Source organism: Vibrio nomapromontoriensis (assembly GCF_050337205.1).
Classification (GTDB): domain Bacteria; phylum Pseudomonadota; class Gammaproteobacteria; order Enterobacterales; family Vibrionaceae; genus Vibrio; species Vibrio nomapromontoriensis.
Window position 1 is genome coordinate 1 of the sequence record NZ_JAKJSS010000006.1, and the last position, 57,671, is coordinate 57,671.

Here is a 57,671-nt window from a genome sequence, read left to right on the forward strand (position 1 = left end):
GCGCTTGGCGACCATAGCGTTGCGGACCCACCTGATCCCATGCCGAACTCAGAAGTGAAACGCAGTAGCGCCGATGGTAGTGTGGGGTTTCCCCATGTGAGAGTAGGACATCGCCAGGCTTTAATTTATGGACACTTGCAATAGCGAGTAAGCCACTGCGGAGTGGTAGTTCAGTTGGTTAGAATACCGGCCTGTCACGCCGGGGGTCGCGGGTTCGAGTCCCGTCCACTCCGCCATTTATACTAAGCCTCAGTCGAAAGACTGAGGCTTTTTTACGTTTGAAGAAAATTGTCAGTGACGGGGCAGTTACTTTCCCTTTTAGCCAGGTAGGTGGTTGGTTAGGCCACTTATTACTAAGTCCTAAATTCGACCTTCTCATCGAAGAGTACGCATTTATCAAAATTTATTCCACACATACTAGTCATGTGTGGAGTAATAAGGATTAGTGCCCGTAAGGGGCTTAAATAGCTTATTACCCTACGACTATACCCTCCTTGGTAGAGATCCCCTCAAATAGGGGAACTGTTGATTTGAGAACGCTCGTAGCTATATGCAGAACCAGATGACGTTTAATTTGAATGGGGTTCTCATGCCACTCGACCAAACCAGCGAAAAGTTTAATTGAAAACATATTTTTCTTCGTGAATTTAATCGCAGTCATAGTTTCGCAATAAACTGCTTTCTATTTGAAAAGGGCTGACTAATATGTCGAATTACTTATGAAATCCTATGCGATATAACTTAGAGCTGTTTATGAAGCTAAAAACACAAACTTATTTTTTATCATTAATAATCCTGTTTGCCATGGTGGCAGTGACCATTACGGGTCTTTGGGCTTTACGTCTAGCGAGTAGTAATGATAACAAGATGCGAGTGACGGAAATATTCACCAGTACATATTCAACGATTGTTCAGCTAGAAAAACTCGCTGAAGAAGGGGTACTGAGTACTAATGACGCTAAAATGATTGCGACCAGGGTGCTTCGTAACAACATCTATAAAGATAATGAGTATGTTTATGTCGCCGATGAAAATATGACTTTCATAGCTGCGCCTTTAGACCCTCAGTTACACGGGACTAGCTTTCACGATTTTAAAGATAGCTCCGGTAGAAGTGTCGGTGAGATTATTGTTAAAGAACTAGGTAATCGAAAGGATCATCTAATTGAATATGAGTGGTCTCAGAGACTCCCTAATGGCGAAATTGAAAATAAGCTATCTATCGCAGAGAGAACGCCGAAGTGGCAGTGGGTTGTTGGTACTGGCATAGGCTTCAATGAAGTTAATCAACGCTTCTGGTCGACAGCGCAGTGGCAACTAGGGCTATGCGTACTGATCATGGCGATTATATTGTCAATTTTACTTATTTCACTTCGGAAGATATTGGCGATATTAGGAGGAGAACCTGCGGATGTGCTGCACGCTGTTCAAAGTGTCGCGTCGGGAAAAATTGAAACTAAATTTGATAATAAAGCGCAAATCGGCAGTATTTACCACTCTGTTCAGCAGATGAATTATTCTCTAGCAGCGCTTCTTTCTAGTATTGAAAAGGTTACCGGCTCCATTGGCTCTCAGCTTTCTGAAACAGACAAGAGAGCACTATCTATTGCGACCCTCACGCAAACCCAGCAACAGAGCACTGAGATGATTGCCACCGCCATGACGGAAATGGCTTCATCGGCAAGTCATGTGGCAAAGTCTGCTACGGATACCGCGTTGAGCACGGATGAAGCTGATAAGCAGAGCCAGCATGTTAGTTCGCTTATTTCTTCAGCCCTTTCAAATATCGAAGGTCTAGCTCATCAATTAGATGGGGCGAATACTGCGGTCTCAGAGCTTGATAGTGATGTAAATAATATTGCACGTGTTTTGGAGGTTATTGGTGATATTGCTGAGCAAACGAATCTACTGGCTTTGAATGCTGCGATTGAGGCCGCTCGTGCTGGTGAGCAAGGTCGAGGTTTTGCGGTTGTTGCCGATGAAGTAAGAAGCTTGGCAGGAAGAACACAGAGCAGCACGAAAGAGATTCAAGATATGATCTCGAACCTTCAATCGGGCTCAAAAAAAGCGATTCAAAGTATTCAAAGTTGTACGGAAACCAGTCAAGCAACGGTAGAAGAGTCTCAAACTGCCTCTCGAGCCCTACATGACGTAGTGGTAAGCTTAGAAAAAATCTCTGAAATGAGTCATCAGATTGCAACGGCGGCAGCAGAGCAGACTGAAGTGAGCGATGACATATCGGTAAGAATTAATTTAATAGAGCAAAGTGGCGGTGAATTGAGGGGGGTAGTTGAACAAACAAGAGCTGCGACTCGTTCTCTTGGTCTACTGTCTGGAGAGTTAACTGAAAAAATGAATCAGTTTGAAGTCAAAAACGGTTAAGTTATCGAGTTAAAAACAGCTATTTTCTTCAGTTAATGCCGGAATTAAGTAAAGGGTTTGCGGAAGGAATTATGGTTTAACTTAAGCCCTGTATGCCCACAGGGCTTAATTGTGGGCGCAAAATGCATAAAAATAGAACGCTAAGTATAGAAAATCGACAAACGATATTTTTTTTGCAATTTAGTGTTGACGTTAAGGCCGAAAAGCCGTTTAATACACCTCGTTGCCCGGATAGCTCAGTCGGTAGAGCAGAGGATTGAAAATCCTCGTGTCGGTGGTTCGATTCCGCCTCCGGGCACCACGATTTAAAATTGTTGGTGCTTAGTAAAACAAGCGTCAATAAGTAAAGATAAGTGAGCCGACTTAGCTCAGTAGGTAGAGCAACTGACTTGTAATCAGTAGGTCACCAGTTCGACTCCGGTAGTCGGCACCATTCTTTACAACATATAGTAATTCCCCCTTAGTTCAGTTGGTAGAACGGCGGACTGTTAATCCGTATGTCGCAAGTTCAAGTCTTGCAGGGGGAGCCACTTTTAAAAAATAAGCTTAGCTTGTTTTTATGTGCCGACTTAGCTCAGTAGGTAGAGCAACTGACTTGTAATCAGTAGGTCACCAGTTCGACTCCGGTAGTCGGCACCACTCTTTACTCGAGTATAACTAGTAATTCCCCTTTAGTTCAGTTGGTAGAACGGCGGACTGTTAATCCGTATGTCGCAAGTTCAAGTCTTGCAAGGGGAGCCACCTTAAGAAAAGGCCTCATCGAAAGATGAGGCCTTTTTGCTTTTTTTAAAGAGTAAGTTATCTTCCAGTTAAACGCCTCTATTCACGAGTTCAGAAGGCAGTAAAATGGGCACTTTTTTCTAGCTCATGTCTATTTTTATTTTCGATAGTTCCGACTTAGAAGATGTTTCTGAGTTTGCTAGCTTTAGCATTAAACGGAGGTTATTGGATGAGTCGGCACTGTGTAGCGCGTCCTCTTCGTTGATACTACCTGCGTTGACTAAGTCGAAGAGTGCTTGGTCAAAAGTTTGCATTCCAACCTCTCGAGATTTACTCATAGCTACTTTAATTTCGCCAAGCTCTCCTTTACGGAGCAGTTCAGAAACTCTTGGGCTATTTAGTAGTATCTCGAATACACCATGACGACCTCTGCCTTGTTTATCTCTAATGAGTTGCTGTCCAATAATACCTTTGAGATTTGAACTTAAGTCGAAAAGAAACTGCTCTTTTTGTTCTTTTGGTACAAGGTGAAGAATACGTTCGATCGCTTGACTGGCGTTGTTAGCATGCAGTGTTGCCATACAAAGGTGTCCGGTTTCTGCAAAGGACATCGCATACTTCATTGTTTCTCTTGTTCTGATTTCGCCGATTAAAACCATATCAGGTGCTTGCCGAAGTGAATTTTTCAGTGCCACAGCATAGCTCTCAGTATCGAGGCCCACTTCTCGCTGAGTCACAATACACTTTTGATGTTCATGAACAAACTCTATCGGGTCTTCTACCGTGAGGATATGCCCTGTTCGGTGTTGGTTTCGATATCCTGTCATTGCCGCCATTGTTGTGGATTTACCTGAACCGGTTGCACCAACAATTAGGACAAGGCCTCTTTTTGCTATTGAGAGGGTTTGTAGTACGTCTGGAAGAGAAAGTTCCTTAAAGGTGGGAATACGGGTTTCTATTCTTCTTATCACAGCACCTTGTAGTTCTCTTTGAAAAAAGGCACTGACTCGAAATCGACCGGTAGTTCGAACAATGGCGAAGTTAGATTCTTTGCTTGCGAGGTAGGCGCTATATTTTGCGTCATCCATCATCAATTTTAGAAGTGTAGCAACCTCGGCATTCGATAAGTTATCACCTTTTGCCTTTAAATCCCCGTCAACTCGATAGAGTATAGGGGCACCAGTAGTGAGGTAGAGATCCGATGCATTGAGTGTCAACATTTGATCGAGGATGGCATCAATATTGTTCATTACTGGTCCTAATGAAACATCGAGTTATGTTGGGTGACCTGTTTATTCACTTCTTCGAGTTCAACAATACCTTGAGAAAGTAATTGTCTACTATGTTGTTCTAGCGTTTGCATTCCATGAGCGGCGCCTGTTTGTATCATTGAGTACATCTGTGCCACTTTATCTTCCCTAATTAAATTTCGAATTGCAGGAGTTGCAGTCATGATTTCGTGGCATGCGACGCGGCCGCCATTTGTGCGCTTTAGAAGTTGCTGTGAGATAACCGCTCGTAGTGATTCTGATAACATCGAGCGAGCCATATTTTTGTCGTTACCAGGAAATACATCAATGATACGGTCGATGGTTTTAGCCGCAGAAACGGTGTGTAACGTTCCAAAGACTAAGTGTCCAGTTTCTGCAGCGGTCAGAGCAAGGCTGATCGTTTCTTGATCGCGAAGTTCTCCGACAACAATAACATCAGGATCTTCACGCAAAGCAGATCGTAGTGCGTTTTGGAAACTGTGCGTGTCGCGATGAACTTCTCTTTGGTTTATTAAGCATTTCTTATTTTGGTGAACAAACTCAATAGGATCTTCGATAGTCAGAATATGCTTATTTTTGCTTTGGTTGATGTGATCAACCATAGCTGCCAGTGTTGTTGATTTTCCTGAGCCTGTCGGGCCAGTCACCAGAATGAGGCCTCGTTCAATGTTTGCGATATCGGTTAAAATATCCGGGGCGCCAAGTTGTACTAGAGTTGGTGTTGTTGGGATGGTTCTAAATACAGCAGAGCATCCTCGGGATTGATTAAATGCATTGATCCTGAATCGGCCGACATTGGGGATATCAAAAGAAAAATCGGTTTCAAGTCGGGACTCGTAATCATTTCTTTGCTTGTCATTCATGATATCAAAGATTAACTTGTGTACAGCAGAGTGATCGAGAGCCGGGATACCAAGTTTTCTTACTTCTCCGTCAATTCGTACCATTGGTGGTACGCCTGCGGAAAGGTGTAGATCTGAAGCATTATGCTTTACACTAAAGTCTAGCAACTCGGTGATATCCATTTAATTTCCTTATGATTTGTAACCTATGACCAGTATTCAACAAAATATAGAACTAATCACCACCCAGATAGCTCGTGCAGAACAAAATTGCGGGAGAGTGCAAGGTGGGGTGCAATTGCTTGCTGTTAGTAAGACGAAACCTAACGAAGCGATCATTCAGGCCGCCTTGGCAGGACAGCGACAATTTGGTGAGAATTACGTTCAAGAAGGCGTATCTAAGGTAGCGTTCTTTAACGATAACCACCCTGAATTTGATCTTGAATGGCACTTTATAGGGCCTATTCAATCGAATAAAACTCGTGTAGTCGCGGAGCACTTTGATTGGGTCCACACTATTGATCGTGCTAAAACGGCTCAGCGTCTAAATGATCAAAGACCATCGAGTATGGGGCCATTACAAGTGCTCATACAGGTGAATACGAGCGAGGAAGCGACAAAGTCAGGAGTTCAAATTGGTCAGGTATTTGAACTGGCAGAAGTAATTGACGCTTTGCCAAATTTGGTGCTTAGAGGGGTGATGTCTATTCCCGCTAATGTCTCGGGATATGAAGAGCAGCTTCAAGCTTTTACGGTATTGCGAGAAGTGAATAATAAACTGGCGGCGCAGTATGCCAATATCGACACGCTTTCTATGGGAATGAGTGGCGACATGGACGCTGCTATTGCAGCTGGAAGCACAATGGTTCGTATCGGAACAGCGATCTTTGGTGTTCGAGATTACGGACAGCAATAATTATTGTTTAGAGGCGCTTATGTTGCCTCTTTGTTTAGGAATATCTTTAATGGAACAAAGAAAGATTGCTTTTATTGGCGCAGGAAATATGACGCGCTCAATTATTGCGGGGCTGGTTGCCAGTGGTTATGAACCTACGAAAATCACCGCGACGAATCCAAGTAAAGAGAAGTTAATTGCTCTAGCTAATGAATACGGTGTTATGACAACTCATGATAACCTTCAAGCGGCAGAGCAAGCTGATGTGATTGTTTTAGCAGTAAAACCACAATTGATGGCAACGGTAGCTTGTGGCCTCGCTGGAATAGATTTTAATCGTAAGCTAGTGGTTTCTATTGCTGCGGGGATTTCGATTCAACGACTTAAGGAGATGTTTGCTGCAGAGCTCAATTTAGTACGTGTTATGCCTAACACGCCTTCTCTTTTAGGGGAGGGAATGAGTGGCTTGTATGCGAATGAGGAAATACTCTCTCAAGATAAGCAATTTGCTACTGACTTAATGGAAGCGGTAGGTAAGGTATGCTGGGTAGAGAAAGAATCGGCTATTAACGACGTGATTGCAGCTGCGGGTAGTGCACCAGCGTACTTCTTTCTCTTTATGGAGGCGATTCAGCAAGAGGCCATGCGAAGTGGTATGGATGAAGCAACAGCCCGTTTGCTGGTACAGCAAACCGCGTATGGTGCCGCTAAGATGGTATGCTGTAACCCCGATACAGATCTTGCAACATTAAGGCAGCAGGTCACATCAAAAGGTGGAACAACAGCAGAGGCGGTAAGAACCTTCGAAGATAGCGGTCTTCGAGATATTGTCTCTCAAGCGATGCAAGCAGCTATTTCTCGCGCGGAAGAAATGGAAAAACAATTTTAACGTATCTACAAAATCGTAAAGGTTACTTATGAATGCAATGAGTTTTTTGGTGTCGACACTGTTCGATTTGTACATCATGGTTGTGCTTCTGCGCATTTGGCTACAAGCCTCTCGCGCCGATTTTTATAATCCATTTTCACAGTTTATTGTTAAAGCGACGCAGCCTGTTGTTGCCCCGCTTCGCCGAGTTATTCCATCGATAGGTGGGCTTGATTTAGCGACTGTGGTATTTGCTTATGTACTGTGTGTTGGTAAGTATGTTGCCTTGGTATTAATCGCGGCTGGCGCAAACTTTAGCTTTAGCCCAGATTTCTTGTTTTTAGGTTTACTGTCCTTGCTAAAAGCGGCAGGTGGTTTACTTTTTTGGGTGCTATTGATTCGTGCTATTTTGAGTTGGGTGAGCCAAGGTCGAAGCCCTATCGAGTTTGTTTTTCATCAACTAACAGAACCAATGTTGGCGCCAATTCGCCGGATTTTACCAGCAATGGGCGGCTTTGATTTGAGCGTGCTGGTTTTATTTATCGTCTTACAATTTGCCAACTTTCTGATGGGCGATTTCGTTGGTCCACTTTGGTATAAATTATAGTGTCAGCGGTTGCTTGGGATGGGTGTGATCTAGTGCTGCATGTTTACATTCAGCCCAAGGCTAGCCGTGATAAACTGGTTGGCCTGCATGGCAATGAGTTTAAAATCGCGATTACAGCGCCCCCAGTAGATGGCAAAGCGAATGCTCACTTAATTAAGTACTTAGCGAAGCAGTGTAAAGTGGCCAAAAGTCAGGTTTGTATCGAAAAGGGCGAACTGGGTCGACATAAACAGATAAGGGTGGTCGCTCCCATGTTGACGCCAAATGAATTTCAGGCCCTCTTGTGAGGGTCTTTTTTTACAAGGAGATAGTGATGAGAAAGTACGTATGGTTATTGGTCTTACTGGTGTTTTCAACTGCGGGGTATGCAGGGCAGTACAAAACAATCAAAGATGCGGAAGTACACTACGTGGTATTTAACTCAACTTTTTTGACGCCAGAGGTTGCGCGAAGCTATGGCCTGAAGAGAAATGATACAATTGCGATTGTTAATATCAGCGTATTAGATCGCGCAAGCCTTGGAAAACCAGCAATGTCGGCAGAGATTACAGGTGAGGCCAAAAATCTAATAGGGCAAACGAAAACATTGGATTTTAAAGAAATCAAAGAAGGCGATGCGATATACTATCTTGCTCAGTTTAGTATCACAAATGAAGAGCGCTATCAGTTCACGATTGATGTCGACGCAGGAATGAAAGGGCGTGGGCCGATTTCATTTTCACAGCAGCTTTATACAGAAAAATAGTTTCTCACCGACGGGTCGGTAGGAGCGTAAATAGAGACGAACAATATGAGTACAAAAATAGTATTGGCGACGGGTAACCAAGGCAAAGTTCGAGAGATGGCCGATTTACTGGCAGACTTTGGTTTTGAAGTGCACGCGCAAAGTGAGTTTCATGTCTCTGATGTTGCAGAAACAGGCACAACGTTTATAGAAAACGCCATTATCAAAGCTAGACACGCCGCAAAAGAGACTGGCTTAGCTGCGATAGCGGACGATTCCGGCCTTGAAGTTGACTACCTCAACGGCGCTCCGGGTATTTACTCTGCTCGTTATTCGGGTGAGGGTGCGACAGATGCGACGAATATAGACAAGCTTTTATCCGAACTTGCCGAGGTGCCAGAATCTAAGCGTACCGCTCGATTTCATTGTGTTCTAGTACTAATGCGTCATGCTAATGACCCTACACCGATCGTTTGCCACGGGAAATGGGAGGGGCGAATTTTATTTGAGAGAGCGGGAGAGCAGGGCTTTGGTTATGATCCTATCTTTTTTGTACCTGAAGATAACTGTGCCTCAGCGGAGCTTGAGCCTGTAAGGAAGAAGCAGTTGTCTCATCGTGGAAAAGCGCTAAGTGAGCTGTTTTCACTGATTCAGTCACAGGGACTTTAGCTATGCTAGTGCCACCCCCACTTAGTCTATACATACATATACCTTGGTGTGTGCAAAAGTGCCCTTATTGTGATTTCAACTCGCATGCTCTTAAGGGAGGGATTCCTCAGCAGGAGTACATGACAGCACTCATCGAGGACTTGGATGCAGATATCATGCGCTATCAGCTGCAAGATGATGTCCGTCCATTGCATTCCATATTTATTGGTGGCGGTACACCAAGCTTGATCGAGCCTCAATATATTGCGGAGCTATTACAGCAGGTACAGCGCCGTTTACCATTTCGTGACGATATAGAAATCACGATGGAGGCAAACCCTGGGACGATCGAAGTTGAGCGCTTTGCTGAATATCAGCACGCTGGGGTGACTCGTATTTCTGTTGGTGTGCAGAGTTTTCAGCAAGAAAAGCTGACACGGCTAGGTCGTATTCATGGTGAGAAAGAGGCGGTAACCGCCGCCAAGTTGGCGCATGAAATAGGACTAAACAGTTTTAATCTTGATTTAATGCATGGCTTGCCAGAGCAAACCATCGACGATGCGCTTGAGGATCTGCAACAGGCTATTGATTTAGCGCCGCCACATTTATCTTGGTATCAGCTAACCATTGAGCCGAATACGTTATTTTATTCTAAGCCACCAACGCTACCTGATGAAGATGACTTATGGGATATTTTTGAAAAAGGTCATCAGATGCTCGCGAATGCAGGCTATGAGCAGTATGAAATATCAGGGTACAGTCAGCGTGGTTACCAGTGTCAGCATAACCTAAATTATTGGCGCTTCGGTGACTACCTTGGTATTGGTTGTGGTGCTCATGGCAAGCTAAGTTTTACTGATGGGAGAATCCTTCGTACGAGTAAAGTTAAGCATCCAAGAGGGTATCTGAATTTGGTTAAGCCATACCTAGATAGCGAAGTTCATGTTTCTCTACAAGATCGCCCTTTTGAGTTTTTTATGAATCGCTTTAGGTTACTTGAACCGTGCCCTAAGCAAGATTTCGTGACACGGACTGGACTGAGCTTAGATGTGATTCAAAAACCAATTGCTGAAGCGCTAGAGCGTCAATTTATTACCGATACTGGTGAAGCTTGGCAGTTAACAGAGAAAGGGAAGCTATTCCTCAATGATCTGCTAGAGATCTTCGAAATCTAGTAACTTACTTCACAACTGTGTAAAAGCTTATTAATATACGCGCCTTGGATAATTTAACAGTATGGATGCTGTAATCAATTGTTTTTAGGTGCGTTATGTTTCTTTCTCTTGCTAGAGTGCTACTGTCATTTCTATTATTGGCGGTTATTTCCAAAGTTACCTTTCTTGGCTGGTACGAATTTTCGTATACCAATACCTCATTACTAGAGTTCTTTAAGGCAACAGCTTGGGGAGTTAGATTTGATCTAACGGTTGCCTTTTTGCTGTCCTGTTTAGGCTTTCTGTTGTTATTGCCTATCGCACCGTTTTCTAAGGCTCATCAGCTCTGCCATAAAGTATGGTTAGTGCTATGCGGAGCGTGGATTATCTTCACGACCGTGGGGGATACGATTTATTTGAGTCAGGCCAGTCGCCATGTAACGGTTGACTTGCATCTTGGCAAAGGAATGGAGCTAGAGCTGGCAACTACCGCCTTAACACAGTTTGGTCATTTGATACTTGTTGCCGTGGTATTGCTGGCGATTTATAGCTATGTGGCTATCCGTTGTGTTCCTGCTATTCGCTTTGCCAACAAATGGTATAGCAGTATTGCAATAGCCTTAGTTTGGGTTTTATTGACGGTTACGGCGGTTCGTGGTGGATTTAGTGATAAACCACAAAGCCCCATGTATGCCTACAAAATAGGCGATGTGAATCAGGCGCGTATAGCTTGGAGTGCTCCGTATGGCATTACCTATTATTCTCTTATTGGTGAAGATAAATCTGGTCATCGTTGGACGCCAGAGCAGTCACTTGAAGCGATGGAAGACCTGCGCCAGCAACTTAACCGAACCACATCGACCCAGCTAGAAACGCTTTCTGATCATGACGTGATAGTTGTCTTGTTGGAGAGCTGGACCGCCGTTGACATGAAAAGTTACGGCTCGGAATTTGATTCCACACCTTTTTTCGATTCTCTTCGAGAAGAGTCATTGACCACCACTAGTTTCTATTCGAATGGTTTTCGAACGGTGGAAGGTGTCTTTACCACAATGTGCTCTCAACCTAATCCTGTCGGAGGCAGCGTTGCTGGTAGCCGCTTGGAAAGTATGCCTTACCAATGCTTGCCTCAAGTATTAAAAGAGCAAGGCTGGCACACCACGTTTGTTCAAGGTAGTGGTAAAGGAATGGTTGGTGCTTTTGCTCAAGCTTTGGGGTTCACGGATTCATTTGGTAAGTTTGATTATGAAGACGTGGGACAAGAGCAGAATTATTGGGGTTACATGGATGATGGTATCTATGATTTTGCTTTGGAAAAGTTGGCTTCCCACTCACAGCCTCAATTTATGGTCATTAATACCGGCACGACTCACGATAGCTATTTACCGAATGAATCGGATTATGCTTTCGGTAAGTCAACCCCCGATGAGACTCGCCGCAGTGTCGTGAATTACTCTGATCAATCTTTGGAGCGATTTGTCTCGAAACTGAAAGCACAAACAGAAAAACCGACATTGCTAGTGCTGGTTGCTGATCATACGATGGTGGGTTCTCGCAGCGACTTACGTCATGTATCAATCCCGTTTCTCATGGTTGGCATCAATACAGATCTTGCTCCTCAGGAGTTAGATGTTGCTGGCTCTCACAAAGATATCGCGCCAACGATCATGGATTGGTTAGGTGGTGAAGTAAGTTGGTTCTCTGGCCGAAGTTTATTGTCTTCGAATTACCAGCAAGGTGCTGATTTTACGGTTAATAATCAATTCTATTGGGCCGCGCAACAAAAGTTGGTGAGAATCAACGCAACGTCTGGGGAGAAAGAAGCGTGTTACCAAATCGGTGATAACACGACCACCCTTACTGAGCAAACATGTGATTCACCAGAGTTTCAGAGTATGTATCAGCAAGGCAAACGCTACATGTTATACAGTCAACAGCACCTATTTGATGGCACTACCCAGCAATATTAAGCTGCCAATAAATTGAACGGATAACAATAAAGCCAGCAATATTTGCTGGCTTTATTGTTATTGAAGACATGTTATGCTGGTGGCTGTCACTAAAAGATCGAACGACCTATCCGCGTAGAAAGCATCTCTAAGACGCGAGTGCCGATTAACGAGTTCCCCGATGAATCTAGTTCTGGAGACCATACTGCTATGGTCATCTCGCCTGGGACAATAGCGACAATACCGCCACCTACACCAGACTTCCCAGGCATACCTACTCGGTAAGCAAACTCTCCCGCACCATCATATAGTCCACAGGTCGCGAGCATAGCGTTCAGCTGCTTAGTTTGTGTTGGAGTAATTATGTGCTTTTTAGTGTGCACCGATTGGCCTTTATTAGCCAGGTAGCTGAACGTTTTTGCTAAGTCAACACAGCTCATTTTCAGTGCACAAGCATGAAAATAATTGTTAAGAACCGGGATCACTTCATTGTCAAAATTCCCAAAGGAACGCATTAAATAGGCAATAGCCGCATTGCGGTCGCTATGCATCATTTCAGAGGCCGCGACAACCTTGTCGTAGACAATATGATTATCGCCCGAGAGTAGCCTTACAAATTCGAGCATGCGTTGCTTAGGCGCAGACAAGCGGCTTTGCAATAGGTCGGCAACGACAATGGCACCGGCATTAATAAAGGGATTACGTGGAATACCGTGTTCCATCTCGAGCTGAATTAGAGAATTAAAAGCTTGTCCAGACGGCTCTTTGCCAACCCGTCGCCAAATTTCTTCTGGTTTGTATAGCATCATCGCCAAGGTAAGACTTAACGCTTTGGAAATGGATTGTATGGAAAAAGCCTCTTCCGCGTCCCCAGAGCAAATAATCTCGCCATCATTGGTGCATACAGCGATGCCAATCTTATCATTCGCGACGCGAGCAAGTGCTGGGATGTAATCGGCGACCTTACCCTGACCGATAAGAGGGCGAACTTCGCTGACGATTTGCGATAATATTTGCTGAGTTGGTTTCATATACACCTGAGAGGTAAAGGGCTAGGAACAAAAAAGCCAACATAATGTTGGCTTTCGAATGGGGCGTAGTGTTACTTCGTACGGCGGAACTTAATGTCCCAAACACCGTGACCGAGTCGATGGCCGCGAGCCTCAAATTTCGTCAGAGGTCGATCTTCAGGTCTTGGGATGAAGTCTCCGTCCGTCGCCGTATTGGCGTAGCCTGGTGCTTGATTCATGATTTCAATCATATGTTCACCGTAGTTTTCCCAATCGGTGGCCATATGGAAAATGCCCTCTTCAAGCTTAAGCTTTTGGCGCACCATTTCCGCAAAGTCTAATTGTACGATGCGACGTTTGTGATGACGTTTTTTGTGCCAAGGATCTGGAAAAAACAGCTGTAGCGTCGTTAGGCTGCTGTCTGGAATCATATTTTCGAAAACTTCAACGGCGTCATGACACATAACACGTAAGTTCGTTACACCGGCTTCTCTCGCTGAAGACAGACAAGCGCCAACACCTGGGCTGTGCACTTCAATACCAAAGAAGTTTTTCTCAGGTGCATTTTTTGCCATCTCAACGAGTGAGGCACCCATGCCAAATCCAATCTCTAGAATAACGGGGTTATCGTTGCCAAATACTTGATTCCAATCGAGTAAAGTGTCTTGGTAATCAATACCCATTGTTGGCCAGCATGCTTCCATCGCGGCTTCTTGCCCTTTTGTTAGGCGTCCTTCGCGACGGACAAAACTGCGTATTTTACGTACTAGCTTGCCATCTTCTGTGTATTCATTTGTTGTCACTTCACTCATTGGTCTGCCTGTTCAATCAATAATCAGAGCGGGAATTATCCAAAGAATTTGCCAAGGTGCAAGTGTTATTACTCAGGAAATTCCCAGTGTTTTACTTCTTTCAATAAGTGTGGTGCAATTTCGCGCAAATTATAAGTAAAAAGAGAAGAAATGTGACGCCTTATGCAAGCTCAATTTTAGATTGGTATGAAAAATACGGACGAAAGTCTCTCCCGTGGCAACAAGACAAAACTGCGTATAAAGTTTGGTTATCTGAGATTATGTTGCAACAGACACAAGTCACCACTGTTATTCCATACTTTGAACGTTTTTTACAACATTTTCCCACAGTGGAAGACCTAGCTTGTGCCCCACAAGATGAAGTACTTCATTTATGGACTGGGCTTGGGTATTACGCAAGGGCTCGCAATTTACACAAAGCCGCACAAATCGTGATGAGTGAACATGGGGGCGAATTTCCTAAATCGCTTGAGGACATGAATGCGTTGCCTGGTGTTGGGCGTTCAACCGCTGCGGCTGTTTTGTCGTCGGTGTATAAATTGCCCCATGCTATTTTGGACGGCAATGTAAAACGCACCCTAGCGAGAAGCTTTGCAGTAGAAGGTTGGCCTGGGCAGAAGAAAGTCGAGAACGTGTTGTGGGAAATAGCAGAGAGTCATACACCGTCAACACAGACCGATAAGTATAATCAGGCCATGATGGATATGGGGGCGCTGGTATGCACGCGCAGTCGCCCAAAATGTACGTTGTGTCCAATATCAACGCTTTGTGTTGCGAACAAGCAGGGCAGGCAATTAGAATTTCCTGGCAAAAAACCGAAGAAGATCAAGCCAGAAAAAGAAACATGGTTTGTTATTTTGAAGCACAAAGAGGACGTGTGGTTAGCGCAACGACCTCAGTCTGGGATTTGGGGGGGACTTTTTTGTTTCCCTGAAAGCCAAGTTGCTGATATCACGGAGACCTTGGATAAACTGAACATTGAAGAAGGTATGATTCAGTCGACGGAAACTGATATCGCTTTTCGCCATACCTTTAGTCATTACCATCTCGATATTACGCCAATCATCGTGACCTTGAATCAGCTTCCTACAATGATCATGGAACCGTCGCAAGGTCTTTGGTATAACATGTCTAAACCAGATAAGGTTGGCTTAGCTGCACCAGTCAAGCAGCTCATCCACGCCTTACAACGAATGTAATTAAGGATAACATTATGAGCCGTATGGTCTTTTGTGCTCGACTACAAAAAGATGCCGAAGGGTTAGACTTTCAACTTTACCCAGGTGATTTAGGCAAACGTATTTTTGACAATGTGTCAAAAGAAGCGTGGGCGCAGTGGCAATCCAAACAAACGATGTTGATCAACGAAAAGAAGCTTAACATGATGGATCCTGAGCATCGAAAGCTGCTTGAAACAGAAATGGTTAACTTTTTGTTTGAAGGGAAAGACGTTGTCATTGATGGTTACACGCCGCCGTCAGAATAAGAAATAAGGATATTAGAAAACACCACCTAGCGTGGTGTTTTTATTAGCGACTATGAAAAAACTGATTTACTTCTTGGTACCGATACTGCTGGTGGGTTGCAGCCGTGAATTTATTGAAAAAATTTACGATGTTAATTATGAGCCGACCAATCGCTTTGCCAAAAATCTTGCTGAACTTCCAGGGCAGTATCTTAAAGATACCAAGGCGATGGATGCTTTAATTGGTAGCTTCAATGGCAATATCGAAAAGCGCTGGGGCAGCAGTGAGATTAAAGTGGCAGGGAAAAGCAACTACGTTAAGTACATTGATAATTACCTGAGTCGCGCAGAGGTGGATTTTAGTAAGGGGGTAATAACCATTGAAACCGTTTCCCCGACCGAACCAGAAAAGCATCTTAAAAACGCGATCGTGACGACTTTGCTTACCCCAGATGATCCCGCGAGTGTCGATTTATTCTCGTCTCGCAGTATTAAGCTTGAGGGGCAGCCTTTTCTCTATAATCAAGTTGTCGATCAAGAACAAAAGCCGATGCAATGGTCATGGCGCGCGAGTCGCTTTGCGGACTACCTTATCGCCAATAAAGTCAAAACAAAAAATGTCGATTATAAAAAAGCGTACTACGTAGAAATCCCCATGGTAAAAGACCATGCGAGCAAGCGAAGTTATCAATATGCCGATATCGTTAGGCGCGCATCGCTCAAATATGACATTCCAGAAGACCTCATATACGCCATCATTAAAACAGAAAGTAGCTTTAATCCCTATGCGGTAAGTTGGGCCAATGCGTATGGCTTGATGCAAGTGGTGCCTAAAACAGCCGGGCGAGACGTATTTAAACTGGTTAAGAATAAGCCTGGTGAGCCATCACCGGAGTACCTTTTTAATCCTGAGCAGAATATAGATACGGGTACGGCTTACTTTTATATCCTTAAAAATCGCTACCTAAAGGCGGTTCGTCATCCTACATCGCTAGAGTACAGCATGATCTCAGCTTACAACGGAGGAACCGGTGGAGTACTGAATACGTTCAGTAAAGATAGAAAGCGGGCAATGAATGATTTGAACTCTCTGCAACCTAACCAAGTTTATTGGGCATTAACAAAAAAACATCCAAATTCCGAATCACGCAGATACTTAGAAAAAGTAACAAAATTCAAAAAGGATTTTAACGCAGGAAAGGGTTAATAGTTACTTTTGCTGAAAAATGCAGCGCTTAAACGGTTTTTTGAAGTTTTTTTAAAAAACCTGTTGACGGGAGAGCGGAAAATCCGTTTAATAGCGCCCCGTTGCCCGGATAGCTCAGTCGGTAGAGCAGAGGATTGAAAATCCTCGTGTCGGTGGTTCGATTCCGCCTCCGGGCACCACAATTTGATTTGTTGGTGCCAACGATTTTTAGTAAAGATTTGCAGCACGAACAGAAGCATAAAGAATTTAGTGTGCCGACTTAGCTCAGTAGGTAGAGCAACTGACTTGTAATCAGTAGGTCACCAGTTCGACTCCGGTAGTCGGCACCATTCTTTTGCCTCGATAGCTCAGTCGGTAGAGCAGAGGATTGAAAATCCTCGTGTCGGTGGTTCGATTCCGCCTCGAGGCACCATTATTTGGTGCTTAACAAATAATGGTCTTAGGACCTGATGTTGACACAGATAATTCCCCTTTAGTTCAGTTGGTAGAACGGCGGACTGTTAATCCGTATGTCGCAAGTTCAAGTCTTGCAAGGGGAGCCACTTTAGAAAAAGGCCTCATCGAAAGATGAGGCCTTTTTTGCATTTTATGGTTTTACACCTGATAGTTTTGCATCGTGCTGCTCTAAGGGGGCTTGGTGCGCTTTCGTTATCCCCGTCGTATTTCTTCTTTATTCAGTACCTTATCGCTTTGCCACTTTCTAGCTTCACCATTGGGTTCTGGTTAATGGGGTATAGGGTGGTTAGGGTTGGTGCTGGTATCGGCCTCTACAGCTCTCTCGGTTGTATTTATCGCTTGTTACAGAGGGAGCAGAGAGAGCAGAACGGAGTTAACAAAGATTATCCGTCATTTCTGCTCCCTGAATTCATTGAAATAGAATGTACTACTCAGTCTTATCTGATGAAATATCAGTTGGAGTCGAATCTTTATTCGCCATGGCTTTTTCTGCTAACTTGGCTTTTTCAATCATAGGGGTAATAGTTGAGCCTTGGATTAAAATCGAGAACACAACCACAGAGTACGTCATGACGAGGATAATCTCTTTCACGTCGATGAGTTTATCTTCAATTACCCACACCCCTGCTGGTATTGATAATGCCATAGCAAGCGCTAGTCCTCCCCTTAAACCGCCCCAAGTGAGTATTCTTATCGACCATGGGTTGTAGCGCCTAAAGCGCTTAAAACCGACGTAAGAAAGTGCCACACTCAAATACCGGGCTCCTAATACCAGTGGAATGGAGAAAGCCATCAGAATCCAATCTTCTTCATGGAATTGAAATAGGAGCATCGACATACCAATCAATAGGAACAGCACGCCATTTAAAAATTCATCGACCAATTCCCAGAAATGGTCAAGGTGCTCTTCTGATTCTTTTGAAAAACCAATATAGCGAGTCCAGTTGCCAATCATGATACCTGATACCACCATGGATAGTGGGCCAGAGACGTGTAGGACATCAGCGAAGGCATAACCTGCAGTCGGAATGCCAATGGTAAGCAATAATTCCATTGAGTGGTCATCTGTTGCACTTATTAGATAATGAAACAGTAGACCAAGTAAGAAGCCATAAACAATGCCGCCGACGGCCTCTTGCAAGAAGAGTAAGGACACGCCAGTCAAACTAGGAGCTTCGTTGCCAAAGGCAATGGTGTATAACGTAACGAAAATCACTAAGCCAAAGCCATCGTTGAATAGAGATTCGCCCTCTACTTGTGTTGAAATTCGCTCAGGCGCATCCAGTTTTTTTACAATGGCTAACACGGCGATAGGATCGGTCGGGGAGATAAGCGCGCCAAAGAGTAAGCAGTAAATTAGGTCAAATGGCACGCCAATAAACTGACAGAAGCCATAAAGAACAGTGCCAATAAAAAAGGTTGAAAATAATGTCGCGCCTAATGCCAATACGGTGATCTCCCACCGTTGATCTTTCAGGTGGGGCAATTTGATGCCTAGGCCACCGGCGAACAGAAGAAAGCCTAAAATACCTTTGAGAAGAAAGTCTTCAAAATTAATATTGGCGACCATTTTAGAGGCGACACCCGTTAGATCGAACCAACCGTTTTGTCCTCCAATGAGAATCATCAAAGAAAGTATCATGGCTCCCGCAGTAATTGCGATGGTGGTTTGCATTTTACCGATCTTACTATTGATGAATGCAATCAGCATGGCTGCCGCAGACAAAAAACAGAGTGTCTGATAAACGGACATTAAATCACCTTAATTGTAATAAATTGTGAATGGGATTTTGTTCCTGTCGTGAGTGAAGATCAATCACTAATTGAAAATTCATACCTTTTAGGTATAGAACGTTTGGTCATTGAATGACTTTCTTTGCCTGAATTTTATTTTTATTCTTGTTATGACATGGGAAGTAACGAAAAGGTTGCGAGAGAGATTGGACTTGGTTAGTTTGGTTGGAAATAAAGCACTCAAAAGTTATTTTAGACGTCTAGATTTCTAAAGTTACTATGATAGGATGGCTACAACAGCAAGGAACGAGGCAGTATTGTGGTAAGCAGCATTAGACAAGTGATTGAGACTCAATTGAAAAAACGCATCCTACTGATTGATGGTGGGATGGGGACGATGATTCAAGGCTATAAGTTGGAAGAAGCCGATTATCGAGGAGAACGTTTTGCTGATTGGCCATCCGATCTTAAAGGTAATAATGATCTTCTGGTTTTATCTCAACCTGATCTTATCAAAGAAATCCACGGTGCTTATTTAGAGGCTGGTGCCGATATCCTTGAAACCAATACATTTAACGCCACCACGATAGCGATGGCCGATTATGACATGGAATCTCTAAGTGATGAGATTAACTTTGAAGCGGCACGCCTTGCTCGTGAGGTTGCCGATGAGTGGACGGCAAAAAATCCAGACAAACCAAGGTTTGTCGCTGGGGTTTTAGGTCCAACAAACCGAACATGTTCAATTTCTCCTGACGTGAATGACCCTGGTTATCGTAATGTCTCATTTGATGAGCTCGTTGTGGCGTACTCTGAATCAACACGAGCACTGATTAAAGGTGGTTCGGATCTTATTCTTATCGAAACTGTATTTGATACGCTGAATGCTAAGGCTTGTGCATTTGCGGTTGAAACGGTACTTGAAGAGCTCGATATCGATTTGCCTATTATGATTTCGGGCACCATCACCGATGCGTCTGGACGTACGTTATCCGGACAAACCACCGAAGCTTTTTATAACGCATTGCGTCATGTCAATCCTATCTCGTTTGGCCTTAACTGCGCGCTAGGCCCTGATGAACTACGTCAATACGTACAAGAAATTTCCCGTATTGGTGAAGGCTATATTTCTGCTCACCCTAACGCTGGTCTTCCTAACGCATTTGGCGAGTATGATTTATCGCCTGAAGACATGGCTGAGCACATTGGTGAATGGGCACAAAGTGGCTTTCTAAACCTAGTCGGGGGATGTTGTGGAACCACCCCTGAACATATTCGTCAGATGGCGCTAGCCGTGGAAGGTGTAACGCCTCGCCCATTACCTGATATTCCTGTTGCATGTAGACTGTCAGGTCTTGAGCCACTGACCATAGAAAAAGACAGCTTGTTTATTAACGTTGGTGAGCGAACCAATGTGACAGGCTCTGCTCGTTTTAAGCGTCTTATCAAAGAAGAGCTCTATGATGAAGCACTTGAAGTCGCTAGGCAGCAAGTTGAAAACGGTGCACAGATCATCGATATCAATATGGATGAAGGTATGTTGGATGCCGAAGCCTGTATGGTGCGATTTTTAAATCTTTGTGCGTCAGAGCCTGAAATCTCTAAAGTGCCGATTATGGTCGACTCCTCTAAGTGGGAAGTAATTGAGGCGGGATTGAAATGCATCCAAGGTAAAGGGATCGTTAACTCGATTTCGTTAAAAGAAGGCAAGGAAAAATTTGTCGCGCAAGCTAAGCTGATTCGTCGTTATGGCGCAGCTGTCATTGTGATGGCATTTGATGAAGTGGGCCAAGCGGATACACGCGAAAGAAAAATTGAAATTTGTACTGAAGCTTATCGTGTGCTGGTGGATGAAGTCGGCTTCCCGCCGGAAGATATTATTTTTGACCCCAATATATTCGCTGTTGCGACGGGTATTGATGAGCATAACAATTATGCCGTCGATTTTATTGAAGCCGTCGCAGATATCAAACGAGATCTGCCTCACGCCATGATTTCAGGCGGTGTTTCGAACGTTTCGTTCTCGTTCCGTGGCAACAATTATGTTCGTGAAGCGATTCATGCTGTGTTCCTTTACCACTGTTTTAAAAATGGTATGGATATGGGCATTGTGAACGCAGGTCAATTAGAAATTTACGACAATGTTCCGGATAAGCTCCGTGAAGCGGTTGAAGATGTGGTATTGAACCGTCGTGATGATGGTACCGAAAGGCTACTTGATATTGCGGCAGAGTATGCAGGGAAAGGCGTTGGTAAGGAAGAAGATGCCAGCGCACTTGAATGGCGTACTTGGTCGGTCGAAAAACGTTTAGAGCATGCCCTGGTTAAAGGCATTACCGAGTATATTGTTGAGGATACCGAAGAAGCGCGCATTAATGCCGAAAAACCACTACATGTCATTGAAGGTCCGTTAATGGATGGCATGAATGTTGTGGGAGACCTGTTTGGTGAAGGAAAAATGTTCCTACCTCAAGTCGTGAAGTCTGCTCGAGTAATGAAACAAGCTGTAGCGCATTTAGAACCTTTCATTAATGCCATGAAAGAAGCAGGCTCTACTAACGGTAAAATATTGCTTGCTACTGTAAAAGGCGATGTTCACGACATCGGTAAGAACATTGTCGGTGTGGTACTGCAATGTAATAACTATGAGATTATTGATCTAGGCGTCATGGTGCCGTGTGAAAAAATCCTGAAGGTAGCGAAGGAAGAGAACGTCGATATTATTGGTCTATCAGGATTGATTACCCCATCGCTAGATGAAATGGTGCATGTCGCCAAAGAAATGGAGCGGCAGGGTTTTGACTTACCATTGCTCATCGGTGGCGCTACCACCTCTAAAGCCCATACCGCCGTCAAAATTGAACAAAACTACAGTCAACCTGTCGTCTATGTTAACAATGCATCACGAGCTGTGGGCGTGTGTACTTCATTATTGTCAAACGAGCTGAAGCCTGATTTTGTTAGCAAGCTTGATGTCGATTATGAACGTGTTCGTGATCAGCATAACCGTAAGAAGCCTAGAACAGCGCCCGTTACGCTTGAGCAAGCAAGAGATAATAAAGTCGCGATTGATTGGGATAACTATACACCTCCCGCGCCATTAAAGCCTGGCATCCATATTTTTGATGACTTTGATGTTGCGACGTTGCGCGAATATATCGATTGGACGCCATTTTTCATGACGTGGACGCTAATGGGTAAATACCCGAAAATCTTTGAACATGAAGAAGTGGGAGAAGAGGCGAAGCGATTATTTAAAGATGCGAATGACATGCTTGATCGCGTCGAAAAAGAAGGGCTACTTAAAGCGCGAGGCATCTGCGGTTTATTCCCTGCAGCAAGTGTCGATGATGATATTGAAGTGTATACCGATGAATCTCGAACCGAAGTTAAACAGTTACTGTGCAATCTAAGGCAACAGACTAAGAAGCCGAAAGGTTATAACTACTGTCTTTCTGATTACATTGCGCCGAAAAATAGTGGCAAGCAAGACTGGATTGGTGCTTTTGCGGTAACTGGTGGGATTGGAGAGCGAGAGTTAGCCGATGAATATAAAGCCAATGGTGATGATTATAACGCGATTATGATTCAGGCCGTTGCTGACAGGCTGGCAGAAGCGTTTGCGGAATACTTGCATGTTCGTGTTCGTAAAGACATTTGGGGCTATGCTCCCGATGAGTCATTAGATAATGAAGATCTTATTCGTGAAAAATACCAAGGTATTCGACCTGCACCAGGTTATCCTGCGTGTCCAGAGCATACTGAGAAAGGACCGCTTTGGGATTTACTTCAAGTGGAAGAATCGATCAATATGTCGTTAACGACAAGCTATGCGATGTGGCCTGGAGCATCGGTGTCTGGTTGGTATTTCTCGCATCCAGATTCACGTTATTTTGCGATAGCTCAAATTCAAGAAGATCAATTGTTGAGTTATGCCGATCGCAAAGGTTGGGATAGAGTTGAAGCTGAAAAATGGCTTGGACCAAACATCAACTGATTCCCTTCTCTGGTAACTGGTAACGAAAAAACGGCTCTTTGATGAGCCGTTTTTTCGTTAGGTAGAAGCTATGTCTATTAAGCTTGATGATTTTTCGGAAATACCTTAACCATCTTGATTCGGTTTTCTTCTAGTTCGACAATTTCCATCAAGTGGTCAGCTACTTCTACGCTAAGGTGACTTTCGGGAATGTCCTCTAAGTACTCGAGCATCAAGCCATTAAGCGTTCTTGGACCATCTGTGGGAAGTGACCACTTTAGCCCCTTGTTGATATCTCTTATATTGGCGCTGCCTTCGATTAAGAAACTGCCGTCACCTTGTGGAGAAATCTCTTCAGCTAAGGTTGGGGCGATTGAAGTGGTAAACTCACCAACAATCTCTTCTAAAATATCTTCTAACGTTACAAGGCCGTTGATGTCGCCATATTCGTCGACGATAAGGCCAATTCGCTGTTTATTGCGCTGAAACTTTAGCATCTGTACGTTGAGGGGAGTACCTTCTGGAATAAAGTAGACCTCATCAGCGCTGCGTAGCAGGGTTTCTTTAGTGAATTCATTTTTTTCCAGCATAAGGCGATAAGACTCACGGAGTCTTAGCATGCCGACAACTTCATCGATTTGATCGCGATAAAGTACCACTCGGCCATGAGGCGAGTGTGTTAGCTGACGCACAATAGACTTCCAGTCATCATTGATGTTGATGCCGGTGATTTCATTACGCGGAATCATAATGTCGTTCACGGTGACATGCTCAAGATCCAAAATAGAAATCAGCATGTCTTGGTGACGTCTGGGAATTAACGAGCCAGCTTCATTGACCACGGTACGTAATTCTTCAGAGCTTAGGTGGTCTTCATCATTGTGGTTAGCTTTAATTCCAAGTAGTCGAATAAATCCGTTAGTAATGAAGTTAACTAGAATGACGAGAGGCGAGAGTACTTTCATTAAAATGGTAAGTAAGATGCTGCTCATGAAGGACACTCGCTCGGGATAGAGAGAGGCCAGTGTTTTTGGCGTGACTTCCGCAAAAACCAAAATAACAAGGGTCAAGGCCCCTGTAGCTATAGCGACACCAACATCACCGTAGAGGCGTAAGCCAATAACGGTTGCAATCGCGGATGCGAGAATATTGACGAGGTTATTGCCGATAAGGATCAATCCAATAAGGCGGTCTGGACGATTTAATAATCGTTCCACGCGCTTCGCACCTTTGTGACCTGTTTTTGAGAGATGTTTGAGTCGATAGCGATTCAAAGACATCATCCCTGTCTCTGAACCAGAAAAATAGCCGGAAATTACAATCAGACCTGCGAGAACTGCAAATAAAATACCGGTCGAAATGTCGTCCAAAACGTATCCGTTCCTTTAATAATAGTATTGGTCAATTAATGAGCGAGTTGACGCTTGATGTCAATGCTACTTTTGAATAACAGTGAGCGAAGCGTCATTCTGAATTAGTTGAGTATGATTTCTTGAACAAAGCGACTACCAAAGTACGCCAAGGTGAGCAGTGTTGCGCCTGCAATCGCAAACCAAGTCACTTTTTTACCACGCCATCCCTTATGGTAGTGACCCCAAAGTAGCACCGAGTAAATCACCCATGCCATGAATGATAGAATACCCTTATGTGCCTTGCCTTGAGCAAACATATCTTGGACAAAGATGAAACCTGTGATCAGTGTGGCACTGAGTAGAGCGGTTCCAATTAAAATGATCTTGAAAAGTTGCCTTTCCACCATCATTAATGGGGGTAAGTTTGGGTTGATGCCCAACGCTTTCTTATTTTTTAGTTTGTGATCGAGCCAAGCAAGTTGAATGGCGTACAGCGCCCCAATTGATAGCGTGGAATACGAAAACAGTGCTAAAGCAATATGAAGTAATAGCTTTGGGTTATGCTCTAAGTGCGTAATGAAGGCGGTCGGTACAAACGCAGCGACGGATAAATTAATCGCAGCAAAGCTATAGACGACAGGCAGTAAAAACCAAATACGTGTTTTCATCATCGCAGCACTCATAAACAGTGAAATGATAAAGCCGATGAGCGAAGCGACATTTAGGATGCTAAGGTTTTGTCCTGAGCCACTTAGGATAAGATCACTTAGCAACCAGGCATGACACAGCAGTGCTAGCGAAGCACTGGTGAGAACAGTTTTCGTGCGGATCCCGACTTGTTGAACCAAGCCTGGGATAATAGTAGCGATAGCAAGCGCATAAAAAATGGCTGCAGAAGTTGCGATTAAACTGTCCATTTTGCCTAAAAATCTATGGTTTAGAGCTTGAATTATACCCTGCATCGACCCAATGAGCTACGCCATATGTAAAAAGTATTGATTAGTATTTGATCTTGTTAAGTATGACTCTGATCGCTGGCTAAGGTATACTGACCATAATTGATCGCAATTTTTAAGCGAAGAGAAAAAAATGTTTGAGAATTTAACGGATCGTCTATCCAAAACGCTGAAGAACATCAGCGGTAAAGGTCGCTTGACCGAAGATAATATTAAAGACACGTTGCGCGAAGTTCGCATGGCGCTTCTAGAAGCGGACGTGGCACTGCCTGTTATTCGTGAGTTTATCAAAGGCGTTAAAGAGCGCGCTGTTGGTGTTGAAGTATCGAAGTCACTGACACCTGGCCAAGAGTTCATTAAGATTGTTCAAGCTGAGCTTGAGTCCGTGATGGGCGAATCAAATGAAGCTTTGGATCTTGCCGCGCAGCCACCTGCCGTTATTTTGATGGCTGGTCTGCAAGGTGCCGGTAAAACGACCAGTGTTGGTAAACTTTCTAAAATGCTCCATGAGCGTGAGAAGAAGAAAGTTCTCGTGGTATCTGCGGATGTTTATCGCCCTGCTGCGATCAAACAACTCGAGACACTGGCTGGCGATGTGGGTGTTGATTTCTTTCCTTCATCGGCTGATCAAAAACCTATTGATATTGCCAATAATGCTATCGAACATGCCAAGAAGAAATTCTACGATGTTCTGATTGTCGATACGGCGGGTCGCCTAGCGGTTGACCATGAAATGATGGAAGAGATCCGCGATCTTCATGCGGCTATCGATCCAATTGAAACGCTGTTCGTTGTTGATGCGATGACAGGCCAAGATGCTGCGAATACCGCAAAGGCGTTTGGCGATATGCTGCCATTAACTGGTGTCGTACTGACTAAAGTCGATGGTGATGCGCGTGGTGGTGCAGCCTTATCGGTTCGTCATATTACGGGTAAGCCAATTAAATTCTTGGGTGTGGGTGAAAAAACTGACGCACTTGAACCATTCCATCCTGATCGTGTAGCCTCGCGTATTTTAGGTATGGGCGATGTGCTGTCGCTGATTGAAGATCTACAGCGTAATGTCGATACTGAAAAAGCCGAAAAAATGGCTAAAAAGTTCAAGGAAAAGAAAGGTTTTGACCTTGAAGACTTCCGTGAACAACTGGGCCAGATGCAAAATATGGGTGGCATGATGGGAATGATGGACAAGCTGCCTGGCATGTCCAATGTTCCGGATAATGTGAAAGATAAAGTTGATGACAAAATGTTTAAGCAGATGGAAGCTATCATCAACTCTATGACCATGAAAGAGCGTCAGCGCCCCGAGCTTATTAAAGGCTCGCGTAAAAAGCGTATTGCTGCGGGTTCTGGTACTCAAGTTCAAGATGTTAATCGTCTACTTAAGCAGTTTACACAGATGCAGAAGATGATGAAGAAAATGCAAAAAGGCGGCATGCGCGGCATGATGCGTAATATGCAAGGCATGATGGGCGGCATGGGTGGTGGCGGTGGTGGTTTTAATCCATTTGGTCGCTAATACTCTCGCTTTACGATGGGATGAACTAGCAAATACGACCTATTAATAGCGCCATCGTTTTGACTGATAAAAAGGGTTACGTGCATAGGCCGTAACCCTTTTTATCATCCCCTCGATAGTGAAGTAGTCCTCGTTTAACCATAACGACGTATCAATCGGTCTGGATGTACATGTGAGGTTGAAATTTAACCAATGAAGAGTTGTGATTTTAGTTATCAGCGAGCTTATTTTTCAAACTGTTAACTCAGTCACGTTGCTAAGCTCACGATTGTGCTGGTGAAAAAATAGCTAAATACCTTGCATTGAAACGGAATAAGAGTAAAATTCCGGGGCTTTATTTTGGCACGAGACCTCAGGTTTTTCATAAGAGAAACACTTCTGAGGTCATTTTTATTATTGAGAAAGCAAAGAGGACGATATGGTAACCATTCGTTTGGCACGTCACGGCGCGAAGAAGCGTCCATTCTATCAAATCGTAGTAGCGGATAGCCGCAATGCTGCAACTGGTCGTTTCATTGAGAAAGTAGGTTTCTTTAACCCAACTGCTCAAGGTCAAGAAGAAGGCCTACGTCTAGATCTAGAGCGCGTTAACCACTGGGTTAGCCAAGGCGCTACAGTTTCTGACCGCGTAGCTAAGCTAGTTAAAGACGCTCAAAAAGCGGCTTAATTATTAGCTCAGTAAGCAGTATGTCGATGAAAGGTAAAGACACGATGAGTAACCAAAGCGAAAGAATTGTTGTAGGTAAATTAGGTTCTACTTATGGCATTCGTGGATGGCTGAAAGTTTTTTCCTATACAGACGATCCTGAAAACCTTTTTGATTACAGCCCTTGGTATATTAACCAGAAGGGCAAATGGGTTGAGGTTAAGGTTGAAAGTTGGAAGCGCCATAACAAAGGTATGGTGTGTAAACTAGAAGGTTTAGAGGTTCGAGAAGAAGCTCACCTACTGACTAACTTTGAAATCGCAATCGACCCAGCGGTGCTGCCTGAACTGTCAGAAGATGAATTCTACTGGCGTGAATTGTTTGGAATGAAAGTGTTTACGACAAAAGGTTACGACTTAGGTGAAGTAACTGACATGTTGGAAACCGGTTCAAATGATGTTTTGGTAGTGAAAGCAAATCTTAAAGATGCTTTCGGGCAAAAGGAACGGTTGGTACCGTACCTTGAAGAGCAAGTGATCAAAAATGTTGATCGCGAAGCTCGACGGATCGAAGTTGACTGGGATCCTGGATTCTAATCCAGTAGCTGGTAACCAATAGAGCGAGAGAACAGATGTGGGTTGGCATAATTAGCCTGTTTCCAGACATGTTCCGCAGCGTTACTGACTACGGAGTAACAGGTCAAGCGGTTAAAAAAGGTTTATTGTCTATTGAGACTTGGAATCCTCGAGATTTCACTCATGACAAGCATCGCACTGTCGATGATAGACCTTACGGTGGTGGTCCAGGTATGTTGATGATGGTTCAGCCTTTGCGCGATGCCATTACAGCTGCCAAAGCTGCATCACCGGGTAAGACGAAAGTGATTTACCTGTCTCCCCAAGGTCGTAAACTCGACCAACAAGGGGTAGAGGAATTAGCGAAGAACGACAACCTAGTGTTGATATGTGGTCGCTATGAAGGGGTAGATGAGCGCATCATCCAAACTGAAGTTGACGAAGAATGGTCAATCGGAGATTTTGTGATGACGGGTGGGGAAATCCCAGCCATGACGTTGATTGATTCAGTGTCTCGGTTTGTTCCGGGAGTATTGGGTGACTTTGCGTCAGCAGAAGAAGATTCTTTTGCAAATGGTTTGTTGGATTGTCCGCATTACACGCGCCCTGACGTGCTGGATGGACTGGAAATACCGAGTGTATTAAAGTCTGGAAATCACAAAGACATTCGTCGCTGGCGACTACAACAGTCGTTGGGCCGTACTTGGCTAAGAAGACCGGAACTCCTGGAAAACCTAGCTCTGACTGACGAACAGGAACAATTACTGGCTGAATTTATCAAAGCATATCGTTTAGATGAAAAGTAAGCAGTAACCTATTTATTTTAGTATCAGTTTATTCTAGGAATTTAAGAACATGAGTAACATCATCAAGGCTCTTGAAGAAGAGCAAATGAAATCAGGCCTACCTAAATTTGCACCAGGTGACACTGTTGTAGTTCAGGTTAAAGTAAAAGAAGGTGACCGTGAGCGTCTACAGGCATACGAAGGCGTTGTAATCGCTATTCGTAACCGTGGTCTTCACTCTGCATTCACAGTTCGTAAGATCTCGAACGGTGAAGGTGTTGAGCGTACGTTCCAAACTCACTCTCCAATGGTTGATAGCATCGAAGTTAAACGCCGTGGTGCAGTACGTCGTGCCAAGTTGTACTACCTACGTGAGCGTTCTGGTAAGTCAGCTCGTATCAAAGAGAAACTTGCTAAGAAGTAATGCTATTAAACTAGCGTTCTCAAATAAAAACGGAGCCCATAGGGCTCCGTTTTTTTATGGTGTTATCTTTATTTTTGGGCTCTATGTCGAGAGATAAGGCCCTAATATGACGATAATACTAGGGGCTTACCATTGGATAGAGCGGCGAATCGATTACGTGAGGAGTACAGTCGCTAAGCCAAGGAAGACAGATAAACCGATTACATCGGTAATCGTCGTCAATGCCATGCCCCCCGCAAGCGCCGGGTCAATGTTCAGTTTCTTCAGGAAAATAGGGATGGTTACCCCAGCAATACCTGCCACGAGTAAGTTGGTAAGCATCGCGGCTGAAATAATGCCTCCTAGCATCCAGTTTCCTTTCCACGCCACGACAATGCCACCAATAATTAATGCCCAGAGTATGCCGTTTAGAAAGCCTATTGCCGCTTCTTTAAGTAATAGCTCGCGCTTGTTACTGTCACCAATGTGACCTAATGCCAGACCTCTAATGACCAAGGCGACGGTTTGGTTCCCTGCAACCCCTCCCATTGAAGGTACAATAGTCATCAGCACGGCGATAGCGGCCATTTGCTCTAAGGTGGCTTCAAACATATTAGAAACAGAAGCAGCAGCAAGTGCTGCTAGAACGTTAGCACCAAGCCACACACTTCGACGCCTTGCGGATTTAACGACAGGTGCAAACGTATCTTCATCATCGTCCATACCAGCCATACTCATCATGGAGTGCTCGGCGTCTTCTCGAATAATATCGACCACATCATCGATCGTAATACGACCAACAAGGTGATGATCACTATCCACAACCGGTGCCGATACCCAGTCTCTACGTTCAAATAAAGATGCGACATCAGAATCGCTGGTTTCCACATGGATAGCCTCGTCGGCATCATCCATAACATCAATAACTTTTACATCAGGCTGCGTTGTTAAAATAGTACTAAGGGACAAATGTCCGATAAGCATGCTCTCTTCGTCGATGACATAGAGAGCGTCAGTTGCCTCTGGTAGTTCGCCTCGCATGCGAAGGTAGCGAAGTACTACATCGACATCCACATCACCACGAATAGTAATTACGTCGGTATTCATGATACCGCCGGCGCTGTCTTCTGGATAAGAGAGGGCAGTCTCTACACGTTGCCTATCAGCCGTGTCCATTTGAGACAATACTTCGCGTGATACGTCATCGGGTAAGCTTCGTAAGACATAGGCGACATCATCGGTGTCCATGCCTTCAGTTGCTTCCGCCAGTTTTTCTGGTGCCATTTTTGACACGAGATTGTCTTTGACGTCTTCATTTAATTCATCAAGAATTTCGCCATAGTCTTCAGGGTCGGTGAGTTGCCAAAGGACGTCGCGACTTTTACGAGGGGAGGCCTCGAGAAGGTGAGCAATGTCTTCAGGTTCCATATCCTGAAGCTGTCTGCGTACGTAAACAAAGCGACCATTTTCTAGTGCTTCACTTACTTCTTGGAGCGTTTGGTGAGCTTGGTCGAATTCTATTTGCTCTGCCATGGCTACCCCTTGAACTTAACTGCTTTAATGTACTGAATATTAGCCTAATTCTACACGTTAATTAATAACAACGTATGAATGGCGATGCGAAATTTTTACTCGCTAAGAATTGGCTTACTCATCTTCATCAAAACGATGCTCAACCAGTTCACAAACCGCTTGTAGGGCTTGCTCTGCTTGTTCTCCATCAGCCTTGATAGTGATGAACTCACCTTGAGCTGACTCTAGCATCAGTAACCCCATGACACTGTCCGCCGTCGCTTCTTTTTGTTCGTGATTACAGATAGTAACGGTTGCATGAAAGCTTTGTGCAAGTTCGACGAGTTTGACGGCTGCACGAGCGTGCAACCCTAAACGATTCTGAATCAAAACGGTTCGGGATGTCGACATGAAGGGTTCCTATTGATGATATTCTAGCGAAGCATGCCGTATTTGGACCTGATGCCCGCTTTGAGCGAAGTATTCACCGATTTGTTGTGTGATATAAACTGAGCGGTGTTTTCCCCCTGTACAGCCGATAGCAACGGTTAGGTAGCTGCGGTTGTTTTTCTCTAGCATCGGCAACCATCGCTCAATGAAGTTTTGGATTTGCAACTTCAATTCAATGACTTCTGGATGTGATTCAAGAAATGACTTGATAGGCGCGTCAAGGCCAGTCAGTGGTCTTAATTCGGGTTGCCAGTGAGGGTTAGGGAGAAAGCGCACGTCAAAAACGTAGTCGGCATCGTTAGGCATTCCATATTTGAATCCGAATGATTGGAACACCATCACCAGTTCTTTCTTTTCTTTGCCTTCTAGTTCAATGCGAATAGTTTCACTAAGATCGTGAATGGAACGCTTGCTGGAATCGATTAAGTAGTCAGCTTGTTCTTTGATTGGCTTTAATAGTTTGTGCTCAAGATCGATCGCTTGCTCGAGTGAGAGCTTTTCTTTTTGCTGTGAAAGTGGGTGAATTCGTCTTGTCTCGCTGTAGCGAGTAAGAAGAACCGATTTCGTCGCATCGAGAAACAACACTTTTACGTCATGCTGCTTAGCTAACTCATCAAGCTTGATACTGAGCTGGTTGAGATTCTCTGGTAGGTTTCTGATATCGATGCTAACAGCAACATTTTGTTGAGAGTCTTGAGTACTCTCAACAAAATGGTCAAGTAAATCGACGGGTAGGTTATCCACGCAGTAATAACCAGAGTCTTCTAGTACTCTTAGAGCAACACTTTTTCCTGCTCCAGAATGCCCACTTACAACAACCAATCGCATAATTCTGACTCTGTATAATTAGTGGCTAACGATAATGTCGTAAAGCTCTTGATCACTTTGGGCTTTACGTAGTTGCTTAAGTACAACTTTATCGTTCAAGCGCTCAGCCATGCACGATAGTGTCTTAAGGTGCTCTTTACATTGAGCGTCAGGAACTAGTAATGCAAACATCAAATCAACAGGTCGATTATCTATCGAATCAAACTCAACAGGCTCTTGGCACTGCAATAAGATAGCGACAGCTTTATCGCTATCTTGCATTCGTGCGTGAGGAATCGCAATACCATTCCCAATACCAGTACTGCCGACTTTTTCGCGGTTTAGCATGCACTCAAACAATTCTGTTGAGCTTTGACCCGTTTGTTCAGCGGCAATTTCACTGATGATTTCGAGGGCGCGTTTTTTACTCGTACAAGGAACTGCACTTTTTGTGCAGTCCAGAGTCAATACTTCACTTATTTGCATGTTAGTGATTACTTATTTTTTCTTTGTGCTTATTCAATTGTCGGACAAGCTTATCAACGAGTGAGTCTATAGCGGCGTACATACTCTCGTCTTCTGCTGTCGCATGAATTTCAGCTTGATTTATGTGGAGCGTAGCTTCAGCGATCTGATTTAATTTTTCAACACGTAATATCACTTGAATGGTATTTATATGATCAAAAAAGCGTTCTAGTTTCTGAAATTTACTATTAACGTAGTCTTGCATTGACTCAGTAAGATCAACATGGTGGCCTTGGATTTGAATTTGCATAGACTTTCCTTTTTGGTTATGGGCCTTAAAGTAGGCGTTTGCGCTGACTTGAAGGGGCGATGCCTAAGGACTCTCGATATTTTGCTATGGTCCGTCTAGCAACTTGGATGCCTTGGTCAGCTAACTGAGCTGCGATTTTACTATCGCTCAATGGCTTGGCTGAATTTTCTCCAGCAACAAGCTTCTTGATAAGGGCTCGAATAGCGGTAGAGGAGCACTCACCACCATTGTCTGTCGATACGTGACTTGAAAAGAAATATTTCAGTTCAAAAATACCACGTGGTGTATGCATATACTTTTGTGTTGTAACCCTAGATATTGTTGACTCGTGCATATCAACCGCTAACGCAACGTCATTCAATACCATCGGTTTCATCGCTTCTTCACCATACTCAAAGAAGTCATGCTGATGCTCAACAATGCACTTTGCGACTTTGAGCAGAGTCTCGTTTCGACTCTCTAGGCTTTTGATTAACCATTTCGCCTCTTGAAGGTTTGAGCGAATGTATTGGCTATCCGCGCTATTCCCCATGCCTAGCTGCGCGTATTGTTGGTTGACCTTTAATCGTGGCACACTGTCTGGGTTAATTTGTACCACCCACTTACCACGGTCTTTAAAGACAGAGACATCAGGAACCACATACTCGGTTTCATCTGGTGTGATCTTACTGCCCGGGCGAGGGTCGAGTTGCTGAATAAGCTGTAGGACTTCTCGAAGCTCTGTCTCTTTTAGCTTAGTCTCTTTAATCACGAGTTTGTAATCACGATTGCCTAATTGGTCAATATGATGCGCTAAAATGAGTCTGGCTTCATGTAGCCATGGGGTGTCTTCAGGGAATGTGGCCAGTTGCAGTAAAAGGCAATCTTGTAAATTAACGGATGCAACACCTAATGGATCAAATTGCTGAATACGTTTACGGACCGCTTCTACTTCATCAAGTTCAAGATCGTTGATATCGACACTTTCGAGTAACTCTTCACACGATTGAGTGAGATAGCCTTGGCTGTCAATGGCGTCTATAACGGCTAGCGCAATTGCTCGGTCGGTGTCAGAAAATGGCGTAAGATCGAGCTGCCAAATAAGGTAGTCTTGCAGTGATTGCGTCGTTTCGCCTTGGTAGATCGGTAGGTCGTCATCTAAGCTAATACCCGTGTTGCCTGTATTGGCGCTGTAGACATCATCCCAAGTGGTATCTATTTCTAGATCATTGGTTATCTCAGAAGACTCGATGAGCTCCGAGCTATCTTTAGGCTCTGGCTCGCTTGTCGCCTCAAGACTGGAGTCCTCTTTTTTTTCTAGGCTGTTCTTTTCTTCATTAGCGCTTGTCTCTTCTACTGACTCTTCAACATCAAGTAGCGGGTTCGAGTCCAAAGCTTCTTGAATTTCTTGTTGAAGGTCGAGTGTAGACAGTTGCAATAAGCGAATGGCTTGCTGCAACTGTGGTGTCATTGCTAACTGTTGACCTAGCTTGAGTTGTAATGAGGGTTTCATGCAGTCTTGTTGGCCTATTAATAAATGTTCTACCTGACTATTAAATCATAGTCGGAATTGTTCTCCGAGATAAACCTGTTTTACATGTTCATTATTGAGAACATCTTCCGGTGTTCCTTCGGCGATCAAGTGTCCTTGGCTGACGATGTAGGCTTTTTCACAGACATCCAGTGTTTCACGAACGTTATGGTCTGTGATTAATACACCTAGACCTCGGTCTCTTAAATGCTCGATGATTTTTTTAATATCAATAACCGAGATTGGATCAACCCCAGCAAAAGGTTCATCGAGTAAGATAAACTGTGGGTTCGCGGCCAATGCTCGGGCTATTTCTACTCGGCGACGCTCGCCACCAGACAATGCCATACCGGCACTTTTGCGAATATGCTGAATACTAAACTCTTCAAGTAGGTCTTCTAAGCGATCTTGACGCTCTTCTTGCGTTAACTCATTTCGAGTTTCCAGTACTGCCAATATGTTGTGTTCAACACTGAGTTTTCTGAAAATAGACGCTTCTTGCGGCAGATAGCCTATACCCATTTTTGCGCGGCTGTGCATCGGCAAAATGCTGATGTCTTCGTCATCAATGGTGATAGAACCTTCATCGCGCGCAACAAGTCCGACAATCATATAGAAAGACGTCGTCTTACCTGCACCGTTAGGGCCGAGTAAGCCGACAATCTGGCCCGATTCTACGGAGAGACTCACGTCAGAAACGACCTTTCGATTTTTATAGCTTTTTGCTAAGTGAGTTGCTTTAAGTAGCGCCATAATCGAAATATTTACTCTTGAGCTTGTTGAGGTTGAAGAACGGTCGATACCCGTTCATTTGAGTTACCGTCGGCAATCAGTTTTTGCGACGAAATTCTATAACGAATCTTGGTGCCGCGAATGATGCTGCCATCTTGAGATAACATGGCTTGGTTCGTCATCGTCAATTGATCATTTTGTAGGGAGTAATGTAACGTCTTTGCTTCGCCATATAAGGTTTTACCGTCGTCAGTCAATTGTGAGAACGTCGCTAAGTTACCAAATCCTTCAATGACTTGAAGGGCTCCAGTTTTTGCTTCTCTGGTGACGATGATTTTGTCAGCGTTAATATTAATGCTGCCTTGCTTTAGTTTTACATCGCCGACGAACGTAACTTGATTGCTTTTCATATCAAGTTGCTGACTGTCAGAGTCGATATACACGGGTTGCTCCGTATCCGTAGAGAGTGCGTATGCCGCTACTGGTAATATCAGGCAAAGCCCAAGGCTAAGGTGTGAGAGTTTCATATTTACTATTCACTTTTTTATAAAGCTCTGCGAGGTTGTCTGCGAAGTTTCCTTTCATCGCATCCCCACGCGTTTCAAACTGTGGGCCTAACATAAGAACGTTAGTATCTGCCCAAAAATCACGATTGTCTAACTGAATGCTCATCTGGTCTGTCGATAAAGTATCGAAACCGGAGTCATCAAGCAAATTTCTAGCAATGACGTCGTCATAGAGCGTTAAGACATCTTGTTTATCTAGAATGGCTGTTGCTGCCGATATTTCCCACTCTTGAGTGGTGCCTTGTGCATAGATCTTGAGTACTGGGCGGTCAAATACCGTGTCGCCTTTTTTCGAAAAATGTTCAAGATAGACGGAGCTAATGCTGTAGCTGCGCACACCATTATCAGAGTAAGAGGTGTTAAGCAGATCTTTACCACTGAAGGCTGGAAGTTCAATATTCGGTGCAACTTGAATAACGCCAGTATCCTCTTTGGTATAGAGGTAATACGCGCAACCAAGCGATATGATGAATAAAAGGGTATAAAGAGTACGAGATAGACTCATATACTCAAACCTTTATGAAGTTCTAGCTGTCCTTTGGATTCTAAAATAATATCGCAAACCTCTCGAACTGCGCCGCGTCCCCCTGGTATTGAAGTGACGTAGTCTGCTTTTCTTGCCAATAATGGGTGCCCATCAGCCACGCAAACACTAAAGCCAATTTGTTCCATAACCGGCCAATCAATGAGGTCGTCACCGATATAGGCGGTTTGGTTGGCGGCTATATTGAGTTTATTACAGATATCTTGGTACGCAATAACCTTGTCATCTTGGCCCTGATAAATCAAAGAAATACCTAAAGCTTTCATTCGGTTCTCAACAATTTGTGACGTTCGGCCAGTAATGATCGCCACTTCAATGCCCGCATTCATTAGCGCTTTGACGCCATATCCATCGCGAGTATGGAAGGTTTTTAGTTCTTCGCCATCATTACCCATATAGACAAGGCCATCAGAAAAGACCCCATCTACGTCACAAATAAGCAGTTGGATTTGTGCTGCTTGCTCAACAACCGTGGTTTTTATCGGCCCATAAAGTGTTTCTGTCATTTGAGTCATTACATCACACCTGCTTTGAGTAAGTCGTGCATGTTGAGCGCCCCAACAACCTGGTTGTCTTCTAGTAAAATTAGGCCATTGATATTTTTAGATTGCATTAGATTCAGCCCTTCTGCCGCAAGCATGTTTGGCGTTGCTGTGGTTGGGTTGAGTGTCATAACCTCACCAATACTCGTGGTATGAATATCAATGCGTTTATCTAAAATACGGCGCAAATCGCCATCGGTGAAAATACCCAGTAGCTCGCGAGACTTATTGACCACGGCGGTCATACCTAGCCCTTTTTCGGTAATTCTTAGCAGGGCATCGCGGATGAGTGTTTCTGGGGTAACAAAGGGCAATGCCTCTCCAGAGTGCATGATGTCACTTAGTTTTAGCAATAGCTTACGACCAAGCGCACCACCAGGGTGAGAGAGTGCGAAATCTTCTTCACTAAACCCTCTCGCTTCAAGCAGGGCGATAGCTAAGGCGTCTCCCATGACAAGAGTGGCGGTAGAGCTTGATGTAGGTGCTAGACCTAGTGGGCATGCTTCTTTTGGTACTGTGATTTGTAAGTGATGATCGGAGAGCTTAGCCATTGTCGAGGTTGGCTTGCCTGTCATGCTTACCGTCGTGATCCCTAGGCGTTTGAAGACAGGGAAAAGACTGATGATTTCATGGGACTCACCTGAATTAGAAATCGCGATAACGAGGTCTTGAGCTTCAATCATACCTAAGTCACCATGCGCAGCTTCGCCTGGGTGTACGAAAAAGGCGGATGTCCCAGTACTAGCAAAGGTCGCAGCCATCTTTTTTCCAATATGGCCAGACTTACCCATCCCCATGACAATCACTTTGCCTTGATGGTTCAAAATGCTATGACAAACCGCTGCAAAATTAGCATCGATATAATGCTCAAGGTTCTGTAGTGCCAAGATTTCAGTATCCAATACGCGCTTTGCTGAACCGATATAATCAAATGAAGACATAATGTGACTCCTAAGCAGCCATATTGGCGATGAGATAGATTTGATAAGCTAGGAAGCAAGCAAATAATATGAAACCTTCTAGACGGTTGATGCTTCTAGATTTTCCGAGTGCCATGATCACAAGTAACAGTGACACACCTAGCATGACCCAAAAGTCACGACCCATGGCGTATTCGCTCAATACTGACGGATTTAATACGCCAGGTATGCCCATGACTGCAAGAATATTAAAGACATTAGAGCCAATAATATTACCGACGGCCATGTCATCTTCGCCTTTTAACACACCAGCCAAAGAAGCCGCGAGTTCAGGTAAGCTGGTGCCAATCGCAATGATGGTTAAACCAATAACCAGGTCGCTCATACCAAAGAATTGTGCAATGGTCACGGCACTATCAACGAGGCGGTCAGCAGCGATAGGGAGAATAATTAGACCGATAATCACCCACATAGCCGCTTTGCCGTTGCTCACCCCTTCTGGAATCTCAGATTCCTGATCGTCAAGCATGACGTCTCCGCCACTGGCTTTTTCCGCTTTGCTGATATGAAGCATGGCGATAATAAAAGCGCCAAATAACGCAAATAAAATGATGCCTTCATAAAAACCTAGGTGACTGTCCCAAAGTAAAATGCCGGCAATTAGTGTGACCGCAATCATGAGCGGGAGTTCACGTCTTAAAATGCCAGATGAGATTGAAAGCGGCTTGATCATAGCGGTGATACCAAGGATCAGTGCTATGTTGGCGATGTTTGAGCCAAGAACGTTACCAACGGCGGTATCTGTTTTTCCTTCCAGAGCCGCCGTTGCAGAAACCATCATTTCTGGTGCAGAAGAGCCCATAGCAAGGATTGTCATACCGATAACAAGCGGTGATATACCAAAGTTACGAGCTAATGCTGCGGAACCATAAACGAGTTTGTCTGCACTCCATACCAGGAATACCAGACCAATTATAAGAAACACCACTGCTTCAAGCATGCTTTAGATCCATTCACTTTTACTAAGATATTTGGCGGGTAATTTTGACGGTTTAGCATCCAAAATGGAAGCTAATCAACAAATAAAATGACAATATGTTTCAGAACCATATACGCTAATAATAGAGGCGAATCAAAGTGCCGTATGAATGTACATACTATTATTGGCTGGAAATGTGATGAATACTCACATGTGTTTGCTACTCTATCTCCAACCGTCGTCATTTTAGGGTTTTCATTGGGCGTTACGATCATTATGATGAAAGCCTCTAAGGATTAGGCTTTATTGATAAGGAACACTATGTCAAACAATGACTTGGTTTCCGTGAAAGGACTGTCATTCTCTCGAGGTGAACGTGTTATCTTCGATGATATTGAATTGCATGTGCCTAAAGGGAAGATCACGGCAATCATGGGGCCATCTGGAATAGGTAAAACAACATTGCTTCGCCTAATTGGTGGGCAATTGTATCCAGATCGTGGCGAAATATGGTTTGAAGGCGATAATATTCCCTCATTATCTCGTAAGCGTTTATATGACGTAAGAAAAAAAATGAGTATGCTGTTCCAATCTGGAGCACTGTTCACCGATCTTACGGTCTTTGACAATGTCGCCTTCCCCCTTCGAGAACATACCCAACTTTCCGAACCCTTGATACGAACCTTAGTGTTGCTAAAGCTTGAGGCCGTTGGCCTAAGAGGGGCCGCTCAGTTAATGCCGAGTGAGTTGTCTGGTGGTATGGCGCGGCGAGCCGCATTGGCCAGAGCGATCGCACTTGATCCTGATCTTATTATGTATGATGAACCTTTTGTTGGGCAGGATCCTATCACCATGGGGATTTTAGTTGAGCTCATTCGCTCTCTAAATATGGCGCTCAACCTTACCTCTATCGTCGTTTCACATGACGTCCCTGAAGTGATGTCCATTGCGGACTGGGTATATTTGTTGGCCGACGGTAAAGTGGTTGCCAAAGGCTCACCTGAAGAGCTTAGGAATGACCCAGATCCGAGAGTTCAGCAGTTTTTAGTTGGTGATGCCGATGGCCCTGTGCCTTTTCGCTATCCTGCCAAGTCACTAGAACAGGATCTTTTTTAATATGTTGCAACTGGTACAAAAGCTCGGTCATCGCACTTTGATGTTTTGTCAGTCATGGGGGCGTGCAACCTTTGTTTTATTGGGAGTCCTACTATCCAAACCTCAACCGGTGAAACACTTCCCCTTGTTAATGAAGCAATTGCACAATGTCGGTGTACAGTCTCTTGCCATTATTAGCGTCTCAGGCTTGTTTATTGGCATGGTGTTAAGCTTACAAGGTTATGTTGTGCTGGTGGATTATGGTGCAGAGGGTAGCCTTGGACAAATGGTCTCTTTGTCATTGCTAAGGGAGCTCGGGCCGGTTGTGACGGCATTGCTATTCGCTGGTCGAGCTGGTTCAGCGTTAACCGCAGAAATTGGCTTGATGAAAGCGACAGAGCAACTATCGAGTATGGAAATGATGGCCGTGGATCCGCTAAAACGCGTTATTGCCCCTCGTTTCTGGGCTGGTGTTATTTCGATGCCATTACTGGCGATGATTTTTATGTCCATTGGTATTTGGGGTGGACAGTTAGTTGGTGTGGACTGGAAAGGCATCGACCATGGGAGCTTTTGGTCGGCGATGCAGTCTTCGGTAGAACTGGGAAGAGACATTGGTAACAGTGCTTTAAAATGTATTGTATTTGCGATAACGGTGACTTGGATAGCCCTATTTAATGGTTACGATGCCGTACCTACATCCGAAGGCATCAGTCAGGCGACAACAAGAACGGTTGTTCATTCGTCGCTGGCGGTATTAGGTTTGGATTTTGTACTAACCGCATTGATGTTTGGCAATTGAGAATAAAGGAATTATGAATGCAACAAACTAGAAAGCTAGAATTGTGGGTGGGTGGCTTTGTTCTCACGGGACTTTGCGCAATTTTGTTTATCATTTTTCAGGTTGCTGACGTTAAAGGGCTTGGTTCAACGGATACTTATACGTTAGAGGCTCGATTTGACAACATTGGTAGCTTAAAAGCACGCTCTCCAGTCAAGGTTGGTGGGGTAGTTGTAGGGCGAGTTAGTAAAATACACCTAGATAAGGAAAGCTATTTACCGGTTGTTGAGTTATCGATTAATGCTGATTATCAGTTTCCAGACACTTCCAGTGCGCAAATACTCACGTCTGGGTTAATTGGTGAGCAATATATTGGTCTCGTTCCAGGCTTTATATTTGATGATGAAGAGTACTTGGTGGATGGAGACAGAATAGAAGACACCAAGTCAGCCTTAGTACTGGAAGATATGATAGGTCAAGTACTATACAGCATTGGAGGTAATTCAGATGATACTAACAAAGAGTAATACGATGATCAGAATTTGGGTGATGCTGATGGTTGTTTTGGGCACGTTTAGTGTGTCGGCTCAGGACATTGATAAAAGTCAGCCTTACGAGATGATGCAAAAGGTGGCGGATCGCACTTTTACGCGATTAGCAAAAGAGCAGTCGTTAGTTCAACGTGACCCTAATTACCTAAAAGTGGTGGTTGAGGAAGAGCTGATGCCCTACGTTAACGATCGCTATGCGGCATTGAAATTGCTGGGTCCGAATTTAAAAGGGGCGAAGCGCGAGGACGTATTAGAGTTTGCAAAAGCTTTTCGCGAATATCTCGTCACCTCTTATGCGCAAGTGTTAACTCAATATACTGGACAAGAGATTCAATTTGGACCTAGGCCTATTATTGACGATAAAACCACGATAACGGGCGTTCGAGTCACGATATTGGATTCGCCAAGACCTAACATTAATCTTGAGTTTAAACTAAGAAAAGATAAGAAAACAGGCGATTGGAAAGCGTTTGATATGATCGCCGAAGGTATAAGCCTATTGTCGAGTAAGCAATCAGAGTGGAACAGCAAAATTCGTCAAGAAGGCATCCTCTCCGTTGCTAAAGAATTGGAAACCTTATCTCAGGCATCGATTCGATTTGAAGGGAAATCAGGACAGTGAGTGCTAAATTCGACTTTAGTGATGGCAGCAATTTATGTCTCAGCGGTATCTTGACTCGCGATAGCGTTCCTTCACTTTGGAAGCAAATTGAGGCGCTTGACTACCCTGAATCTAGTATTAATGTGTCTCTAAAAGAGGTAGCACGTATAGATTCTGCTGGTATGGTGATGCTAATTCACTTAATAGAGCATGCAAAAAATCGAAAGTGTCATATAATGCTCAGCTTCGTGCCCGACGAGCTGAAAATGTTGTTTCAGCTAAGTAATGTTGAATCGGTAATTGAGAAACACATTTAGGAGTATCTTGTGGATAGCACAAAAGTACAGGAACTATTGCAAAGCGAACTAAACCTAGAAGAAGTACATGTTAAAGGTGAAGGTAGCCACTACGAAGTGATCGCAGTAGATGCTCAATTCGCAGGCATGAGCCGAGTTAAAAAACAGCAGATGATTTATAAGCCTCTGATGGAATACATTCAGCGTAATGACATCCACGCCGTCTCGATAAAAGCCTTCACTCCAGAAGAGTGGGCTCGAGATAAAAAGTTGATGTCACTGTAAGGTTAAGTAATGGATAAGTTTAAAGTTATTGGATCGGACGCGCCGCTACAAGGTGAAGTGTTGATCTCAGGTGCTAAAAATGCAGCACTACCAATTTTGTTTGCTTCGATTCTTGCAGAAGAGCCAGTAGAAGTAGCGAATGTTCCTCGTTTACGTGATATCGATACCACGATGAAGCTGCTAGGCCGTCTAGGCGCTAAAGTTCACCGTAATGGTTCAGTTCATGTCGATGGTAGCCAAATTAATGAATTTTGCGCACCTTATGATTTAGTGAAAACCATGCGTGCCTCGATTTGGGCTTTAGGTCCACTGGTGGCTCGATTTGGTAAAGGCCAAGTGTCTCTTCCAGGTGGCTGCGCAATTGGTGCTAGACCCGTTGATCTGCATATTCATGGCCTTGAACAGCTTGGTGCGACCATTACATTAGAAGATGGTTACGTGAAAGCCGAAGTCGATGGTCGCTTAAAGGGCGCTCATATTGTCATGGACAAGGTGAGTGTTGGTGCGACGATTACCGTTATGTGTGCTGCGACCTTAGCAGAAGGTAAGACCGTTTTAGATAATGCGGCGCGCGAGCCTGAAATTGTTGACACGGCGAACTTCCTGAATGCGCTCGGAGCAAAAGTGTCTGGCGCAGGTACGGATACGATTACCATTGAAGGTGTTGAGCGCCTTTCTGGTGGCAAACACAGTGTGGTTGCGGATCGCATTGAAACCGGAACATTTTTGGTTGCCGCTGCAGTTTCTGGCGGTAAAGTAACATGTCGTAACACCAGTGCGCATTTGTTAGAAGCTGTTATCGCTAAGCTTGAAGAAGCGGGTGCAAAGGTTGAAAGTGGTGAAGACTGGATTTCGCTTGATATGACCGGACGTGATCTAAAAGCTGTCTCTATTCGTACCGCTCCCCATCCAGGGTTTCCAACGGATATGCAAGCGCAGTTTACGCTATTAAATATTATGGCAAAAGGTGGTGGCGTTATCACCGAAACCATCTTCGAAAATCGCTTCATGCATGTACCTGAACTTATGAGAATGGGTGCAAAAGCTGACATTGAAGGCAATACCGTGATTTGTGGCGATGTTGACTCGTTAAGTGGTGCTCAAGTGATGGCAACGGATCTTCGAGCATCAGCAAGCTTGGTTATTGCAGGCTGTATTGCGAAAGGCGAAACGATTGTTGATCGTATTTACCACATTGATCGTGGTTATGACCGCATTGAAGATAAGCTAACGTTGCTCGGTGCGAATATTACTCGCATTCAGGGCTCAGAATAGTATTTAAGTAATAGCAATTAGCCGGAATCGAGAGGTTTCGGCTTTTTTTTGATATTTGTCGGAGCACAAAATGATCGCTTTTTTCCGCTGCATCGCAGTGGCTATTTTCGCTATCGTCATGTTTGTTTTTGGGTGTGGCTACTGTTTGTTGAGCCCAAGAAATCCAAAACACGTATTTAGATTTGGCCGCTATTTTGGCGCTATGTCTAAAGTCTTTGGCGTTAAGCTCGAACTTAGATTGCCAGAAGATGCCTATCAGCGTGGTCAGCATGTCTACATTGCTAACCACCAGAACAATTGGGATTTATTTACCGTCTCTGCTGCTGTGACACCTAATGTTGTAACAGTTGGGAAAAAGAGCTTAGCGTGGATGCCCTTTTTTGGGCAGTTGTATTATCTCACGGGGAATATTTTGATTGACCGTGCGAACCGCAGCAAGGCGAAGGGAACGATTGACCAAGTTGTCGATAGCATGAAGAAAAGCAACCTATCGGTTTGGATGTTTCCGGAAGGAACACGTTCACGTGGACGCGGGATGTTACCCTTTAAAACCGGTGCATTTCATGCTGCAATAGGTGCGAAAGTGCCAATTATCCCTATCGTGTGTAGCAGTACTTCTCACTTAAAGCTGAATAAGTGGGATAATGGTCATATCATAGTTGAGATGCTGCCACCTGTTTCTACCGAAGGGTGCAGTAAGGAGAATATTCGAGAACTTGCTAACCTGTGTCGAGAGCAGATGAAGCATAAGCTAGAGCAGCTTGATGCGGAAGTTATCGAACTCAATAAAAAGAAATGATAAAAAAGGGTTGTGTGAACAACCCTTTTTAGCGTCTGGCGTTTCAATATCTTAATTAATCGATAGTGAAATAAGACAGTGGCGTGTTATTTACGAACTGCAATGGCTTCGATTTCAATCTTCACATCTTTTGGTAAGCGTGCGACTTCAACACATGAACGAGCTGGGTAGTTAGCAACTTCATGCTCATCAAAAAACTTGCCATAGACTTCATTGACCGTACCAAAGTCATTCAAATCTTTAACAAAAACCGTCATCTTTACAATATCTCCAACAGTGAGACCTGATGATTCGACGACTGCTTTTACATTATCAAGAGATTGACGAGCTTGTTCAGAGATATCATCAGAGACGTCGCCAGTAATAGGGTTGACTGGAATTTGACCTGAAGTCAGAACCATATTGCCGAGATCGACGCCTTGAACATAAGGGCCAATTGCAGCTGGAGCCGATTCAGTATGAAGTACTTTAGTCATTGTTCATCTTCCATTGTTTTAGGGGAAATAATATAAGACTAGACTGCCAACTGGCTCCATAAAAATCAAGCCTACATTTAGTAGGCTTGATTAATAACACTATCGTGATTAGCGCTCAGTTAGGATCTCTCTGGCAAACACTTTCTCGCAGTACTTACATTTGAGGCGAATGTCATCATGCTTTTCGAAGACTTGGAAGCTACTGTCTACCGGCTCATTATGAGTAATACAGTTAGTATTTGGGCACTCAAAGATACCATTGATATGTTCAGGCAATTCCAGCGCTAACTTCTTACTGACTTCATAATTTTCGATTTGGTTAACCGTGGCATGAGGTGCATAAAGAGCCAATTTGTTGGCTTGCTCTTCACTCACAAAGACATTCTCAATTTTGAGTAGATCTTTAGTGCCCAACGCTGAAGAAGGAAGGTTTAAACCAATCGTCACACGTTGTTGGGACTGATCCATGGCAAACAGCTTTAATACCTTGATGCCAATATTGGCCGGAATATGATCAATGACCGTGCCGTTTTTAATTGCTTCGACTTGTAGTTGAGTTTCTTTAGTCATGTTATGCCTACCTTACAACGTTTCATTTAACACAAGAGCTAAGAGTGCTTCACGCGCATATACGCCGTTTTCTGCTTGCTGGAAATAGTAAGCGTAAGGCGTTTTATCAACGTCCACGGTGATTTCATCAACACGAGGAAGAGGGTGAAGTACCTTTAAGTTGTCGCGTGCTTGTTTCAATGTCTCGGCTGATAGGATGTAGGCTGATTTGATGTGTGCATATTCGGATTCATCAAATCGCTCCTTCTGCACTCGGGTCATGTAGAGTACGTCCAATTCAGGTACAACTTCTTCAATATCTTGGTGAATACTAAACTTGATGCCTGATTCTTCTAGTTCTTCACAGATATAATCAGGCATGGCAAGTGCCTCTGGCGCGATGAAATAAAAACGCACATTATTAAACTTTGCTAGCGCTTGAGTTAACGAGTGAACCGTTCGACCATATTTTAGATCACCGACGAATGCGACATTGATGTCATCGAGTCGCCCTTGTGTTTCATAAATGCTATAGAGATCCAGAAGAGTCTGTGTCGGGTGTTGATTCGCACCATCACCGGCATTGATAACTGGCGTGCCATTTGAAAACTCAGACGCAAGGCGAGCCGCCCCCTCTTGTGGGTGGCGCATAACAAAAGCATCAACGTATGAGGAGATAACTTGAACGGAATCAGCAAGCGTTTCGCCTTTTTTAGCCAGCGATGTATTGCCGCCACTATCAAAACCAATGACATCGCCACCAATGCGTTGGATAGCTGTTTCAAATGATAGGCGAGTACGAGTTGAGGGTTCAAAGAAACAGCTCGCGATCACCTTATTTTTGATCAGCTCAGGTTGTGGGTTTGACTTAAGTTGTCCAGCCGTTTCCACGATGAGTTCTAGCTCTTCACGAGACAGCTCAGGAATTGAGATAATGTGCTTTTGGTACAGCGTATTCGCCATGTTTATCTTCCCTATAGTTAAAACTAAACCAGAGTTAGCAGCCATAAAAAAGCCCCCCATAGCGGGAGGCTTAGTATTCAATAGGAAATAATAACGGTGCGTGATAAGTAAAGAACCTATCGTGAGTTGCCACTGCATTAACGCTTAAACATGTAGTAAAGCTCAGCAATGTAATGAAACTCGGTTGCGCCATGTACTATCCCCCTGACAAATTGCCGAGGATTATACTCTTAACAACTGTGAGCGCAAGCGATTACATCAAAGGTTTAACCGTTATATTGTGACTTTTTATCCATTGCCAAGTGTCGCAACCATCACCGCTTTTATGGTGTGCATTCTATTCTCTGCTTCATCAAAGACGATAGAATGTTCGGATTCAAACACTTCATCAGTGACCTCTAAACCATTAAGACCATATTTTTCCGCAATCTCTTTGCCTATAGTCGTTTGGTCATCATGGAATGCTGGTAGGCAGTGCATAAATTTCACATCACGATTACCAGTGGATTCAAGCATGGCCATATTGACTTGGTAAGGCTTCATTTGTGCAATACGTTCCTCCCAAGCCGAAGCAGGTTCGCCCATCGATACCCACACGTCGGTATAGAGAAAATCACAGCCTTTAACACCTTGCGCTACATTCTCCGTTAAGGTGATCGTCGCGCCTGTTTTTTCTGCGATAGCCTGGCACTCTTCGACTAACTTCTGTTCTGGCCAAAAGGCTTTTGGAGCCACTAAGCGAATATCCATACCCATTTTTGCCGCGCCCACCATAAGAGAGTTACCCATGTTATTACGGGCATCACCAAGGTAGGCGAAGGTCATTTGATGCAGTTGTTTTCCTTTGCCATGCTCAAGCATAGTGAGAAAATCCGCTAAGATTTGTGTTGGATGGAATTCATCGGTTAAGCCATTCCAGACTGGGACACCTGCGTGTGCGCCAAGCTCTTCAACAATCTCTTGTCCAAAGCCTCGATATTCGATGCCGTCATACATTCGACCTAGTACTCGTGCCGTATCTTTCATTGACTCTTTATGGCCGATTTGAGACCCAGAAGGCCCTAGGTAAGAGACTTGTGCACCTTGGTCAAACGCCGCTACTTCAAAAGCACATCGGGTACGGGTAGAGGCTTTTTCAAAGATCAAAGCAATATTTTTTCCGACCAATTTTTTTTGTTCTATGCCTGCGTATTTTGCCGATTTTAAAGACAGAGAAAGGTCGAGAAGGAATTGGATTTCTTTGGGCGTAAAATCTAGAAGCTTTAAAAAGTTTCTATTACGTAAGTTATAAGCCATGTGCCGTACCTAGTGAGTGAGGGTTAGCTTATTTATACATATAAATGCTTTTAAAGTGAATATTTATTTTTATTTTAAGTTAAATAAAGCGCCAGTATGGCGCTTTATTCTAGCGATGATTAGATGCCATCACGTTCTATTGGACAGCTCATACAGCGTGCGCCACCACGCCCTCGGCCTAGTTCGTTACCAGGGATAGTGAGAACCTCTATTCCTGCTTTATCATATTTTTCATTGGTATAGACGTTTCTCTCGTAACCGATGACAACACCAGGCTTCACGGTAAGCACATTGTTTGCGTCGTTCCATTGTTCACGCTCGGCCTCATAGTTATCACCACCAGTCGTAATGATATTCAATTTATCGACATCTAAAGCACTTTCCAATGCAGTTAAATAGTTAGGCAGTTTTTCAACTTGCATATTTCCTTCAGGAGCGGCAGTGAGTCGCCATGTATCAAGCTTGTCACTGATAATTTCTGGGTAGACAGAGAAAGTATCGACGTCCATATGTGTCATGACTGTATCAAGATGCATGCAAGAGCGATGTTTAGGAAGATCCAGTGCAATCACTTGGCTTGCTTGACCAGTTTTAAAAAGATTAGCCGCTAAGTTTTCGACACCTTGTGGAGTTGTGCGCTCAGAAATTCCGACAAGTACGGCGCCGTTGCCAATGACAAGAACATCACCACCTTCAATGTTGGCATTGTCGTAGTGTAAGTCTTCATCGCCAAAGTACTTGATGAAATCTTGGCCGGCAAAAGTAGGATGCCAGCGGTAGATAGCACGCAAATGATTAGTCTCGCGTTGACGAGCTGGCTTCATCATTGGATTTAATGAGACGCCACCATAAACCCAGCATGAAGTATCACGAGTAAATAGGTGATTAGGTAGAGGCTCGATAACGAAATCGAGTGGGCGGCTCATTTTTTGTAAAATTGACGTGGTTTTAATGGGGAGCTCTGAGTAAGCAAGGCCGCCAAGTAAAATCGAGGCAAGGTGCTCGTTGTCCATCTCCGCCAGGTAAATTTTCAGCTCACTAGCAAAGATAGGGCCATAACGATAATCTGAGATTTGAGTTTCAAGCAGCCAAGATTTAGCTTCTGGCACTGCGAGTGTCTCTACGAGAAGGTCGTGAAGTAGTAGTACTTCGACTTCTTGGCTACGCAGTGTGTCAGCAAACGCGTCGTGTTCAACCCCAGCGGCTTCTACTGCCAGCACATCATCAAACAACAGTTCATGACAATTGGATGGTGTGAGGTGGGTAAGCGCTCTTTCCGGGCGATTTAGTAATACTCGGCGCAACTGGCCAACTTCGGACCCTACGTACAACGTGCTCATTGTGATTCCTTTCCATTTTGAATGCGCTATTTATGACAAGCTTGTTATCAAGATGCAAGTGTGGAAACTGGCGTTAGTTGCTGCAAATAGGCCAATATGCAGCAACTAATGGCTATATTTCGAATACAAAGCAGACAAATTTTCTGCTTTAGTCAACGGCGTAAGCGTTGCATTATTGCTTGAATATTCAGCAAGACCAATGAGCAAGGCATTACTATCCATCGATTATCTGTGCATAAATACACAAAATGCTATGGTTTTTCCCTTCGCTCAGTGATTAAAACCCACATGAGCGCTCTGAGGTGCGGCGAGATGATATGCAAAATGAAGTCATAATTTTTCTTTGGTGATTATGATGCTAAAACGGCGCATCACGACATGAATTGGCATGACAGGTAATGTAACAGTGAAATGTTAAATTTATGTATCTGTGATCTAGATCGATCTGCAAAAATCAACAACAGCGAAAATTTGTTGCGAAAGATCTCGCTTCGATCTTTCGATTTATAGCGACATACCGTATTATTCGTCCGATAACCTAATTTAGCTGGAGCACTTTTATGTCTCAACAAGATGAGTATCTAACCGTTGAAGAATTGATCGAAATTCAAAAGGAAGAAACTCGCGATATCATTCAAGCATTAATTGAAGATGGTAGTGATCCAGACTCTCTTTATGAGATCGAGCATCATTTTTTCGCTGAAGATTTTGAGCGTCTAGAAAAAGCGGTGGTCGAGGCGTTCAAACTGGGCTTTGAAGTACTTGAAGCTGAAGAAACAGAAGACGAAGATGGCAATAAGCTGCTTTGTTGTGATGCGACGATGGAATCAGCGTTAAACGCTGAGCAAATAGATGCTCAGGTTGAAAAGCTTGTGAACCTCGCTGAAAAGTACGACATCATCTACGATGGTTGGGGTACGTACTACGAAGGCGAAGACGCTTTATATACCGAAGAAGATGACGCTGACGAAGAGTAAGCGTCATTGATTGAAAGGCCAGCATTGCTGGCCTTTTTTGTCTCTTGTTCATGTTTTTAACAACGGTATCTTTCTAGCAACAATTTGACTATACTGCGCAAAATACGGCGTAGGTCTCATTATTACAATGAAAGTAAACATTTCAGGTTATTGGCAGCTTTCCCCGCTGACCGATCTTTCTATTCCTCAAGGGGATCTGCAATTTCCCGGTGCCCTTAGTCAAATCCTCCCAGAAACCTTGTCTGAAGCAACGATTGCTGAGCAAGAATGGCATCTGATGCATGATTTTGAGCTGACTGAGCACGACTTGTCTCATCCAGCTGTCGATCTCGTTTTTTCCGGTATTGATTACTTTGCGGAAGTAAGAGTTAACGGTGTTGCTGTTATGGATTGCGACGGCAGTGAAGTGACATACCGTAAAGAAGTGCGACCACATCTACAGCTTGGACGTAATCGCATTGAAGTGCTGTTCCTTGAGTATGATGAAGAGGATTTACTCGTCGATGAAGAGGCTGCAACGCCTCAATGTTCGTTAGGAGTGACGTCGCCTGAAAATGACCCAAGAATGGGCATTTGGCATTTGCCTTACTTGCAATTTATTCCTCATGTTCGCTTAGAATACGTGGCCATGGAGCAAATTTGGCACCATGGTGGTGGTTGTGAGTTTAAGGTGGATCTTTACTACAAAACGTATCGATCAGGTTTATTGTCGGCGTCAGTAAAATTTAACGGCATGACTTACTCATTGCCCATTGACGTAAGAAAGCAGCAAGTATCTGCGTTGTTTCAAGTGGAAGCGCCTCGGTATACGGATCCTAAGCAGCCTAATAGAGATGATGTGTATCCTTTACATGTTGAGCTCGATGGGCAAGAGCAGACGTTGGATGTAGTGTTAAATCGCTCCCTTTGTGCGACGCATTGCCCACTTTGATCTTGTTTATAAGCACGTACAACTTAATGTTAAAAAAGCGACCTTATGGTCGCTTTTTCGCATGTGTAACTAGCGGTTATGGCGAGATCTACAACATATGCTTAAGGCGATAAAGGGCTTCAAGTGCTTGACGCGGAGTGAGGTCATCGGGATCAATCCCCGCTAATGCCTCTTCGACTTCACTTGGCTCAGGGATCAGGCTAAGTTGGTTCGCTACATCTACTTGAGAAGAGGAAGGCACGGGTTTTTGTGCTAGTTGTTCTAGCTGGCTAAGTTTTTGACGCGCATTTTTGATGACCGCTTTTGGCACCCCAGCAAGCCCAGCAACAGCCAACCCATAAGATTTGCTTGCCGCACCTTCTTGAACGGCATGCATGAAGGCAATGGAATCGCCATGTTCAACCGCATCTAAATGCACGTTAGCAAGGTGTGGTAATTGGTTGGGCAACTCAGTGAGTTCAAAATAATGAGTGGCGAATAAGGTCATCGCGCCAATTTTTGAAGCCAACCACTCGGCGCTTGCCCAGGCAAGGGACAGACCGTCATAGGTGCTAGTACCGCGTCCTATCTCGTCCATTAATACCAAGCTATTTGGGGTAGCGTTGTGTAAAATGTTTGCGGTTTCTGTCATCTCTACCATAAAGGTTGAGCGACCTGATGCTAAGTCATCAGAAGCGCCTATGCGAGTGAAGATACGATCAATCGATCCAATTTCAGCGCTCTCTGCTGGGACATAAGATCCAATGTGAGCCAGTAGGGCGATCAGTGCCGTTTGACGCATATAGGTGGATTTACCCCCCATATTAGGTCCGGTAATGATCAACATTTGTCGTTGTGCACTCAGTGAAATTGGGTTGGCAATAAACGGGTCGTTCATCACTTGCTCGACCACAGGGTGGCGACCAGCTTGTATACTTAATCCTACTTTTTCGCTGATGGTCGGACGGCAATAGTCTAGGCTTTCAGCGCGTTCTGCTAAATTTTGCAGTACATCGAGTTGAGACAGTGCTGATGCCAAGTTTTGAAATTGCTCAAGCTGCGGGAGCAGGAGATCAAACAGCGACTCCCAGAGCTGCTTTTCAATCGCAAGTGCTTTAGATTTCGAGCTTAAAACCTTGTCTTCGTGTTCTTTAAGCTCCGGAATAATGTAGCGCTCGGCATTTTTTAGCGTTTGGCGGCGTACGTAATGTGCTGGGACAAGGTGGCTCTGACCACGACTCACCTGAATAAAAAAACCATGGACGTTGTTATAGCCCACTTTTAAGGTGTCGATACCGTGACGTTCACGCTCATCGAGTTCCAGTTTATCTAAGTAAGCCGTTGCGCCATTGGCAAGCTCACGCCATTCATCAAGCTCAGCATGATAGCCATCAGCAATAACCCCCCCGTCGCGAATCACAACTGGTGGGTTTTCTTTAATGGCTCGCTCTAACAATTCACAGGCGTCGTTCATGGGTGCTGCAAACTGAGCGAGCTGTTGTAAATATGGGTGTGACACCGACTCTAAACTGAGGGCAAGATCAGGCAGTTGTTGCATGGCACTACGTAGGCGAGCCATGTCTCTAGGTCGAGCAGAACGCAATGCAAGGCGCGCCAATATACGTTCGATATCGCCAATCTGTTTAAGGACTGGAGCAAGTTCAGAAAATAGCGTGTCTTCTTTTAGCTCTGAGATAGCATCGAGACGATAGTTGAGTGTTTTTTGACAACGCATTGGCTGATGGATCCAACGCTTAAGCATACGACTACCCATGGCTGTTGCTGTATGATCAAGCACTTCAGCAAGAGTATTGTCGTAACCGCCAGATAGATTCTGTGTGAGCTCAAGGTTGCGTCGCGTCGCCGCATCCAAGATCACGGATTGATCTTGGCTGACAAGTGTCAATGCGCGGATATGAGGCAGTGCGGTTCGCTGAGTATCTTTGACGTATTGAATCAAACACCCTGCTGCAGATAGTCCAAGCAGACATTGTTCAACACCAAAACCGACCAGATCTTTGGTGCCGAACTGTTGGTTGAGCTGTTGTCTGGCTGTTTCTATCTCAAATTCCCAAACAGGTCGGCGACGGTTACCGTTGCGGCTCGCCATAATATCAACGGGCTCAAAATCTTCTGGAAAGAGCAGCTCTTTAGGCGCTGTTCTTTGCAGCTCTGCAAGCATCGCTTCTTCGGTTTCTGGCTCACAAAGCTGGAATCGTCCAGAGGTGATATCTAAAGTCGCATAGCCAAATTTACCATTGTGGTGATAAATTGCGGCAATGAGATTGTCGAGTCGCTCAGAGAGTAACGCTTCGTCAGTCACTGTGCCTGGTGTCACGATCCTAACGACTCGGCGTTCTACCGGGCCTTTGCTCGTCGCAGGATCGCCCACTTGCTCACAGATAGCGACAGATTCACCTAACTGTACTAACTTTGCGAGATAGCCTTCTACGGCATGAAAGGGAACACCCGCCATTGGAATCGGCTCGCCAGCAGAGGCGCCGCGTTTGGTTAGAGAGATATCGAGTAGATGAGACGCTTTTTTTGCGTCGTCATAAAATAACTCGTAGAAATCTCCCATGCGATAAAAAAGCAATATCTCTGGGTTTTCAGCTTTTAGCTTCAGGTATTGCTGCATCATTGGCGTGTGTTTTTGTTCCGATTTCACTGTGACATCTTTGCTGCTAGTTTGGAGTGTTGTTAGGATACGTGAAACCGCCCTGAGCGGAAAGAGACATTGTTGGTAACTGTACGACCGTGATGTTTTAACGGCATTGAAGGATGGGATTTATGCACAATATTCAAGAATTAAGCGCAACCCTTGGAGAGCTGCTCCTCGATAAAAATCAGCAGCTGGTCACCGCGGAGTCCTGCACTGGTGGTGGGGTCGCGACAGCGATTACCGATATAGCAGGGAGCTCGGCGTGGTTTGACCGCGCTTTTGTGACTTACAGCAATGAAGCCAAATTTGAGATGTTGCAAGTATCGTCCGAAACGCTGCATCAAGAAGGGGCGGTGAGTGAAGCGGTTGTGACTGAAATGGCGAGAGGCGCGTTGCAGTTTTCTAATGGAACGTTAAGTATTGCAATTAGTGGTATTGCAGGACCTGGCGGTGGGACAGAAGATAAACTGGTAGGGACGGTATGTTTTGCTTGGGCATCCTCTTCTGGGTGGAGCATGACAGAGACGTGTTGTTTTAGTGGAGATCGTGCGCAAGTCAGACAACAAGCGGTGTTGCATGCTTTGCTCATCTTGTATCATTCGCTTCTAGAAGGGATCCCTTTTAAATAAACCAATAAAATTTTCATACAGCTATAGACACTGTATGAATCAACAGTATAATAAAACCATATCGCGGTCACTTTTAATACTAACCGCTCACTTATTTTAAGAATTGCGCATAGCGTGTTATCCCTAGCGGATACTTGTGGAGAAAGTAATGGACGAGAATAAACAAAAGGCATTAGCAGCAGCACTAGGTCAGATTGAAAAACAATTTGGTAAAGGTTCTATCATGCGCCTTGGTGACAACCGTACTATGGATGTTGAAACTATCTCAACGGGTTCACTTTCTCTTGATATCGCGTTGGGAGCGGGTGGCCTGCCAATGGGACGTATCGTTGAAGTTTACGGTCCAGAATCATCAGGTAAAACCACGTTAACACTCGAACTGATTGCGGCAGCGCAACGTGCTGGTAAAACTTGTGCCTTTATCGATGCTGAACACGCGCTAGACCCTATTTATGCTAAAAAGCTAGGTGTAGATATCGATGCGTTGTTGGTTTCTCAGCCAGATACGGGTGAGCAAGCACTTGAAATTTGTGATGCATTAGCACGCTCTGGTGCGATTGATGTCATGGTTGTCGACTCCGTTGCAGCACTAACACCAAAAGCTGAAATTGAAGGCGAAATGGGCGATAGCCACATGGGTCTGCAAGCTCGTATGTTATCTCAAGCAATGCGTAAGCTAACAGGTAACCTTAAGCAATCTAACTGTATGTGTATTTTCATCAACCAAATTCGTATGAAGATTGGTGTGATGTTTGGTAACCCAGAAACGACGACAGGTGGTAATGCACTTAAGTTTTATGCATCAGTTCGTCTTGATATCCGTCGTACAGGTTCTATCAAAGAAGGCGATGAGATTGTTGGTAACGAAACACGTATTAAGGTTGTTAAGAACAAGATTGCTGCGCCATTTAAGCAAGCTGAAACACAAATTCTGTATGGCAAAGGCTTTAACCGTGAAGGTGAGTTGATTGACTTAGGCGTGAAACATAAGTTGGTTGAAAAAGCAGGTGCATGGTACAGCTACAATGGCGATAAAATTGGTCAAGGTAAAGCAAACGCAGGTAAATATCTTCGTGAAAACCCTGAGGCTGCACTAGCGATTGATACAAAACTTCGTGAAATGTTGCTTACCCCTGCGCTACCAGAAGAGCCTGAAAAAGGCGAAGCTCCAGCAGAAGAAGAATTCTAACGCTGAGATTGTCTCATCCTAAAATAGATTGAATATTGAATAAAGCCTCGCTAATGCGGGGCTTTATTATTTTTATCGGCAAAGCCTGTGTAGCAGACATCACTTTTCTTGCCTAACATGACCGATGAAATCGCTTTGTTTCTGTCCTTTTTTATGAGAAGACTAGGCGAATGCTTATTCATGGGGTTACAATATGTCCCCAAAATCTAACTCGAATTATTTCAGGAAAAGCTGCATGTACATGAGCACAGATGAGGTTCGCAACGCGTTCCTTAAGTTCTTTGAGAGCAAAGGGCACCAAATCGTAGAAAGTTCATCATTGGTTCCTCACAATGACCCAACGTTGCTTTTCACTAACGCCGGTATGAACCAGTTCAAAGACTGCTTCTTAGGTTCAGAAAAACGCAGCTATACGCGTGCGACGACGTCACAGCGTTGTGTGCGCGCTGGTGGTAAACACAACGATCTTGAAAACGTTGGTTTTACTGCTCGTCACCATACTTTCTTCGAAATGCTGGGTAACTTCAGCTTTGGTGATTACTTCAAAGAAGATGCGATTGGCTTTGCATGGGAATTCCTGACAGAAGCATTGAAACTTCCACAAGAGCGCCTATTAGTCACTATCTACGAGACAGATGACGAAGCGTTTGAGATTTGGAATAAAAAAGTTGGCATTCCTGCTGACCGTATTATTCGTATTGGTGATAAGAAAGGCGGTAAAGCCTATGAGTCAGATAACTTCTGGCAGATGGGTGATACCGGTCCATGTGGTCCTTGTACGGAAATATTCTATGATCACGGTGAGCACATTTGGGGTGGACGCCCTGGCACGCCTGAAGAAGATGGCGACCGCTTTATCGAGATCTGGAACAACGTATTTATGCAGTTCAACCGTCATGCCGACGGTACGATGGAGCCATTACCTAAGCCGTCAGTAGATACGGGTATGGGTATTGAGCGTATCTCTGCCATCATGCAAGGGGTGCACTCCAACTATGAAATCGATGTTTTCCAAACACTAATCAAAGACGCGGCAGAGACGATTGGTTATGAAGACCTGTCTAACCAGTCGTTACGTGTAATTGCTGACCACATTCGTTCATGTTCATTCCTGATCGTTGATGGTGTGATGCCTTCAAATGAAGGTCGTGGTTACGTATTACGTCGTATTATTCGTCGCGCTGTACGTCACGGTAACAAGCTGGGTGCACAAGGTGCGTTCTTCTATAAGCTTGTTGGCACTCTGGCTACGATCATGGGCACGGCTGGCGAAGAACTGAAGAAGCAGCAGGCGCTGGTTGAAAAAGTACTACGTATCGAAGAGGAAAACTTTAGCCGCACACTTGAGCGTGGCATGGTCATCCTAAATGACGCTCTGGACGCACTTGGCGACGAGAAAATCCTTGATGGCGAAACCGTGTTTAAGCTTTACGATACTTACGGCTTCCCTGCTGACTTAACCAATGATGTGGCTCGTGAACGCGAGTTTACTATTGACGAAGCTGGCTTTGAAAAAGCAATGGAAGCACAGCGCCAACGTGCTCGCGAAGCGGGTCAATTTGGTACTGATTACAATGCGACGATTAAAGTTGACACAAACACCGAGTTCTGTGGTTATAGCGCGACGCAAGGTGCTAGCACGATTGCAGCACTATTTGTTGAAGGCAACGAAGTCGACGCACTCTCTGCGGGCGATAAAGCGATTGTGATTCTTGAAGAAACGCCTTTCTACGCTGAGTCTGGTGGTCAGTGTGGTGATGCTGGTGTATTGAAAACATCGGCAGGACGCTTCAAAGTTGAAGATACTCAAAAGCTAGGTAATGCGATTGCACACCATGGCGAGCTGATTGAAGGTGTGCTTGCTAAAAATGATGATGTGGATGCGATCGTTGATGCTGAGCGTCGCGCTGCGATTACTTTGAATCACTCGGCGACCCACTTATTGCACGCGGCATTGCGTCAAGTATTAGGTGAACATGTTGCACAGAAAGGCTCTTTGGTTAAAGCCGACAGCTTGCGTTTTGACTTCTCTCATTTAGAAGCCATGACAAAAGCAGAAATTAAAGAAGTTGAACGACTTGTTAACGCGCAGGTTCGAATTAACCATAGCATTGAAACTCAAGTTATGGACATTGAATCGGCGAAGAAAAAAGGCGCGATGGCGCTCTTTGGCGAGAAATATGACGAAGAAGTTCGCGTACTTTCAATGGGTGACTTCTCAACGGAATTGTGTGGCGGTATTCACGCACAAAATACCGGTGATATTGGTCTGTTTAAGATCACGTCAGAAGGTGGTATTGCTGCCGGGATCCGTCGTATTGAAGCGGTAACGGGTGAAACAGCACTTGATGCTGTGGAAGCTCAACAGCATGCACTAGAAGCTAAACTTGCAGAGTCGGCTCAAAAGTCGAAGTCGCTTGAAAAAGAAATTCAACAACTGAAAGACAAGATGGCGGCGGCAGAAAGTGCCAATATCATGGGTAAAGTTGAAGAAATCGCAGGGACAAAAGTATTGGTCGCAGCGATTGAAGGTGCTGACAATAAAAACTTACGTACTATGGTCGATAATGCTAAGAACCAAGTGGGTAGCGGCGTTATTTTGATTGCCAACGTAGCGGATGGAAAAGTAGGTCTTATTGCTGGTGTGACAAAAGATCTTATCGGTAAAGTCAAAGCGGGTGATCTCGTTAAGATGGTAGCGGAA

At 44.3% G+C, this 57,671-nt stretch carries 56 protein-coding genes, 10 tRNA genes and 1 rRNA gene (1 of these 67 running past the window's edge); 42 read left to right on the forward strand and 25 right to left on the reverse strand.

All coding sequences use genetic code 11. The features are described from left to right. Positions 1-3 precede the first annotated feature (3 nt). From rrf to L4D05_RS00110, 8 genes are all read left to right on the forward strand, one after another. Positions 4-119, forward strand: a 5S ribosomal RNA gene (rrf, locus tag L4D05_RS00075). 40 nt (positions 120-159) lie between these two features. After that, positions 160-236: transfer RNA gene (locus tag L4D05_RS00080), tRNA-Asp, on the forward strand. 517 nt (positions 237-753) lie between these two features. After that, on the forward strand, positions 754-2,382 hold the full coding sequence (locus tag L4D05_RS00085; protein ID WP_428792709.1) for a methyl-accepting chemotaxis protein: 1,629 nt from the start codon (positions 754-756) through the stop codon (positions 2,380-2,382). A 225-nt stretch (positions 2,383-2,607) separates the two neighbouring features. Continuing rightward, a tRNA-Phe gene (locus L4D05_RS00090) sits at positions 2,608-2,683 on the forward strand. Between the two features lie 56 nt (positions 2,684-2,739). After that, positions 2,740-2,815: transfer RNA gene (locus L4D05_RS00095), tRNA-Thr, on the forward strand. A gap of 21 nt (positions 2,816-2,836) precedes the next feature. Then, positions 2,837-2,912: transfer RNA gene (locus L4D05_RS00100), tRNA-Asn, on the forward strand. A gap of 33 nt (positions 2,913-2,945) precedes the next feature. Next, positions 2,946-3,021, forward strand: a tRNA-Thr gene (locus L4D05_RS00105). A 26-nt stretch (positions 3,022-3,047) separates the two neighbouring features. After that, positions 3,048-3,123, forward strand: a tRNA-Asn gene (locus L4D05_RS00110). 119 nt (positions 3,124-3,242) lie between these two features. Here L4D05_RS00110 and L4D05_RS00115 read toward each other — a convergent pair. Together L4D05_RS00115 and L4D05_RS00120 are read right to left on the reverse strand one after the other, a co-directional pair. Next, positions 3,243-4,352, reverse strand: a complete 1,110-nt coding sequence (locus L4D05_RS00115) for a PilT/PilU family type 4a pilus ATPase (RefSeq protein ID WP_428792710.1) — start codon at positions 4,350-4,352, stop codon at positions 3,243-3,245. An 8-nt stretch (positions 4,353-4,360) separates the two neighbouring features. Further along, complete coding sequence (locus L4D05_RS00120; protein WP_428792711.1) at positions 4,361-5,398, reverse strand: type IV pilus twitching motility protein PilT; 1,038 nt, start codon at positions 5,396-5,398, stop codon at positions 4,361-4,363. Positions 5,399-5,423: 25 nt separating this feature from the next. On the opposite strand from L4D05_RS00120, the gene L4D05_RS00125 reads away from it, so the two are divergent. The 8 genes from L4D05_RS00125 to L4D05_RS00160 all read left to right on the forward strand — a co-directional run bounded on the left by L4D05_RS00125 (position 5,424) and on the right by L4D05_RS00160 (position 12,081). Continuing rightward, on the forward strand, positions 5,424-6,131 hold the full coding sequence (locus tag L4D05_RS00125; protein ID WP_428792712.1) for a YggS family pyridoxal phosphate-dependent enzyme: 708 nt from the start codon (positions 5,424-5,426) through the stop codon (positions 6,129-6,131). A gap of 49 nt (positions 6,132-6,180) precedes the next feature. Further along, positions 6,181-6,999 carry a pyrroline-5-carboxylate reductase gene (gene proC, locus L4D05_RS00130; protein ID WP_428792713.1) on the forward strand — a complete coding sequence of 273 codons (819 nt, stop codon included), beginning with the start codon at positions 6,181-6,183 and terminating at the stop codon, positions 6,997-6,999. Positions 7,000-7,027: 28 nt separating this feature from the next. Further along, the gene (locus tag L4D05_RS00135; RefSeq protein ID WP_428750272.1) at positions 7,028-7,585 is read left to right on the forward strand and encodes a YggT family protein; all 558 of its coding nucleotides are present in this window, start codon (positions 7,028-7,030) and stop codon (positions 7,583-7,585) included. After that, positions 7,585-7,872, forward strand: coding sequence for a DUF167 family protein YggU (gene yggU, locus L4D05_RS00140; protein ID WP_428792714.1), 288 nt, complete (start codon positions 7,585-7,587; stop codon positions 7,870-7,872). Before L4D05_RS00135 ends, yggU begins: the two co-directional genes overlap by 1 nt. Before the next feature lie 26 nt (positions 7,873-7,898). Then, complete coding sequence (locus L4D05_RS00145) at positions 7,899-8,330, forward strand: DUF4426 domain-containing protein (protein WP_428792715.1); 432 nt, start codon at positions 7,899-7,901, stop codon at positions 8,328-8,330. Between the two features lie 45 nt (positions 8,331-8,375). After that, the gene (locus L4D05_RS00150) at positions 8,376-8,978 is read left to right on the forward strand and encodes an XTP/dITP diphosphatase (protein ID WP_428750275.1); all 603 of its coding nucleotides are present in this window, start codon (positions 8,376-8,378) and stop codon (positions 8,976-8,978) included. A gap of 2 nt (positions 8,979-8,980) precedes the next feature. Beyond that, on the forward strand, positions 8,981-10,132 hold the full coding sequence (gene hemW, locus L4D05_RS00155) for a radical SAM family heme chaperone HemW (protein ID WP_428792716.1): 1,152 nt from the start codon (positions 8,981-8,983) through the stop codon (positions 10,130-10,132). Positions 10,133-10,227: 95 nt separating this feature from the next. Beyond that, positions 10,228-12,081, forward strand: a complete 1,854-nt coding sequence (locus tag L4D05_RS00160) for an LTA synthase family protein (RefSeq protein ID WP_428792717.1) — start codon at positions 10,228-10,230, stop codon at positions 12,079-12,081. Between the two features lie 89 nt (positions 12,082-12,170). On the opposite strand, the gene glsB is transcribed toward L4D05_RS00160, so the two are convergent. Continuing rightward, complete coding sequence (glsB, locus tag L4D05_RS00165; protein ID WP_428792718.1) at positions 12,171-13,091, reverse strand: glutaminase B; 921 nt, start codon at positions 13,089-13,091, stop codon at positions 12,171-12,173. Between the two features lie 71 nt (positions 13,092-13,162). Beyond that, entirely contained in the window at positions 13,163-13,882 is a 720-nt protein-coding gene (gene trmB, locus L4D05_RS00170; RefSeq protein ID WP_265676359.1) for a tRNA (guanosine(46)-N7)-methyltransferase TrmB, read from the reverse strand. Positions 13,883-14,034: 152 nt separating this feature from the next. On the opposite strand from trmB, the gene mutY reads away from it, so the two are divergent. From mutY to L4D05_RS00205, 7 genes are all read left to right on the forward strand, one after another. Continuing rightward, positions 14,035-15,081 carry an A/G-specific adenine glycosylase gene (gene mutY / locus L4D05_RS00175; protein ID WP_428792719.1) on the forward strand — a complete coding sequence of 349 codons (1,047 nt, stop codon included), beginning with the start codon at positions 14,035-14,037 and terminating at the stop codon, positions 15,079-15,081. 14 nt (positions 15,082-15,095) lie between these two features. Further along, the gene (locus tag L4D05_RS00180; RefSeq protein WP_250615898.1) at positions 15,096-15,368 is read left to right on the forward strand and encodes an oxidative damage protection protein; all 273 of its coding nucleotides are present in this window, start codon (positions 15,096-15,098) and stop codon (positions 15,366-15,368) included. Positions 15,369-15,420: 52 nt separating this feature from the next. Next, positions 15,421-16,554: a membrane-bound lytic murein transglycosylase MltC gene (gene mltC, locus L4D05_RS00185; protein ID WP_428750279.1), complete on the forward strand. Its 1,134-nt coding sequence runs from the start codon at positions 15,421-15,423 to the stop codon at positions 16,552-16,554. A 103-nt stretch (positions 16,555-16,657) separates the two neighbouring features. Continuing rightward, positions 16,658-16,733, forward strand: a tRNA-Phe gene (locus tag L4D05_RS00190). A gap of 74 nt (positions 16,734-16,807) precedes the next feature. Further along, positions 16,808-16,883: transfer RNA gene (locus tag L4D05_RS00195), tRNA-Thr, on the forward strand. Positions 16,884-16,890: 7 nt separating this feature from the next. Further along, positions 16,891-16,966, forward strand: a tRNA-Phe gene (locus L4D05_RS00200). A gap of 54 nt (positions 16,967-17,020) precedes the next feature. Then, positions 17,021-17,096 (forward strand) — tRNA-Asn (locus L4D05_RS00205). Positions 17,097-17,437: 341 nt separating this feature from the next. On the opposite strand, the gene L4D05_RS00210 is transcribed toward L4D05_RS00205, so the two are convergent. After that, a complete protein-coding gene (locus L4D05_RS00210) occupies positions 17,438-18,763 on the reverse strand; it encodes a cation:proton antiporter (protein ID WP_428750280.1) in 1,326 nt (441 codons plus the stop codon). Between the two features lie 300 nt (positions 18,764-19,063). Here L4D05_RS00210 and metH point away from each other — a divergent pair, with 300 nt between their 5' ends. Beyond that, positions 19,064-22,741, forward strand: a complete 3,678-nt coding sequence (gene metH / locus L4D05_RS00215) for a methionine synthase (protein ID WP_428792720.1) — start codon at positions 19,064-19,066, stop codon at positions 22,739-22,741. Between the two features lie 77 nt (positions 22,742-22,818). Here metH and L4D05_RS00220 read toward each other — a convergent pair whose 3' ends face one another. Together L4D05_RS00220 and L4D05_RS00225 are read right to left on the reverse strand one after the other, a co-directional pair. Then, a complete protein-coding gene (locus L4D05_RS00220; RefSeq protein WP_428792721.1) occupies positions 22,819-24,090 on the reverse strand; it encodes an HlyC/CorC family transporter in 1,272 nt (423 codons plus the stop codon). 104 nt (positions 24,091-24,194) lie between these two features. Beyond that, positions 24,195-24,989 carry a cytochrome C assembly family protein gene (locus tag L4D05_RS00225; RefSeq protein WP_428792722.1) on the reverse strand — a complete coding sequence of 265 codons (795 nt, stop codon included), beginning with the start codon at positions 24,987-24,989 and terminating at the stop codon, positions 24,195-24,197. Positions 24,990-25,161: 172 nt separating this feature from the next. Here L4D05_RS00225 and ffh point away from each other — a divergent pair, with 172 nt between their 5' ends. From ffh to rplS, 5 genes are all read left to right on the forward strand, one after another. Then, on the forward strand, positions 25,162-26,547 hold the full coding sequence (gene ffh / locus L4D05_RS00230) for a signal recognition particle protein (RefSeq protein WP_428792723.1): 1,386 nt from the start codon (positions 25,162-25,164) through the stop codon (positions 26,545-26,547). 418 nt (positions 26,548-26,965) lie between these two features. After that, entirely contained in the window at positions 26,966-27,214 is a 249-nt protein-coding gene (gene rpsP / locus L4D05_RS00235) for a 30S ribosomal protein S16 (RefSeq protein ID WP_250615891.1), read from the forward strand. A 20-nt stretch (positions 27,215-27,234) separates the two neighbouring features. Further along, positions 27,235-27,789, forward strand: coding sequence for a ribosome maturation factor RimM (rimM, locus tag L4D05_RS00240; RefSeq protein WP_265676350.1), 555 nt, complete (start codon positions 27,235-27,237; stop codon positions 27,787-27,789). Positions 27,790-27,824: 35 nt separating this feature from the next. Beyond that, positions 27,825-28,574: a tRNA (guanosine(37)-N1)-methyltransferase TrmD gene (gene trmD / locus L4D05_RS00245; RefSeq protein WP_428750285.1), complete on the forward strand. Its 750-nt coding sequence runs from the start codon at positions 27,825-27,827 to the stop codon at positions 28,572-28,574. A 49-nt stretch (positions 28,575-28,623) separates the two neighbouring features. Continuing rightward, the gene (gene rplS / locus L4D05_RS00250) at positions 28,624-28,977 is read left to right on the forward strand and encodes a 50S ribosomal protein L19 (protein ID WP_006074418.1); all 354 of its coding nucleotides are present in this window, start codon (positions 28,624-28,626) and stop codon (positions 28,975-28,977) included. A 153-nt stretch (positions 28,978-29,130) separates the two neighbouring features. On the opposite strand, the gene mgtE is transcribed toward rplS, so the two are convergent. From mgtE to L4D05_RS00310, 12 genes are all read right to left on the reverse strand, one after another. Further along, the gene (mgtE, locus tag L4D05_RS00255; RefSeq protein WP_265676347.1) at positions 29,131-30,489 is read right to left on the reverse strand and encodes a magnesium transporter; all 1,359 of its coding nucleotides are present in this window, start codon (positions 30,487-30,489) and stop codon (positions 29,131-29,133) included. 114 nt (positions 30,490-30,603) lie between these two features. Next, a complete protein-coding gene (locus L4D05_RS00260) occupies positions 30,604-30,879 on the reverse strand; it encodes an HPr family phosphocarrier protein (protein ID WP_428750286.1) in 276 nt (91 codons plus the stop codon). A gap of 9 nt (positions 30,880-30,888) precedes the next feature. Next, positions 30,889-31,746 carry an RNase adapter RapZ gene (gene rapZ / locus L4D05_RS00265; RefSeq protein ID WP_428750287.1) on the reverse strand — a complete coding sequence of 286 codons (858 nt, stop codon included), beginning with the start codon at positions 31,744-31,746 and terminating at the stop codon, positions 30,889-30,891. 18 nt (positions 31,747-31,764) lie between these two features. After that, on the reverse strand, positions 31,765-32,211 hold the full coding sequence (gene ptsN, locus L4D05_RS00270; protein WP_428750288.1) for a PTS IIA-like nitrogen regulatory protein PtsN: 447 nt from the start codon (positions 32,209-32,211) through the stop codon (positions 31,765-31,767). A 1-nt stretch (position 32,212) separates the two neighbouring features. Beyond that, positions 32,213-32,500, reverse strand: a complete 288-nt coding sequence (gene hpf, locus L4D05_RS00275) for a ribosome hibernation promoting factor (RefSeq protein ID WP_265676343.1) — start codon at positions 32,498-32,500, stop codon at positions 32,213-32,215. A 25-nt stretch (positions 32,501-32,525) separates the two neighbouring features. Continuing rightward, a complete protein-coding gene (locus L4D05_RS00280) occupies positions 32,526-33,992 on the reverse strand; it encodes an RNA polymerase factor sigma-54 (protein ID WP_428750289.1) in 1,467 nt (488 codons plus the stop codon). Positions 33,993-34,037: 45 nt separating this feature from the next. Next, complete coding sequence (lptB, locus tag L4D05_RS00285; protein ID WP_428750290.1) at positions 34,038-34,763, reverse strand: LPS export ABC transporter ATP-binding protein; 726 nt, start codon at positions 34,761-34,763, stop codon at positions 34,038-34,040. An 11-nt stretch (positions 34,764-34,774) separates the two neighbouring features. Then, positions 34,775-35,269, reverse strand: coding sequence for a lipopolysaccharide transport periplasmic protein LptA (gene lptA / locus L4D05_RS00290; protein ID WP_428750291.1), 495 nt, complete (start codon positions 35,267-35,269; stop codon positions 34,775-34,777). After that, positions 35,250-35,813 (reverse strand): LPS export ABC transporter periplasmic protein LptC, encoded by a 564-nt coding sequence (gene lptC / locus L4D05_RS00295; protein ID WP_428792724.1) that lies wholly within the window; start codon positions 35,811-35,813, stop codon positions 35,250-35,252. Before lptC ends, lptA begins: the two co-directional genes overlap by 20 nt. Next, positions 35,810-36,367, reverse strand: coding sequence for a 3-deoxy-manno-octulosonate-8-phosphatase KdsC (gene kdsC, locus L4D05_RS00300; RefSeq protein WP_428750293.1), 558 nt, complete (start codon positions 36,365-36,367; stop codon positions 35,810-35,812). The genes lptC and kdsC overlap by 4 nt, the downstream gene beginning before the upstream one ends. After that, a complete protein-coding gene (locus L4D05_RS00305; RefSeq protein ID WP_428792725.1) occupies positions 36,367-37,335 on the reverse strand; it encodes a KpsF/GutQ family sugar-phosphate isomerase in 969 nt (322 codons plus the stop codon). Before L4D05_RS00305 ends, kdsC begins: the two co-directional genes overlap by 1 nt. A gap of 10 nt (positions 37,336-37,345) precedes the next feature. Then, a complete protein-coding gene (locus L4D05_RS00310) occupies positions 37,346-38,314 on the reverse strand; it encodes a calcium/sodium antiporter (RefSeq protein ID WP_428750295.1) in 969 nt (322 codons plus the stop codon). Positions 38,315-38,614: 300 nt separating this feature from the next. Here L4D05_RS00310 and mlaF point away from each other — a divergent pair, with 300 nt between their 5' ends. The 8 genes from mlaF to L4D05_RS00350 all read left to right on the forward strand — a co-directional run bounded on the left by mlaF (position 38,615) and on the right by L4D05_RS00350 (position 43,976). Further along, a complete protein-coding gene (mlaF, locus tag L4D05_RS00315) occupies positions 38,615-39,409 on the forward strand; it encodes a phospholipid ABC transporter ATP-binding protein MlaF (RefSeq protein WP_428750297.1) in 795 nt (264 codons plus the stop codon). A 1-nt stretch (position 39,410) separates the two neighbouring features. Beyond that, positions 39,411-40,190, forward strand: coding sequence for a lipid asymmetry maintenance ABC transporter permease subunit MlaE (gene mlaE / locus L4D05_RS00320; protein ID WP_428750298.1), 780 nt, complete (start codon positions 39,411-39,413; stop codon positions 40,188-40,190). A gap of 17 nt (positions 40,191-40,207) precedes the next feature. Continuing rightward, complete coding sequence (gene mlaD / locus L4D05_RS00325; RefSeq protein ID WP_428750299.1) at positions 40,208-40,696, forward strand: outer membrane lipid asymmetry maintenance protein MlaD; 489 nt, start codon at positions 40,208-40,210, stop codon at positions 40,694-40,696. 4 nt (positions 40,697-40,700) lie between these two features. Continuing rightward, on the forward strand, positions 40,701-41,342 hold the full coding sequence (locus L4D05_RS00330) for an ABC transporter substrate-binding protein (protein ID WP_428750663.1): 642 nt from the start codon (positions 40,701-40,703) through the stop codon (positions 41,340-41,342). Further along, the gene (locus tag L4D05_RS00335; protein ID WP_428750300.1) at positions 41,339-41,638 is read left to right on the forward strand and encodes an STAS domain-containing protein; all 300 of its coding nucleotides are present in this window, start codon (positions 41,339-41,341) and stop codon (positions 41,636-41,638) included. Before L4D05_RS00330 ends, L4D05_RS00335 begins: the two co-directional genes overlap by 4 nt. 9 nt (positions 41,639-41,647) lie before the next feature. Next, complete coding sequence (gene ibaG / locus L4D05_RS00340; protein WP_250615872.1) at positions 41,648-41,902, forward strand: BolA family iron metabolism protein IbaG; 255 nt, start codon at positions 41,648-41,650, stop codon at positions 41,900-41,902. Positions 41,903-41,911: 9 nt separating this feature from the next. Further along, positions 41,912-43,177, forward strand: coding sequence for a UDP-N-acetylglucosamine 1-carboxyvinyltransferase (murA, locus tag L4D05_RS00345; RefSeq protein ID WP_428792726.1), 1,266 nt, complete (start codon positions 41,912-41,914; stop codon positions 43,175-43,177). Between the two features lie 70 nt (positions 43,178-43,247). After that, entirely contained in the window at positions 43,248-43,976 is a 729-nt protein-coding gene (locus L4D05_RS00350; protein WP_428750302.1) for a 1-acylglycerol-3-phosphate O-acyltransferase, read from the forward strand. A gap of 86 nt (positions 43,977-44,062) precedes the next feature. Here L4D05_RS00350 and L4D05_RS00355 read toward each other — a convergent pair whose 3' ends face one another. The 5 genes from L4D05_RS00355 to arcA form a co-directional block, all read right to left on the reverse strand. Beyond that, the gene (locus L4D05_RS00355; RefSeq protein ID WP_428750303.1) at positions 44,063-44,452 is read right to left on the reverse strand and encodes a RidA family protein; all 390 of its coding nucleotides are present in this window, start codon (positions 44,450-44,452) and stop codon (positions 44,063-44,065) included. A 108-nt stretch (positions 44,453-44,560) separates the two neighbouring features. Continuing rightward, positions 44,561-45,022 (reverse strand): aspartate carbamoyltransferase regulatory subunit, encoded by a 462-nt coding sequence (gene pyrI, locus L4D05_RS00360; RefSeq protein WP_428750304.1) that lies wholly within the window; start codon positions 45,020-45,022, stop codon positions 44,561-44,563. A 12-nt stretch (positions 45,023-45,034) separates the two neighbouring features. Continuing rightward, positions 45,035-45,964, reverse strand: coding sequence for an aspartate carbamoyltransferase (gene pyrB, locus L4D05_RS00365; RefSeq protein ID WP_428750305.1), 930 nt, complete (start codon positions 45,962-45,964; stop codon positions 45,035-45,037). A 288-nt stretch (positions 45,965-46,252) separates the two neighbouring features. Continuing rightward, a complete protein-coding gene (argF, locus tag L4D05_RS00370; protein ID WP_428792727.1) occupies positions 46,253-47,260 on the reverse strand; it encodes an ornithine carbamoyltransferase in 1,008 nt (335 codons plus the stop codon). Positions 47,261-47,379: 119 nt separating this feature from the next. After that, on the reverse strand, positions 47,380-48,600 hold the full coding sequence (gene arcA / locus L4D05_RS00375) for an arginine deiminase (RefSeq protein ID WP_428792728.1): 1,221 nt from the start codon (positions 48,598-48,600) through the stop codon (positions 47,380-47,382). 560 nt (positions 48,601-49,160) lie between these two features. Here arcA and rraB point away from each other — a divergent pair. After that, a complete protein-coding gene (rraB, locus tag L4D05_RS00380) occupies positions 49,161-49,577 on the forward strand; it encodes a ribonuclease E inhibitor RraB (RefSeq protein ID WP_250615864.1) in 417 nt (138 codons plus the stop codon). A gap of 127 nt (positions 49,578-49,704) precedes the next feature. After that, positions 49,705-50,508 (forward strand): glycosyl hydrolase 2 galactose-binding domain-containing protein, encoded by an 804-nt coding sequence (locus L4D05_RS00385; protein WP_428750308.1) that lies wholly within the window; start codon positions 49,705-49,707, stop codon positions 50,506-50,508. Positions 50,509-50,596: 88 nt separating this feature from the next. Here the strand turns inward: L4D05_RS00385 and mutS are convergent, their stop codons facing one another. Further along, the gene (gene mutS / locus L4D05_RS00390) at positions 50,597-53,155 is read right to left on the reverse strand and encodes a DNA mismatch repair protein MutS (RefSeq protein ID WP_428792729.1); all 2,559 of its coding nucleotides are present in this window, start codon (positions 53,153-53,155) and stop codon (positions 50,597-50,599) included. Positions 53,156-53,277: 122 nt separating this feature from the next. Between mutS and pncC the strand changes: the two genes are divergently transcribed. The 3 genes from pncC to alaS all read left to right on the forward strand — a co-directional run. After that, positions 53,278-53,778 (forward strand): nicotinamide-nucleotide amidase, encoded by a 501-nt coding sequence (gene pncC, locus L4D05_RS00395; protein ID WP_428792730.1) that lies wholly within the window; start codon positions 53,278-53,280, stop codon positions 53,776-53,778. 148 nt (positions 53,779-53,926) lie between these two features. Beyond that, positions 53,927-54,967 carry a recombinase RecA gene (gene recA / locus L4D05_RS00400; protein WP_428750311.1) on the forward strand — a complete coding sequence of 347 codons (1,041 nt, stop codon included), beginning with the start codon at positions 53,927-53,929 and terminating at the stop codon, positions 54,965-54,967. A gap of 235 nt (positions 54,968-55,202) precedes the next feature. Next, positions 55,203-57,671, forward strand: the 5' portion of a protein-coding gene (alaS, locus tag L4D05_RS00405; RefSeq protein ID WP_428750312.1) for an alanine--tRNA ligase. 117 nt of this gene lie beyond the right edge of the window; only the first 2,469 of its 2,586 coding nucleotides appear in the window; the start codon lies at positions 55,203-55,205; its stop codon lies beyond the right edge, outside the window.

Coding starts and splice junctions, on each gene's coding strand:
- L4D05_RS00180 (WP_250615898.1), top strand. CDS start 15,096: ATGAGCCGTATGGTCTTTTGTGCTCGACTACAAAAAGATGCCGAAGGG.
- L4D05_RS00085 (WP_428792709.1), top strand. CDS start 754: ATGAAGCTAAAAACACAAACTTATTTTTTATCATTAATAATCCTGTTT.
- rraB (WP_250615864.1), top strand. CDS start 49,161: ATGTCTCAACAAGATGAGTATCTAACCGTTGAAGAATTGATCGAAATT.
- L4D05_RS00350 (WP_428750302.1), top strand. CDS start 43,248: ATGATCGCTTTTTTCCGCTGCATCGCAGTGGCTATTTTCGCTATCGTC.
- L4D05_RS00280 (WP_428750289.1), bottom strand. CDS start 33,992: ATGAAACCCTCATTACAACTCAAGCTAGGTCAACAGTTAGCAATGACA.
- L4D05_RS00305 (WP_428792725.1), bottom strand. CDS start 37,335: ATGTCTTCATTTGATTATATCGGTTCAGCAAAGCGCGTATTGGATACT.
- glsB (WP_428792718.1), bottom strand. CDS start 13,091: ATGAAACCAACTCAGCAAATATTATCGCAAATCGTCAGCGAAGTTCGC.
- kdsC (WP_428750293.1), bottom strand. CDS start 36,367: ATGACTCAAATGACAGAAACACTTTATGGGCCGATAAAAACCACGGTT.
- L4D05_RS00225 (WP_428792722.1), bottom strand. CDS start 24,989: ATGGACAGTTTAATCGCAACTTCTGCAGCCATTTTTTATGCGCTTGCT.
- L4D05_RS00135 (WP_428750272.1), top strand. CDS start 7,028: ATGAATGCAATGAGTTTTTTGGTGTCGACACTGTTCGATTTGTACATC.
- murA (WP_428792726.1), top strand. CDS start 41,912: ATGGATAAGTTTAAAGTTATTGGATCGGACGCGCCGCTACAAGGTGAA.
- L4D05_RS00310 (WP_428750295.1), bottom strand. CDS start 38,314: ATGCTTGAAGCAGTGGTGTTTCTTATAATTGGTCTGGTATTCCTGGTA.
- pyrB (WP_428750305.1), bottom strand. CDS start 45,964: ATGGCGAATACGCTGTACCAAAAGCACATTATCTCAATTCCTGAGCTG.
- arcA (WP_428792728.1), bottom strand. CDS start 48,600: ATGAGCACGTTGTACGTAGGGTCCGAAGTTGGCCAGTTGCGCCGAGTA.
- rpsP (WP_250615891.1), top strand. CDS start 26,966: ATGGTAACCATTCGTTTGGCACGTCACGGCGCGAAGAAGCGTCCATTC.
- L4D05_RS00330 (WP_428750663.1), top strand. CDS start 40,701: ATGATCAGAATTTGGGTGATGCTGATGGTTGTTTTGGGCACGTTTAGT.
- trmD (WP_428750285.1), top strand. CDS start 27,825: ATGTGGGTTGGCATAATTAGCCTGTTTCCAGACATGTTCCGCAGCGTT.
- mlaD (WP_428750299.1), top strand. CDS start 40,208: ATGCAACAAACTAGAAAGCTAGAATTGTGGGTGGGTGGCTTTGTTCTC.
- rimM (WP_265676350.1), top strand. CDS start 27,235: ATGTCGATGAAAGGTAAAGACACGATGAGTAACCAAAGCGAAAGAATT.
- recA (WP_428750311.1), top strand. CDS start 53,927: ATGGACGAGAATAAACAAAAGGCATTAGCAGCAGCACTAGGTCAGATT.
- L4D05_RS00125 (WP_428792712.1), top strand. CDS start 5,424: ATGACCAGTATTCAACAAAATATAGAACTAATCACCACCCAGATAGCT.
- L4D05_RS00150 (WP_428750275.1), top strand. CDS start 8,376: ATGAGTACAAAAATAGTATTGGCGACGGGTAACCAAGGCAAAGTTCGA.
- rplS (WP_006074418.1), top strand. CDS start 28,624: ATGAGTAACATCATCAAGGCTCTTGAAGAAGAGCAAATGAAATCAGGC.
- hemW (WP_428792716.1), top strand. CDS start 8,981: ATGCTAGTGCCACCCCCACTTAGTCTATACATACATATACCTTGGTGT.
- lptB (WP_428750290.1), bottom strand. CDS start 34,763: ATGGCGCTACTTAAAGCAACTCACTTAGCAAAAAGCTATAAAAATCGA.
- pncC (WP_428792730.1), top strand. CDS start 53,278: ATGCACAATATTCAAGAATTAAGCGCAACCCTTGGAGAGCTGCTCCTC.
- mgtE (WP_265676347.1), bottom strand. CDS start 30,489: ATGGCAGAGCAAATAGAATTCGACCAAGCTCACCAAACGCTCCAAGAA.
- L4D05_RS00115 (WP_428792710.1), bottom strand. CDS start 4,352: ATGAACAATATTGATGCCATCCTCGATCAAATGTTGACACTCAATGCA.
- trmB (WP_265676359.1), bottom strand. CDS start 13,882: ATGAGTGAAGTGACAACAAATGAATACACAGAAGATGGCAAGCTAGTA.
- L4D05_RS00210 (WP_428750280.1), bottom strand. CDS start 18,763: ATGTCCGTTTATCAGACACTCTGTTTTTTGTCTGCGGCAGCCATGCTG.
- proC (WP_428792713.1), top strand. CDS start 6,181: ATGGAACAAAGAAAGATTGCTTTTATTGGCGCAGGAAATATGACGCGC.
- L4D05_RS00260 (WP_428750286.1), bottom strand. CDS start 30,879: ATGTCGACATCCCGAACCGTTTTGATTCAGAATCGTTTAGGGTTGCAC.
- L4D05_RS00160 (WP_428792717.1), top strand. CDS start 10,228: ATGTTTCTTTCTCTTGCTAGAGTGCTACTGTCATTTCTATTATTGGCG.
- argF (WP_428792727.1), bottom strand. CDS start 47,260: ATGGCTTATAACTTACGTAATAGAAACTTTTTAAAGCTTCTAGATTTT.
- lptC (WP_428792724.1), bottom strand. CDS start 35,813: ATGAGTCTATCTCGTACTCTTTATACCCTTTTATTCATCATATCGCTT.
- ffh (WP_428792723.1), top strand. CDS start 25,162: ATGTTTGAGAATTTAACGGATCGTCTATCCAAAACGCTGAAGAACATC.
- mlaF (WP_428750297.1), top strand. CDS start 38,615: ATGTCAAACAATGACTTGGTTTCCGTGAAAGGACTGTCATTCTCTCGA.
- mltC (WP_428750279.1), top strand. CDS start 15,421: ATGAAAAAACTGATTTACTTCTTGGTACCGATACTGCTGGTGGGTTGC.
- L4D05_RS00385 (WP_428750308.1), top strand. CDS start 49,705: ATGAAAGTAAACATTTCAGGTTATTGGCAGCTTTCCCCGCTGACCGAT.
- lptA (WP_428750291.1), bottom strand. CDS start 35,269: ATGAAACTCTCACACCTTAGCCTTGGGCTTTGCCTGATATTACCAGTA.
- ptsN (WP_428750288.1), bottom strand. CDS start 32,211: ATGCAAATAAGTGAAGTATTGACTCTGGACTGCACAAAAAGTGCAGTT.
- hpf (WP_265676343.1), bottom strand. CDS start 32,500: ATGCAAATTCAAATCCAAGGCCACCATGTTGATCTTACTGAGTCAATG.
- L4D05_RS00120 (WP_428792711.1), bottom strand. CDS start 5,398: ATGGATATCACCGAGTTGCTAGACTTTAGTGTAAAGCATAATGCTTCA.
- mlaE (WP_428750298.1), top strand. CDS start 39,411: ATGTTGCAACTGGTACAAAAGCTCGGTCATCGCACTTTGATGTTTTGT.
- L4D05_RS00355 (WP_428750303.1), bottom strand. CDS start 44,452: ATGACTAAAGTACTTCATACTGAATCGGCTCCAGCTGCAATTGGCCCT.
- rapZ (WP_428750287.1), bottom strand. CDS start 31,746: ATGCGATTGGTTGTTGTAAGTGGGCATTCTGGAGCAGGAAAAAGTGTT.
- L4D05_RS00145 (WP_428792715.1), top strand. CDS start 7,899: ATGAGAAAGTACGTATGGTTATTGGTCTTACTGGTGTTTTCAACTGCG.
- pyrI (WP_428750304.1), bottom strand. CDS start 45,022: ATGACTAAAGAAACTCAACTACAAGTCGAAGCAATTAAAAACGGCACG.